Annotated in this window: 50 protein-coding genes (2 of these 50 only partly in view); 14 read left to right on the top strand and 36 right to left on the bottom strand. The window is 72.8% G+C overall.

All coding sequences use genetic code 11. From position 1 onward, the window contains the following. A protein-coding gene (locus tag ACFW3D_RS17595) for a hypothetical protein (protein WP_500505036.1) crosses the window boundary here: on the top strand, positions 1–2 show a 2-nt sliver of it. The gene continues 598 nt to the left of window position 1, outside the view; only 2 of the gene's 600 nt are visible here; the start codon falls outside the window, past its left edge; only part of the stop codon is in view: it crosses the left edge, with 2 bases visible at positions 1–2. Here the strand turns inward: ACFW3D_RS17595 and ACFW3D_RS17590 are convergent, their stop codons facing one another. The 3 genes from ACFW3D_RS17590 to ACFW3D_RS17580 form a co-directional block, all read right to left on the bottom strand. Then, positions 3–656: a hypothetical protein gene (locus ACFW3D_RS17590; protein ID WP_500505035.1), complete on the bottom strand. Its 654-nt coding sequence runs from the start codon at positions 654–656 to the stop codon at positions 3–5. Positions 657–715: 59 nt separating this feature from the next. Further along, positions 716–1,411: a ribonuclease HII gene (gene rnhB, locus ACFW3D_RS17585; protein ID WP_500505034.1), complete on the bottom strand. Its 696-nt coding sequence runs from the start codon at positions 1,409–1,411 to the stop codon at positions 716–718. A 152-nt stretch (positions 1,412–1,563) separates the two neighbouring features. Then, positions 1,564–2,157, bottom strand: a complete 594-nt coding sequence (locus ACFW3D_RS17580; protein ID WP_500505032.1) for a TetR/AcrR family transcriptional regulator — start codon at positions 2,155–2,157, stop codon at positions 1,564–1,566. Between the two features lie 110 nt (positions 2,158–2,267). On the opposite strand from ACFW3D_RS17580, the gene ACFW3D_RS17575 reads away from it, so the two are divergent. Next, the gene (locus ACFW3D_RS17575; RefSeq protein ID WP_500505031.1) at positions 2,268–3,815 is read left to right on the top strand and encodes an MFS transporter; all 1,548 of its coding nucleotides are present in this window, start codon (positions 2,268–2,270) and stop codon (positions 3,813–3,815) included. Between the two features lie 58 nt (positions 3,816–3,873). Here the strand turns inward: ACFW3D_RS17575 and ACFW3D_RS17570 are convergent, their stop codons facing one another. The 3 genes from ACFW3D_RS17570 to ACFW3D_RS17560 form a co-directional block, all read right to left on the bottom strand. Next, positions 3,874–5,520 (bottom strand): DUF4153 domain-containing protein, encoded by a 1,647-nt coding sequence (locus ACFW3D_RS17570; RefSeq protein WP_500505030.1) that lies wholly within the window; start codon positions 5,518–5,520, stop codon positions 3,874–3,876. Between the two features lie 255 nt (positions 5,521–5,775). Continuing rightward, positions 5,776–6,678, bottom strand: a complete 903-nt coding sequence (locus ACFW3D_RS17565) for an ADP-ribosylglycohydrolase family protein (protein WP_500505029.1) — start codon at positions 6,676–6,678, stop codon at positions 5,776–5,778. A 55-nt stretch (positions 6,679–6,733) separates the two neighbouring features. Continuing rightward, positions 6,734–7,399 carry a phosphoglycerate mutase family protein gene (locus tag ACFW3D_RS17560; protein ID WP_500505028.1) on the bottom strand — a complete coding sequence of 222 codons (666 nt, stop codon included), beginning with the start codon at positions 7,397–7,399 and terminating at the stop codon, positions 6,734–6,736. Positions 7,400–7,550: 151 nt separating this feature from the next. Between ACFW3D_RS17560 and ACFW3D_RS17555 the strand changes: the two genes are divergently transcribed. Beyond that, the gene (locus tag ACFW3D_RS17555) at positions 7,551–8,342 is read left to right on the top strand and encodes a VOC family protein (protein WP_500505027.1); all 792 of its coding nucleotides are present in this window, start codon (positions 7,551–7,553) and stop codon (positions 8,340–8,342) included. A 70-nt stretch (positions 8,343–8,412) separates the two neighbouring features. Here the strand turns inward: ACFW3D_RS17555 and ACFW3D_RS17550 are convergent, their stop codons facing one another. Then, positions 8,413–9,021 carry a YdbC family protein gene (locus ACFW3D_RS17550; RefSeq protein WP_500505026.1) on the bottom strand — a complete coding sequence of 203 codons (609 nt, stop codon included), beginning with the start codon at positions 9,019–9,021 and terminating at the stop codon, positions 8,413–8,415. An 84-nt stretch (positions 9,022–9,105) separates the two neighbouring features. Between ACFW3D_RS17550 and ACFW3D_RS17545 the strand changes: the two genes are divergently transcribed. Beyond that, positions 9,106–9,573 (top strand): VOC family protein, encoded by a 468-nt coding sequence (locus ACFW3D_RS17545; protein ID WP_500505025.1) that lies wholly within the window; start codon positions 9,106–9,108, stop codon positions 9,571–9,573. Positions 9,574–9,611: 38 nt separating this feature from the next. Beyond that, a complete protein-coding gene (locus ACFW3D_RS17540; RefSeq protein WP_500505024.1) occupies positions 9,612–11,078 on the top strand; it encodes an MFS transporter in 1,467 nt (488 codons plus the stop codon). A gap of 94 nt (positions 11,079–11,172) precedes the next feature. Here the strand turns inward: ACFW3D_RS17540 and ACFW3D_RS17535 are convergent, their stop codons facing one another. Together ACFW3D_RS17535 and ACFW3D_RS17530 are read right to left on the bottom strand one after the other, a co-directional pair. Continuing rightward, the gene (locus tag ACFW3D_RS17535; protein ID WP_500505023.1) at positions 11,173–11,949 is read right to left on the bottom strand and encodes a GNAT family N-acetyltransferase; all 777 of its coding nucleotides are present in this window, start codon (positions 11,947–11,949) and stop codon (positions 11,173–11,175) included. Continuing rightward, entirely contained in the window at positions 11,946–12,896 is a 951-nt protein-coding gene (locus ACFW3D_RS17530) for a helix-turn-helix transcriptional regulator (RefSeq protein WP_500505022.1), read from the bottom strand. The genes ACFW3D_RS17535 and ACFW3D_RS17530 overlap by 4 nt, the downstream gene beginning before the upstream one ends. A 642-nt stretch (positions 12,897–13,538) precedes the next feature. On the opposite strand from ACFW3D_RS17530, the gene ACFW3D_RS17525 reads away from it, so the two are divergent. Next, complete coding sequence (locus ACFW3D_RS17525; protein ID WP_500505020.1) at positions 13,539–14,549, top strand: hypothetical protein; 1,011 nt, start codon at positions 13,539–13,541, stop codon at positions 14,547–14,549. Positions 14,550–14,553: 4 nt separating this feature from the next. On the opposite strand, the gene ACFW3D_RS17520 is transcribed toward ACFW3D_RS17525, so the two are convergent. The 5 genes from ACFW3D_RS17520 to nrdR form a co-directional block, all read right to left on the bottom strand. Continuing rightward, positions 14,554–16,179, bottom strand: a complete 1,626-nt coding sequence (locus tag ACFW3D_RS17520; protein ID WP_500505018.1) for a serine/threonine-protein kinase — start codon at positions 16,177–16,179, stop codon at positions 14,554–14,556. A 51-nt stretch (positions 16,180–16,230) separates the two neighbouring features. Then, positions 16,231–16,695, bottom strand: coding sequence for a hypothetical protein (locus ACFW3D_RS17515; RefSeq protein ID WP_500505017.1), 465 nt, complete (start codon positions 16,693–16,695; stop codon positions 16,231–16,233). A gap of 180 nt (positions 16,696–16,875) precedes the next feature. Then, positions 16,876–18,243, bottom strand: a complete 1,368-nt coding sequence (locus ACFW3D_RS17510; protein WP_500505015.1) for a dipeptidase — start codon at positions 18,241–18,243, stop codon at positions 16,876–16,878. 304 nt (positions 18,244–18,547) lie between these two features. Continuing rightward, entirely contained in the window at positions 18,548–21,457 is a 2,910-nt protein-coding gene (locus ACFW3D_RS17505) for a vitamin B12-dependent ribonucleotide reductase (RefSeq protein WP_500505013.1), read from the bottom strand. Between the two features lie 127 nt (positions 21,458–21,584). Continuing rightward, on the bottom strand, positions 21,585–22,094 hold the full coding sequence (nrdR, locus tag ACFW3D_RS17500) for a transcriptional regulator NrdR (protein ID WP_500505012.1): 510 nt from the start codon (positions 22,092–22,094) through the stop codon (positions 21,585–21,587). A 536-nt stretch (positions 22,095–22,630) separates the two neighbouring features. Between nrdR and lexA the strand changes: the two genes are divergently transcribed. Continuing rightward, entirely contained in the window at positions 22,631–23,401 is a 771-nt protein-coding gene (gene lexA / locus ACFW3D_RS17495; RefSeq protein WP_499601900.1) for a transcriptional repressor LexA, read from the top strand. Positions 23,402–23,544: 143 nt separating this feature from the next. Here the strand turns inward: lexA and ACFW3D_RS17490 are convergent, their stop codons facing one another. The 4 genes from ACFW3D_RS17490 to ACFW3D_RS17475 all read right to left on the bottom strand — a co-directional run bounded on the left by ACFW3D_RS17490 (position 23,545) and on the right by ACFW3D_RS17475 (position 29,627). Next, positions 23,545–25,533, bottom strand: coding sequence for an ATP-dependent DNA helicase (locus ACFW3D_RS17490; protein WP_500505011.1), 1,989 nt, complete (start codon positions 25,531–25,533; stop codon positions 23,545–23,547). A gap of 79 nt (positions 25,534–25,612) precedes the next feature. Beyond that, positions 25,613–26,326: a GNAT family N-acetyltransferase gene (locus ACFW3D_RS17485; RefSeq protein ID WP_500505010.1), complete on the bottom strand. Its 714-nt coding sequence runs from the start codon at positions 26,324–26,326 to the stop codon at positions 25,613–25,615. Between the two features lie 21 nt (positions 26,327–26,347). Beyond that, complete coding sequence (locus tag ACFW3D_RS17480; protein ID WP_500505008.1) at positions 26,348–28,177, bottom strand: IucA/IucC family protein; 1,830 nt, start codon at positions 28,175–28,177, stop codon at positions 26,348–26,350. Positions 28,178–28,244: 67 nt separating this feature from the next. Next, a complete protein-coding gene (locus tag ACFW3D_RS17475) occupies positions 28,245–29,627 on the bottom strand; it encodes a diaminobutyrate--2-oxoglutarate transaminase family protein (RefSeq protein ID WP_500505053.1) in 1,383 nt (460 codons plus the stop codon). Positions 29,628–29,840: 213 nt separating this feature from the next. Between ACFW3D_RS17475 and ACFW3D_RS17470 the strand changes: the two genes are divergently transcribed. Beyond that, positions 29,841–31,016: a trypsin-like serine peptidase gene (locus ACFW3D_RS17470; protein WP_500505007.1), complete on the top strand. Its 1,176-nt coding sequence runs from the start codon at positions 29,841–29,843 to the stop codon at positions 31,014–31,016. 75 nt (positions 31,017–31,091) lie between these two features. Here ACFW3D_RS17470 and hflX read toward each other — a convergent pair whose 3' ends face one another. The 6 genes from hflX to miaA all read right to left on the bottom strand — a co-directional run bounded on the left by hflX (position 31,092) and on the right by miaA (position 38,993). Further along, positions 31,092–32,600, bottom strand: coding sequence for a GTPase HflX (gene hflX / locus ACFW3D_RS17465; RefSeq protein ID WP_500505006.1), 1,509 nt, complete (start codon positions 32,598–32,600; stop codon positions 31,092–31,094). Between the two features lie 143 nt (positions 32,601–32,743). Further along, positions 32,744–34,228 (bottom strand): M1 family metallopeptidase, encoded by a 1,485-nt coding sequence (locus ACFW3D_RS17460; RefSeq protein WP_500505005.1) that lies wholly within the window; start codon positions 34,226–34,228, stop codon positions 32,744–32,746. Positions 34,229–34,301: 73 nt separating this feature from the next. Next, positions 34,302–36,428 carry a RelA/SpoT family protein gene (locus ACFW3D_RS17455; RefSeq protein WP_500505003.1) on the bottom strand — a complete coding sequence of 709 codons (2,127 nt, stop codon included), beginning with the start codon at positions 36,426–36,428 and terminating at the stop codon, positions 34,302–34,304. 152 nt (positions 36,429–36,580) lie between these two features. Then, positions 36,581–37,459, bottom strand: coding sequence for a diaminopimelate epimerase (dapF, locus tag ACFW3D_RS17450; RefSeq protein WP_500505002.1), 879 nt, complete (start codon positions 37,457–37,459; stop codon positions 36,581–36,583). Between the two features lie 16 nt (positions 37,460–37,475). After that, positions 37,476–37,952, bottom strand: coding sequence for a hypothetical protein (locus ACFW3D_RS17445; protein ID WP_500505052.1), 477 nt, complete (start codon positions 37,950–37,952; stop codon positions 37,476–37,478). A 99-nt stretch (positions 37,953–38,051) separates the two neighbouring features. Beyond that, positions 38,052–38,993, bottom strand: a complete 942-nt coding sequence (gene miaA, locus ACFW3D_RS17440; RefSeq protein ID WP_500505001.1) for a tRNA (adenosine(37)-N6)-dimethylallyltransferase MiaA — start codon at positions 38,991–38,993, stop codon at positions 38,052–38,054. Between the two features lie 108 nt (positions 38,994–39,101). Here miaA and ACFW3D_RS17435 point away from each other — a divergent pair, with 108 nt between their 5' ends. Continuing rightward, a complete protein-coding gene (locus tag ACFW3D_RS17435; protein WP_500505000.1) occupies positions 39,102–39,341 on the top strand; it encodes an antitoxin in 240 nt (79 codons plus the stop codon). Positions 39,342–39,375: 34 nt separating this feature from the next. Here the strand turns inward: ACFW3D_RS17435 and ACFW3D_RS17430 are convergent, their stop codons facing one another. The 5 genes from ACFW3D_RS17430 to ACFW3D_RS17410 are packed head-to-tail and all read right to left on the bottom strand — an operon-like array spanning position 39,376 to position 42,798. After that, positions 39,376–40,071: a class III extradiol dioxygenase subunit B-like domain-containing protein gene (locus tag ACFW3D_RS17430; RefSeq protein ID WP_500504998.1), complete on the bottom strand. Its 696-nt coding sequence runs from the start codon at positions 40,069–40,071 to the stop codon at positions 39,376–39,378. 25 nt (positions 40,072–40,096) lie between these two features. Next, positions 40,097–40,426 carry a hypothetical protein gene (locus ACFW3D_RS17425; RefSeq protein WP_500504997.1) on the bottom strand — a complete coding sequence of 110 codons (330 nt, stop codon included), beginning with the start codon at positions 40,424–40,426 and terminating at the stop codon, positions 40,097–40,099. Between the two features lie 44 nt (positions 40,427–40,470). Further along, entirely contained in the window at positions 40,471–41,961 is a 1,491-nt protein-coding gene (miaB, locus tag ACFW3D_RS17420) for a tRNA (N6-isopentenyl adenosine(37)-C2)-methylthiotransferase MiaB (RefSeq protein ID WP_500505051.1), read from the bottom strand. A gap of 10 nt (positions 41,962–41,971) precedes the next feature. Then, positions 41,972–42,574, bottom strand: coding sequence for an MBL fold metallo-hydrolase (locus ACFW3D_RS17415; protein ID WP_500504996.1), 603 nt, complete (start codon positions 42,572–42,574; stop codon positions 41,972–41,974). Continuing rightward, a complete protein-coding gene (locus ACFW3D_RS17410; protein WP_500504995.1) occupies positions 42,499–42,798 on the bottom strand; it encodes a hypothetical protein in 300 nt (99 codons plus the stop codon). The genes ACFW3D_RS17415 and ACFW3D_RS17410 overlap by 76 nt, the downstream gene beginning before the upstream one ends. A gap of 170 nt (positions 42,799–42,968) precedes the next feature. On the opposite strand from ACFW3D_RS17410, the gene ACFW3D_RS17405 reads away from it, so the two are divergent. Together ACFW3D_RS17405 and ACFW3D_RS17400 are read left to right on the top strand one after the other, a co-directional pair. Next, positions 42,969–43,952 (top strand): TAXI family TRAP transporter solute-binding subunit, encoded by a 984-nt coding sequence (locus tag ACFW3D_RS17405; protein WP_500504994.1) that lies wholly within the window; start codon positions 42,969–42,971, stop codon positions 43,950–43,952. A 158-nt stretch (positions 43,953–44,110) separates the two neighbouring features. Next, positions 44,111–45,949 (top strand): bifunctional serine/threonine-protein kinase/glutamate ABC transporter substrate-binding protein, encoded by a 1,839-nt coding sequence (locus ACFW3D_RS17400; RefSeq protein WP_500504993.1) that lies wholly within the window; start codon positions 44,111–44,113, stop codon positions 45,947–45,949. Positions 45,950–45,986: 37 nt separating this feature from the next. On the opposite strand, the gene ACFW3D_RS17395 is transcribed toward ACFW3D_RS17400, so the two are convergent. The 5 genes from ACFW3D_RS17395 to ACFW3D_RS17375 form a co-directional block, all read right to left on the bottom strand. Beyond that, positions 45,987–47,723, bottom strand: a complete 1,737-nt coding sequence (locus tag ACFW3D_RS17395) for an HAD-IA family hydrolase (protein ID WP_500505050.1) — start codon at positions 47,721–47,723, stop codon at positions 45,987–45,989. A gap of 92 nt (positions 47,724–47,815) precedes the next feature. Continuing rightward, entirely contained in the window at positions 47,816–48,910 is a 1,095-nt protein-coding gene (locus ACFW3D_RS17390; protein ID WP_500504992.1) for an ABC transporter ATP-binding protein, read from the bottom strand. A gap of 7 nt (positions 48,911–48,917) precedes the next feature. After that, complete coding sequence (locus ACFW3D_RS17385) at positions 48,918–49,751, bottom strand: ABC transporter permease (protein ID WP_500504991.1); 834 nt, start codon at positions 49,749–49,751, stop codon at positions 48,918–48,920. Further along, positions 49,739–50,647, bottom strand: coding sequence for an ABC transporter permease (locus ACFW3D_RS17380; RefSeq protein ID WP_500504990.1), 909 nt, complete (start codon positions 50,645–50,647; stop codon positions 49,739–49,741). The genes ACFW3D_RS17385 and ACFW3D_RS17380 overlap by 13 nt, the downstream gene beginning before the upstream one ends. Next, the gene (locus ACFW3D_RS17375; protein WP_500504988.1) at positions 50,644–51,804 is read right to left on the bottom strand and encodes an ABC transporter substrate-binding protein; all 1,161 of its coding nucleotides are present in this window, start codon (positions 51,802–51,804) and stop codon (positions 50,644–50,646) included. Before ACFW3D_RS17375 ends, ACFW3D_RS17380 begins: the two co-directional genes overlap by 4 nt. 275 nt (positions 51,805–52,079) lie before the next feature. Here ACFW3D_RS17375 and ACFW3D_RS17370 point away from each other — a divergent pair, with 275 nt between their 5' ends. Beyond that, positions 52,080–52,847 carry a GntR family transcriptional regulator gene (locus ACFW3D_RS17370; RefSeq protein ID WP_500504987.1) on the top strand — a complete coding sequence of 256 codons (768 nt, stop codon included), beginning with the start codon at positions 52,080–52,082 and terminating at the stop codon, positions 52,845–52,847. On the opposite strand, the gene ACFW3D_RS17365 is transcribed toward ACFW3D_RS17370, so the two are convergent. Together ACFW3D_RS17365 and ACFW3D_RS17360 are read right to left on the bottom strand one after the other, a co-directional pair. After that, positions 52,822–54,210: a sensor histidine kinase gene (locus ACFW3D_RS17365; RefSeq protein WP_500504985.1), complete on the bottom strand. Its 1,389-nt coding sequence runs from the start codon at positions 54,208–54,210 to the stop codon at positions 52,822–52,824. The two genes, ACFW3D_RS17370 and ACFW3D_RS17365, sit on opposite strands and share 26 nt — an antisense overlap. Before the next feature lie 14 nt (positions 54,211–54,224). Beyond that, on the bottom strand, positions 54,225–54,932 hold the full coding sequence (locus ACFW3D_RS17360) for a response regulator transcription factor (protein WP_500504984.1): 708 nt from the start codon (positions 54,930–54,932) through the stop codon (positions 54,225–54,227). 290 nt (positions 54,933–55,222) lie between these two features. On the opposite strand from ACFW3D_RS17360, the gene ACFW3D_RS17355 reads away from it, so the two are divergent. Together ACFW3D_RS17355 and ACFW3D_RS17350 are read left to right on the top strand one after the other, a co-directional pair. Continuing rightward, positions 55,223–55,999, top strand: a complete 777-nt coding sequence (locus ACFW3D_RS17355) for an amino acid ABC transporter ATP-binding protein (RefSeq protein ID WP_500504983.1) — start codon at positions 55,223–55,225, stop codon at positions 55,997–55,999. Positions 56,000–56,040: 41 nt separating this feature from the next. Then, positions 56,041–56,346 carry the beginning of a glutamate ABC transporter substrate-binding protein gene (locus ACFW3D_RS17350; RefSeq protein WP_500504982.1) on the top strand. The gene runs 618 nt beyond the window's last position, so only the first 306 of its 924 coding nucleotides appear in the window; it begins with the start codon at positions 56,041–56,043; its stop codon lies off the right edge, out of view.

Raw genomic sequence — 56,346 nt, 5'->3', positions numbered from 1 at the left:
GATCAGACGTTGACGCCGAGCAGCGCGTTGATCCGCCCGGGGTCGCCGCAGACGACCAGCAGCATTCCGGCCCGCGCCATCGCGGAGGGCAGGACATGCGCCACGGTCTCGTCGGAGCCGCCGTTGACGGCCACGACCACGACGGGCCGGCCCTTGGCGCGCTCGGCGTCGTGGGCGGCGTAGAACACGTCGTCGCCGGCGTCGTGCTGGGCCCAGTAGGACGCCTCGCCGAAGCTCAGCTCGTGGGCCGCCCAGGGGTGCTCCTCACCGGTGGTGAGCACCAGCACCTCACCCGGAGCGCGCCCGCTGTCCAGCAGCAGGTCGACGGCCTCGTCGGCGGCGTCGAGGGCGCCTTCCACCGAAGCGGGGATGAGCTGGATCTGCGCCGACGGGTCGGCGGAGACGGAGGCGACGGCCTCGGAGTCCCTCGGCGAGCGCTGCTGCGGGGGTACGACGGACCCGCGGGCCGGACCGGGACGGCCGGGCCGGGCGTTCGCCGCCGGGGCGCCACGCGGCGGCGCGGGACGCGGAGGCGCGGGACGGGGGCCGGAGCCCGGTACGGGGCGGGGGGTCGGCGCGGGCCGGCCGGCGGCCGGGGCTACGCGGGGACCCGGGACACTCTCGTGAATCTGAGGCTCCTCGGGGGTGAGAGGCATGTGCTGATGTCTATCAAATGCACCGGAACAACGCAGCGGCGGGTAGGTCACAACTCGGCTCAGAAGTCGAACCCGAGTTGCTCACCCGTATCCCCCGCCTCCACGGTCTCCCGGACCTTCTTCAAATGCTGCCAACGCGGCAGGGTATCGAGGTATGCCCAGGACAGCCGGTGGAGGGGGGTGGGCCCCAGCTCCTCCAGTGCCGCCCGGTGCACCGGCGAAGGGTACCCGGCATTGGCCTCGAAACCGAACGGAGCATAGTCGACGCCCAGTTCCGCCATCATCGCGTCCCGCCGCACCTTGGCGATCACGGACGCGGCCGCCACGGCCACGCACGAACGGTCGCCCTTGATGACCGTGCGCACACGCCAGGGGCCACCGAGGTAGTCGTGCTTCCCGTCGAGTATCACCGCGTCCGGCCGCACCGGCAGGGCGTCCAGGGCGCGCGTGGCGGCGAGCCGCAGCGCGGCGGTCATCCCCACCTCGTCGATCTCCTCCGGAGAGGCATGGCCGAGCGCGAAGGAGTTCACCCATCCGGTGAGCACACCCGCGAGTTCGGTACGCCGCCTGACGGTGAGCAGCTTGGAGTCGGTGAGGCCGTCGGGAGCCCGTCGCAGCCCGGTGACGGCGGCGCACACCGTGACGGGCCCGGCCCAGGCGCCCCGTCCGACCTCGTCGACGCCCGCGACGACCTTGACGCCGAGGGTCGCGCGCAGCGAGCGCTCGACGGTGTGCGTGGGGGGTTCGTGGACCATGGCAAGGCTTAGCCTACGCTCTCGTGTTGGGCCGCCCCGGAGCAGGTCCGCACAGCGCGTGCGGGAGTCGCGCCGGGGCCGTGCAAGGGGGTCGCGCAAGGGGTCGTGCCGGGGCCGCGTCCACAGGGCACCCGCGCCGCCCGGCGACCCCGTCAGGGGCGCAGCAGGGGCAGCATCACCTGGTCGACGACCTCGATCAGGTCCTCCTCGGTGATCTCCCGGCCGCCGATCTTCGACCGGTACATCATCAGCGCGGGCACGACGTCGGCGACGATGTCGCCGGTGGCGTCGGGCCGCACCTCCCCGCGCTCGATGCCGCGCCGGACCACGTCCAGGATGCGCTGCTTGGTGGGTTCGACGACCCCCTCCATGATCAGCCGCACGAAGCAGTGGGCCGCCTCCTGGTCGCACTCGTCGATCACCGAGCGCAGCGCGAGCCCACCGCGCGAGTACATCGCCTCGCGCATCCGCAGCACGAGGAAGACCAGGTCCTCCCGCAGGCCGCCTAGGTCCGGGACGTCCGGCACCTCGGGGAAGGCCGTCTGCAGGGCGTCCGCGACGAGCGCCTGCTTGGACGGCCAGCGGCGGTAGACGGCCGCCTTTCCGGTCTGGGCGCCGGCGGCGACGCCCTCCATGGTCAGCCCTCGCCAGCCCACCGTGCTCAGCTGCTCCAGGGCGGCCCCGAGGATCGCCCGCTCCAGAACGGGCCCGCGACGACGGGTCGCCGCTCCCTGCGACATGGCCATGCCACCTTCTCATTCACTCTCTAGTGAACGCTTGCGTTCACTACAACCATCACCCTAGTGTCGTAAACAGTGAACGCGACCGTTCACTAAGTCACCGACTGGGGGACCTCGTGACGACTGGGCAACTCACCTCACCACGAAAGCCCGGAGCCGCGCGACGTGACGGCAGGCCGGGCATCGCACTCGCGGTGATCGCGGCCTGCCAGCTCATGGTCGTGCTGGACGCCACCATTGTGAACATCGCGCTCCCGCACATCCAGGACGCGCTCTCCTTCTCCACCACCGACCTGTCCTGGGTGCTCAACGCCTACACGCTCACCTTCGGCGGCCTGCTGCTGCTCGGCGGGCGCGCGGGCGACATCCTGGGACGGCGCAGGGTGTTCGTCTTCGGCATCCTGCTGTTCTCCCTCGCCTCCCTCCTCGGAGGCTTCGCCCAGGAGCCGTGGCAATTGCTCGCCGCGCGCTCCCTGCAGGGAGTCGGCGGCGCGATAGCCTCGCCGACCTCGCTCGCGCTGATCACCACCAACTTCCCCGAGGGCCCGGAACGCAACCGGGCCTTCGGAGTGTTCGCCGCGGTCTCCGCGGGCGGCGGCGCCGTGGGCCTGCTGGCGGGCGGCATGCTCACCGACTGGCTCGACTGGCGCTGGGTGTTCTTCGTCAACGTGCCGATCGGCCTGCTGATCGCCTTCCTGGCCCCGCGCTTCATCGGCGAGTCCCAGCGGCACCCGGGGCGGTTCGACGTCGCCGGAGCGGTGACCTCCACGCTCGGCATGGCCTCTCTCGTCTACGGCTTCATCCGCGCCGCCCACTCGGGGTGGCAGGACGCCCTGACCCTGTCCTCGTTCGCCGCCGCGGTCGTGCTGCTCTGCGCCTTCGTGGTGATCGAGCGGCGCGCCCGGGAGCCGATCACCCCACTGCGGATGTTCGCCGACCGCAATCGCTCGGGCACCTACCTGATGATGCTGAGCCTGGCCGCGGCGATGTTCGGCATGTTCTTCTTCATCGTCATCTTCGTGCAGAACGTGCTCGGCTACAGCCCCATCGCGGCGGGCTTCGCCTTCCTGCCGGTCACCGCGGCGATCGTGACCGGGGCCGGGCTGTCGACCCGCTTCCTGCCGGTGCTGGGGCCGAAGCCGTTCCTCGTCGCCGGCTCGACGCTGACCGGTTCGGGGATGGCGTGGCTGACCCTGATCGACCCCGGCAGCAGCTACGTGGGCGGCGTCCTCGGCCCGATGCTGCTCTTCGGCTTCGGCATGGGCCTGAACTTCGTCACGCTGACCCTGACGGCCGTCTCCGGCGTCGCCCAGCACGAGGCGGGGGCCGCCTCCGGCCTGCTCAACGCGATGCAGCAGGTGGGCGGCTCCCTCGGGCTGTCCATCCTGGTGACGGTGTTCGGCACCGCGAGCCGCGACAAGGCCACCGGTCTCCTCCCGGACTTCCTCGCGCACGCCACACCCGAGCAGCAGGCCGTCTTCCGGCGGACGCACGAACTGCCGCCGCCGTGGGGCCACGAGGTGCTGGCACACGGCATCTCGACCGCCTTCTACGCGGCCGTGGGGCTGGTCGCACTCGCCCTGGTCACGGCGGTGTTCGTGATCCGGGTCCGCAGGAGCGACCTGGAGGCGCTCAGCGGCGGTGCGGGTATGCCCGGGGCCTGACGCCGCCGCCGCCGCCCGGCCCGAGGGGAGGCCGGGGCGGCGGCACACGACGCCCGTGTCACGGGTACGCGGGGTCGCGCCACTCGTCGTAGAAGCCCTGCAGCCCCGCCGCTTCGCACGGCCGGTCGCTCCGCGGCGGATTCCCGTCGAGCCGCGACCTCGCCCGGACCTCGCCCAGGCTGGTGGTGTACCAGGCCTCGGTGCCGTCCTCGTAGAGGTGCTCCACGATCTTCTCCAGGGCGCAGGAGCGCTGCGGCTCCGGCAGCCGGTCCAGCTCCGGGACGGCGTCCGCGGACAGGTTCCGCAGGTACGCCAGGTCGATCTTGCCGGTGTTCTGGAAACGGCTCACCTGCTGGTCGGCGATGAGCGCGTCGGGCGACACCAGCCCGAAGGCGAGGACGGACGCCGCGGCGCTCACCGCAACGGCGCGCGGCAGCCACCGCGCGCCGAACACCCCGGCCGCCATGACCAGGACGATCAGCAGACCGAGCCACAGCTCCACGCCCGCCACCGAGATCCGCAGCCGGGTCAGCCCGTACGCGTCGACGTACAGGTCCATGCGGCGCAGCGCGGAGGCGACCACGACCAGGGTCAGCACGCAGATCGTGCCGAGGACGGAACGCACGAGCACACGGTCGCGGTCGGTGCCGCGCGGCGCCCAGCGCTGGGCGAGGCCGATCACCACCACGGTGAGCAGGGTGACGACGAGCAGCTGCCAGAAGCCCTGCCGCGCGTACTCCGCGTAGGTCAGGCCGGTCTTGGCGAGCACCTTCTCGTAGCCGCCGAACAGCACCGCCAGCTGGACGGCGTTGAAGGCGGCGAACAGCGCGGCGAGGACGATCAGCGGCAGCGCCCACTCGGCGCGCCGGCGGGCGCGTCCCGGCTTCACCTCGATGCGGTCCCAGCGGCGCGGCGCCGCGGCGGTCCACGCGGCGCAGAGCGCGAACAGCGTGCCGACGACGAGGAGCAGGATGCGCAGCGGTGCGTCGGTGACCGTCACGTCGGGCGTGAGGTCGCCGAGCAGGTCGGCGAACGCCGCATCGGCCCCCGCGAAGAGCGCGCCGAAGACGACGAGCAGCACGACGGTCACGCCGGCGGTCTTCAGCATCGGCAGCAGCCGGCTCCGGTCGCGGCCGGCCCGCTCGCGCAGCCCGCGCAGGGCCCAGCCGATCGCGGGCACCGGAGCGAACCACAGCCCCGCGCCGCCGAGCAGCACGCCCGGCCAGCGCCGGCCGCCGTGCAGGGCCAGCGAGCCCAGGAAGGCGGCGGCGACGACGGCGAGGAACGACGGCCACCACGCGTCCCGCAGGGCCGGGATCAGCAGCAGCGTCAAGCCGGCCACGGCCCAGACCGCCGACCAGGGCCTGAGCCGCCGGCCGTGGTCGAGGGCGGCGACCGCGGCCGCGACCGCCGCGGGAACGGTGACCAGCAGCAGGTTGATCCCCAGGCCGCCGCGCAGCAGGGCGGCGGTCAGCACTCCGGTGAGCAGCGCCGTCCACAGCACGGCGGGGCGCACGGCGCGTGGGGCCCGCGGCCGGCTCGCGGTCACCCACTCCGGGGGCGGGGGCGGGGGCGGCGGCGTCCAGATGCGCGCGTGCGGCGGCGCCGGGTGGACGGGGGGACCGTGCTTGTGCGGCGGTGCCTGTGGATGTGCCTGTGCGGGCGCCTGCGCCGCCGGTGCGGCGTCGGACGGCGTGTCGGACATGAGAACCCCTCCCCGCCGGTCACACGGCGGCCGGGGGCTGCGCGCGGGACCGGTGCTCGACTGCGCGTCCGGCGAAGATCAGCCGGACGGCGTGGCCGACAGGCTAGGCGTGCCGACCGGCCGCGCGAACGTGGTGCGGGCCGCACGACCCAGTCTGTGACAGGCCCGTGACAATGCAGGGGGTTGGGAGCCGCGTGGGCGGGACCGGCCGAAGGCGGCCCGGTCGACGGGCGCGGCTCAATCGGTGGACGCGGCTCAGTCCGCGGGCAGCCACTGCGGCAGGGCCTCGCAGCGCTCCTGCCACGCGCGCGGAGGCTCGCCGCCGGGTCCGGCGGCGATGATCCCGCCGACGATGGCGCAGGTGGTGTCCACGTCGCCGCCGGCGCGCGCGGTGGTCCAGAAGGCGCCCTCGTAGTCTCCGAGGCCCCGTGCGGCGGACCACAGGGCGAAGGGGACGGTGTCGTGGGCGCTGGTGCGCCGGCCGTTGCCGAGCACGGCCGCGACGGTGGCGACGTCGTCGTAGTCGAGCATGTCGACGGCGCGGCGCAGTCCGGCGTGCACGGCGCTGCGCGGCAGCAGCGCCACGACGCGGGTGATGAGGTCCGCGGGGGCGCCGGGGCCGGCCGGGTCCGCGGCGAGCGCGGCGGCGGCCGCGACGGCCATCGCGCCGACGACGGCCTCGCGGTGCTGGTGGGTGGTGTACGCCGACAGTTCCGCCTGCTCGGCGGCCTTCTCCGGCTCTCCCGCGTACCAGGCGCCGAGAGGGGCCACGCGCATGGCGGCGCCGTTGCCCCAGGAACCCTGGCCGTTGAACATCTCGGCCGCGAGGGTGCGCCAGTCGGCGCCCTCCTGCCGGATCAGCCGCAGCATCCGGTTGACGCCGGGACCGTAGCCGCGGTCGAAGTCGTGGTGCGCCGCGAAGGAGGCGGCCAGGGCGTCCTGGTCGATCGCGCCGTGCGAGTCCAGGACCGCGAGGACCGAGCACGCCATCTCGGTGTCGTCCGTCCACTGCCAGGTCCCGGGCGGCAGCGTGCGGCCCTGCAGTGCCGGGTAGTGGGCCGGTACGAAGAACTGGGAGCCGAGGGCGTCGCCCAGGGCGAGACCGCGCAGGCTGGACAGTGCGCGGCGGCGTGGGAGGTCATGCGGGTCAGCGGTCATGGCGGGAGAACTCTGACATCCGGTGCCACCCGGGTCAATCGTCCTGTGCGCAATCTCACCCGTGATATCGCGCCAGGTCGGAGTCGGTGGTCCGCCAGCGGGAGAAGGGCCGGTCGAGCCGGTACCGGCCGTCGGGCTCGGCCAGCAGCGTCCGCGTCTCGCCGTTGTCGGGATTCGACAGGCACTCGAACTCGTCGACGGTCCAGTGGAACCACCGCATGCAGAACAGCCGCATGGTGAGCCCGTGGGTGACCAGCAGGACGTTGGGCGGGAACTCGGGCTTGTCGAAGGCGCGGTAGAGCGTCTCCAGGAAGGACCCGACACGGTCGTAGACGTCCGCCCCGGACTCGCCCTGGGCGAAGCGGTAGAAGAAGTGGCCGTAGGCGTCCCTGGCCTTGCGCTGCCGCTGCACGTCCTCGGCGTCCTGGTAGTTCCCCCAGTCCTGCTCGCGCAGCCGGGGCTCCTCCTTGGCCCGGGTACGGCACGGGTCGAGGCCGAGCAGGTGGAAGGTCTGATGCGTCCGGCGATATGGCGAGACGAAGGCCTGCACCCGCTCCTCGCCGAACAGCTCGCGCAGCTCCCGGCCGGCCGCGCGGGCCTGCTCCTCGCCCCTGGAGGTGAGGGTCAGCGCGTGGTCGGGCACCCGCTCGTAGATCGTGTCGTCGGCATTGCCCTGGGACTCTCCGTGCCTGATGAGCACTATGCGACGCGGTCGGGCCATGGCCTCACTGTAATTCGTGCGCGCGAGCAAGGTCGCGGCGGGCACCCGTTCCGTCCACAGGCCGGGCGGCCGCTCCCCCGATTGTCAGTGGCGTACCGCAGACTCAGCATGAAGAGGGGGGCGCCTTCGCGCGCCACGGTTGGAGGCCGCCATGAAGACCACGTCGTTCGTCCCCGGCACACCTTGCTGGACCGATCTGAGCAGTCCCGACATCGAGGCCTCCCGCGCGTTCTACGGGGGCCTGTTCGGCTGGGACTCCCAGGCGGGTCCTCCGGAGGCCGGCGGTTACACCTTCTTCAGCCTGCGCGGCGAGCATGTGGCGGCCGTCGGCCCCGTGATGGCGGAGGGCGACCGGCCACGCTGGATCACCTACATGGCCACGAGCGATGTGACCGACACCGCCAAGGCGGTCGAGGCGGCGGGCGGCTCGGTGAGCGTGCCGCCGATGGCGGTCTTCGACCAGGGCAGCTTCGCGCAGTTCACCGACCCGCACGGGGCGGAGTTCGCCGCGTGGCAGCCGGGCCGGTTCAGCGGCGCGGGCCTGCTCGACGAGCCGGGCACCCTGTGCTGGATCGAGCTCAACACCCGGGACGTGGACGGCTCGCGCGCCTTCTACCGCAACGTGTTCGGCTGGACGGGCGAGACCCATCCGTTCGGCGGGGACAGCTCGTACACCGAGCTCGAAGTGGAGGGCGCGGGACGGAAGTTCGGCGGCATCCTGCTGATGAACGACGCCTGGCCGCCGGAGATACCTCAGCACTGGATGCACTACTTCTCCGTCGCCGACACCGACGCGGCCGCCGCGCGGGCCACCGAGCTCGGGGGCAGCGTGTCCGTGCCGCCGTTCGACCTGGAGCACGTCGGACGGGTCGCCGTGCTCGACGACCCGCACGGGGCCTACTTCTCGGTGATCACCCGTCCCGCACAGGGCGGCAAGGGCTGAGGCGATAAAGGACTGAGGCGGGAAGGGCCGGGGCGGTCGGCAACGGGGCACGCCCCGTGCCGCCGTGCCGTCATATCGACCAGGACTGTTCCAGGTCGACGACGTCACCGGCGACGGTGAGCACGTCGGCGTCGAGGTCGGCCCGCTCCGACAGTCGCAGGATGGAACCGTCCCGGTACTTGGCGTGCTCGGAGGCCGAGTCCCACATGGACAGCACCAGGAAGTCGGACTCGGGTCCCTGTGCGAAGACCCCGCGCAGCATCCCCGGGGAGCCGGCCATGGCCGGGTTCCAGACCTTCTCCTGCATCAGCACGAAGTGCTCGACGCGGTCCGGACGCACCTTGCAGTGCGCCAGGCGCAGCAGGTCGCCGTCGGCGAAGCGGGGCCGGAAGCCGACCTTGACGTCCAGACGGTGCTCGAAGAGCTTGACCCCGAGGCTCTCGTAGGTACCGGCCTGGGCCGCCGCGAGGCGGTCGTGGGGGCCGGCCATGAAGGCGTCGTAGTAGTCGCGGTCCTCCCAGAACGCGAAGAGGTGCGCGACGCCCGGCTGGCTGCGGCTCCAGCCGCCGCCCTGCCCCCGGAACCCCGGCTCCCCCACGAGCCCGTTGGCCCATTTCCGCTGCCCACGCTCGAATCCGGCGCGATCGACGATTCCGCAGCGAATCCACTTCACCAGCACCGCGCCATCCTATGGCCCACCGGCGGGCCTTCCGCCCCATCGGAGGAGCAACTCCCCTGAAAGGGAGAGGAATACGATCACGACATGGACGCCCTGTACCCGCGTCTCCTCGTCGAGGACTTCGACACCGCCGCCCGTTTCCGGACCGCATCTCTGCGCGACCTGTTCGGCGCAGAGCCGGTCAAGGTGATCCCGCAGGCCGGATACGCCAACCCGGACCTGGGCGGCGAGGCCGCCCTCACGCACTTTCTCCCGCGCCGCTCTCGCCCGGGCCACCGGTACCGACGCCCTGCCCGCGCACACCCGGCGCAGGACGCGTCGATGCTCGTCCTGCGGGTCGATGACGTCGAGACGGCCGCGGGCAAGCCGACCGCGCACGGCGCGGCCGTCCTCACCGATCCCCAGGACCGGCCCGAATGGGGCCCGGGGCTGCGGACCGCGCATCTGCGCGCCCCGGACGGCAGCCTCGTGGAGCTGCAGTCGTACTGGCCGGACACCCAGGACCGAGAAGAAGGGCCGAAACAAATAGTCTTCAACAAAACCATCTGCTAGCGTCTTACCTGAGTCCCCGACGACCAGGAGAGGACGTCATGCCCTTACGCGCTCAGCCCTCGCCCGCGGCGGCAACCACGAAGGCCGCCCCCGACAGCCGCGCACGCGGACCTGCTCTGGCGGTTCTGTGCGCGGGGATGTTGATGATCATCCTGGACGGCAGCATCGTGACCGTGGCGCTGCCCGCCATCCAGCGTGACCTGCACTTCTCCCCCGCCGACCTGACCTGGACCGTCAACGCGTACATGATCGCCTTCGGTGGGCTGCTTCTGCTGTCCGGCAGGCTCGGCGACCTCCTCGGGCGCAAGCGGATGTTCATCGCCGGGCTGGCCGTCTTCACCGGGGCCTCGCTTCTGTGCGGCGTCGCCACCGGCCAGGCCGTGCTTATCGGAGCCCGCTTCCTCCAGGGCATCGGCGGCGCGATGACCTCCGCCGTCAGCCTCGGCCTGCTCGTCACGCTCTTCCCCGAACCCGGCGAACGCGGCCGGGCCATCGGCGCGTTCAGCTTCGTCGGCGCCGCCGGGGCGTCGATCGGTCAGGTACTCGGCGGCGTCCTCACCCAGGCCGTCAGCTGGCACTGGATCTTCTTCATCAACCTGCCCATCGGGCTGGCGGCCGCGCTCCTGGCCGCCCGCGTGCTGGAGCCCGACCCGGCACGTCCCGCCACCCAGGGTACCGACGTCCTCGGCGCGCTCCTGGTCACGACCGGCCTGATGACCGGCGTCTACGCGATCGTCCGGACAGGCGGTCACGGCTGGGCCTCCGCAGGCACCCTCGGCCTCGGCGCCCTGTCTGTGGCGCTCCTCGGGGCCTTCGTGCTCCGGCAGGCGACGGCGGCGGCCCCGCTGCTGCCGCTGCGCATGTTCCGCTCGCGCGAGGTCTGCGGGGCCAACCTCGTCCAAGTGCTGATGGTCTCGGCCCTCTTCGGGTTCCAGATCCTCATGGCGCTCTACCTGCAGAACGTCCGCGGCTACGGTCCCGCCGCCACAGGACTGGCCATGCTGCCCGCCGCCCTGTCCATCGGCACCGTCTCGCTGCTGCTCTCCGCCCGACTGGGCGCGCGCTTCGGCGAGCGCCGCGTGCTGCTCAGCGGGCTCGCCCTGCTCGTTGCCGCGCTCGGCCTGCTCACCCGGCTGCCGGTGCACGCCGGCTACGCCGCCGACCTGCTGCCCACGATGCTGCTGGCGGCCGGCTTCGGCCTCGCCGTATCGGCGCTGACCGTGCTCGGCATGTCCGGCGCGGGGCCGGAGGACGCGGGCGTCGCCTCGGGCCTGTTCAACACCACCCAGCAGGTGGGCGGCGCCCTGGGAGTCGCCGTCCTGTCCACCCTCGCCGGTTCCCGTACCCACGCCCTCGTGACCGACGGGCACGACACCGCGTCCGCCCTCACCGGCGGCTTCCGCCTCGCCTTCGGCACCGGGGCGGCCCTGCTCGTGGCCGCTTTCGTGCTCGCGCTGGTGATGCTGCGCCCCCGGCAGGGGCCGGACGCCCCTCCGCGGGGCTGACCGCGGGCGACCGGGCCCGCCCCGCGGGTCGGGCCGCCCCTTCAGCGCCCGCAGGCCGGCGCTCCTCGCGAAGACTCGCGGGGAGCGCCGTCCGTCACCCCTGCGCCGGTGCCGAGAACACCGACAGGTACTCCTCGGTGCGGAAGCCGGCCGACGCGTACACGGACTCGCCCATCGCGCTCGCGTAGAGATACGCCGTGGGGGCGCCGGAATCCCAGCCCGCGCGGACCAGCTCCATGGTGACCGCCCGCCCGTAGCCGCGACGCCGGTGGCCCGGGACCGTCGAGACGTTGAAGATCCCGTTGAGATCGCCGCGCACCGCCGTCATGCCCGTCCCGACCGGCACGCCGTCGACCTCCGCCACGTAGAACGTGACCCCGTCCAGCCGGCCCATGGCCGGATCGGCGAAGAGTCCGAACACCTCACGCGGCACCCCGAAGCCCTCCGCCATGACCTCGGCGTACAGGCCGAGCTCACCGGCCCCGATCGCCCGGACCTTCAGGGAGTCGACGGCCTGTTCCGCCGGCGCTCCCCGGTCGGGTCGCCTGACCATGAGCGGACTGCGGTCGAGCCGGGTCAGGCCGCGCCGTGCCGCCTCGTCCGTGACGAGCCGTCCCGGCACCCCGCGGACCTGGATGCTCCACGGCACCTCCCACGGCTCGGACTCCGCCAGTGCGGCCAGGTCGTCCGCGCGCGGTTCCGGGCTCGGGCTGAACACGCCGTTCAGCGAGGCGACCGGCGCTCCGGAGACGGCCAGCACGGCATCGCCCCGGCCCCTTCGGGTGCGTCCGGTGGCGACCGTCGCCAGGCTTTCCACGAGGTCTGCGTAGGCGGCTGCGATCGGTCCGAGCGGGTCGTGCACGCGGGTCATGGGGAACTGACCTTCCTTTGGTTCCTGAGGTACGCGGCCGGCGTGGCCCCGTAGACGGACTTGAAGTGCCTGATGAAGTGGCTGGCGTCGGAGAAGTGCCACCGTGCCGCGACCTCGGACATCCCGGTGGTGCTGCCGCGGTCCATGAGTTCGTCGTGCGCCCTCTGCAGGCGACGCCGCCGGGCGAACGACATGACGGAGTCGTTCGACGCCGAGAAGCACCGGTGCAGGGTCCGGAGCGACACCCCGACGCTGCGGGCGACCATCGGAGGAGACAGGTCGCCGCTCTCGAGGTTCTGCTCGATGACGTTCCTCGCGGCGGCCACGACGGCCTGCGGATGGTCGCCGAACCCCGAACCCGGCCGTTCGGAGATGATGCGCGAGAACAGCGTCGCACAGGCGTCGCGGGCCATCCCCCGGGCGGCCGCCGACCCCTCCAGCTCGCCGCTGCTCCGCCTGATCGCCTCCAGGAAGTTGAGGAAGAAGCGGACCTCGGGGACCTCGGCGCCCGACACGTACGCCCGGCCGAGAGCCCTGGGCGACCCGATCCGGGGGATCACGAGGTGCCGGGGGATCGAGATGACGTGCGCGGTCGTCGCCGGCGCGCACGAGAACTCCCAGGAGGCCTTCGTGTCGCGGATGCATATCTGGCCGGGCTCGACGGCGTGCCTCCTCTTCCCGTCCTGGAACTCGATCCAGCCCGAGGTCACCAGGTCCGCGACGATCGGGTCCCGGTCGAGGTTGCTCCCCGACACCCCGGTCAGCGAATCGCAGTAGACCTGGGCGGAGAGCAGGCCGTCGATGAGGTGGCCGCTCGCGACGAAGCGGAATCCGCGGGAAACGGCGAAATGCGGGACGGAAAGACGGACGAGGTGCGAGAACGGGCCGCGCTCCCAGTTCTGGAAGTGCCGTTCGGAAGTCTGCGCCTGCTCGGCCGTCAAACTCATGTCGGCCCGGTAGTCTATGGATTTCCCGCGATGCCGCGCACAGTCATCCACCGTTCCCGCCCATCGCTGATCTTTCACCTGCACCCTCTCGGCCGGGTGTGCACGCCGAGGCCGCCACCCAGAATGACAACGTTATCAAACCAGGTCGGGCCATTCCCGGATCGCCCACGGCCGGTCATCGGAACGCCGAATGCATTTCCCTTTTCCGTCGCGTTCCTTTTCCGTCGCGGTCGGCGCGTCAGCCGGGCCTCATTGCCCACGGGGTCGCTCACGACCGGGATCGCCCCGCTCCCGACGCGCGAGCCGGTGCCCGCGTCCCACCCCGGGGGAGGCACAGCCCACGGCATTGTCCCCCCTTGGGGGCCCCTCGGAATAGTACGGCCGTGCCAGGTCCGGCTCTCCCGTGTCACGAGGGCGGCACCCGGCTTCCATCACCACCGGTCCACGCCCGGCAGCGGACTCTGCGGCCGATGGCGCGTCCGGAATCAGGAACGCCCGCCCTCCCGGGAAATGGAATGCGCGCGCCGGGAATGGAACGGTCGCGCCAATTCGCTCGAATCGCGATCAGAACTTGCCTGAGGCTCCCTCAAAATGCTTGCATAAAAGCCTGGTTGGGATTGATGTCGAAGGGGACACCACGCGATGAATCCGGCCGTGCCGATCCACCGGGTGCGCGTCGCCCTGGCCGTGCTCAGCCTCGCGCTGTTCGTCCAGACGGCGTCCTGGCTCCTGTACGACATCGCCGCCCGCGGCCTGTCCGGCGCGTGGTCCGTGTGGACGACCGGCGACGCGCCGGGCCTGGCGGCGACGACCTCTCTGGACCTGGGTCTGGCGGCACTGCAGCTCGCGGCCGGCCTGGGAGCGCTCCGCCGGACCCGTGGCGCCGGCGGACTGCTGGTCGCCGCGTGCGCGGCGACCCTCGGTTTCCGCCTCCCCACGGTCTGGTACCTCCTCCTCGACTCCCCCGCCGACCCCTGGTTCGGCACCCTCACCGGCCCCTCGGTGAACGTCGTCGGCGGCACCGCCGCCCTCGCGGTGGTGCTCGCCCTCGTCCTCGGGGCGCTGCTGTACCTGGCCCGGCGGATGGAGTACGAGGCCGCCGCCTCGGAGGCGTCGGCCGGCGGCGGGATCCGTCCGGTGAAGGTCACGGCCACCACCTCGGGTCTGCTCCTCGCGGTGCTGAACGTCTTCTACATCGGAAGGAACGCGGTGACGGCCTTCGAGGTGGGCCCCGGCACGCTCGGGGACCTGCTCGTCGGCAAGGGCACGGGACGGGCGGTCCTCGGTGTCTCCGCCCCGTACCAGTGGGCCTGCCTGACGGTGCTGTGCGGGGCCGGGATGCTGTTCGCCGCCCGGCGGCGCCCCGTCGCGACCGGGTTCTCCGTGGGGCTGGCGCTGTTCATGATGCCGTCGGCGTTCACCGAGCTGTGGACGTACGCGGTGGGCGCGGCGGCGCAGACCCCGGTGGACACCTCCCAGGACCTGCTGGAGCTCGTCGGTTCCGCCGCCGTGGTCGCCCTCGTCGCCGGGGACGTCCGCCGCGATCGCCGCCCGGTCGTGCGCGCCGCGGACGACGCCGTGCCCTCGGTGCCGGCCGGGGCCGGGCGGGTCGGCGTCGCCGCGGGACGGGACGAGGAGTCCCCCGGCGGGTGACGGCTCAGCGCGCGGCCGGCCGGAAGCCGTCCACGGCGTTGTCGAAGACGGCCCGGTAGGAGCCCCAGCGGTCCGCCGGCGCGGAGAGGTAGACGGTGAACTCCTGCTCGCCGGTCCGCCCGAAGCCGAGGTCGATGGCCCGGAATTCGCGGGCCTTGCCCTGGAAGGTGAACTCCCATATCGCGGCCGGGCGGTCACGCCAGCGGGTGCTCTGCATCCGCAGCCGCTCGTAACCCCGCAGGTCCGGGACCATCTGCGCCTCGACGTCCTCGAAGTGCCGGAGCGGGCTGGGGCCCGCGAAGTCGAGCGCGGCGACCCGCAGCCCCACCAGTCCGGTCGGGTCGACGTAGACGAACTGCTGCCCGTCCTCGCTCACCTGGCGCTTCCAGCCGTCCGGCACGGGGACGGAGAAGCCGCGGTCCCGCTCCGCGGCGAGGTGGTAGCCGTCGGGGACGGGCGGCGGGGTGTAGGAGGGCGTCGGCGATGCGGAAGGGCGGGCCGCGGCGGAGGCCGCGGGCGTGTCCGGGGTGTCCCGCGCGGTCGCCACGGGCGAGGACGGGGAGGGGGAGCGCGCCGCGCCGCGCTCCCCCTCCCCGAAGAGCGGCACGACGTACGCACCACCACCGGCGAGGGCGGGCACCAGGACGGCGGCGGCCCACAGCGAGGCGCGGCGCCGGCGGGCGCGCGGCGCGGGGGCGGAGGTGGAGGTGGGGACCGGCGCGGTCACCGAATCCCCGGCCCGGGGCCACACGGCGGAGGCGGTACCGGCCGGGGGCGCGAGGCTCTCGCGGGGGACGCTCGTGGTCTCGGTCTCGGCGGCGCTCGCCCGCAGCATCCGCTCCGCCTCCGCCGCCGGCAGACGCCCCTCCGGCTCCCGCACCAGCAACCCCGCGATCACCGGCCCCAACGGCCCCGCACGCCCCGCCACCGGCACCTCATCCGTCGCGATCGCATACGCCGTCTCGATCGCCGTGTCCCGGCGGAACGGCGAACGCCCCTCCACCGCCTGGAACAACGTCGCCCCCAACGCCCACAGATCCGCCCCCGGCCCCGGCACACCACCGGTCAACCGCTCCGGAGCCAGGAAATCGATCGACCCGATCAACCCACCCGTCCGCGTCAGCGTCGACGTCCCCGAAGCCTGCGCGATCCCGAAATCCGTCAGCACCACCCGACCCGACTCCGCCAGCAGCACATTGCCCGGCTTCACATCCCGGTGCAGCACCCCCGCCGCATGCGCCGCCCGCAACGCCGCGATCATCCCCCGCCCGATCCGCGCCGCCTCCCCCGGCGTCACCGGACCCCGCTCCTTCAGCACATCACCCAGCGTCCTCGACGGCACGTACTCCATCACGATCACCGGCAGACCCTCGTCGTCCACCACGTCATGGACCACCACCACATTCGGATGACTGATCCGCGCCGCACTGCGCGCCTCCCGCCGCGTCCGCTCGAACAACGTCTCCAACTCGTCGTCCTGCAGATGCGGCTGCGGCGGATGCAAACGCTTGACCGCCACCGCACGCCCCAGCAGCTCGTCCTCGGCCCGCCAGACCGTCCCCATACCGCCACGGCCTATCCGCTCCACCAGCCGGTACCTCCCGGCCACCAGGCGTCCGAGATCGAACATCGCGCGATACTCCTTGGTAATCCGTTGTCGGGCCCCGTCGCGGGGCTGCGCTCAGGACAGGGCGACGACCCGGGCCTGGGCCGGGCCCGCGTCGAAGCGCAGGACGATGTCGTAGAGATAAATGTCGCCGGCCCGGGGGCCCAGGGCCGTACGGGCGCCGGGGCGCAGGAGGCCGGAGACCGTCTCGTGCCGTTCGCCCGGCGCCGAGCCGCTGACGGTGACGAGCCGCAGGGGCGTGCGGCCGGTGTTCTCCAGAGTGACGGCGCGGGTCCGCGGGCACCGCGTGGCCGGGGTGCCCCCGGGGCAACGGAAGCGCACGTCCCCGAAGGTGCCCAGCCCGCAGGAGACCTCGGTGGCGTAGTCGATCTCCGACGAGCAGACGGCGCCGACCCGCAGACCGGCCGGGGAGGCGGCGTCGGTCGCCGGCCCGTGCGCGTCCGGCCCCCGTGGCTGGGCGACGACGAACACGCCGAGTGCGGCGGTGGCGAGTACGGCGGGTACGAGTGCTTTCCGCACCGGGTGCTCCAAGGGGGGACGACCCGACGAGGGCGCCGCCGGACGGCGGACGCACGGGGCGGCGGGCCACCGCGGGGGCTTCGGGATCAGTGACGGACCGGGGATCGACGCGAGGGAACAAAGCGGGCGGCACTTCCCCTCGGGAATGCCTCACGAATTCCAGGGACCCGCTCCGCATCTTTATTCGCGGTCGCCCATTCCCGCGTAACGGCGCATGAAATGGGCTTCGGCGACGGCAAGTCGCCGCAGTTCGTCCACGGACACGCTCTCGTCCACGGCGTGGATCTGCGCCTCGGGTTCGCACAGCCCGATCAGCAGGATCTCGGCCCGGGGGTAGAGGGAGGCGAGGGTGTTGCACAGCGGGATGCCCCCGCCGAGTCCCGCGACGTTCAGTTCCCGGCCGCTGTAGGCCGTACGCATGGCCTCGGCCATCGCCGTGTAGGCGGGGCCCGAGGTGTCGGCGAGGAACGGCTCGCCCTGGGCCACCTGCTCCACCGACACCCGCGCGCCCCACGGGGTGTGCTTCTCGATGTGGGCGGTCAGCAGCTCCGTGGCCCGCGCGGCGTCGGCGCCCGGGGGGATGCGCAGGCTGATCGCCGCCCGCGCGCTCGCGTGGACCGCGGGTGTCGCCCCCACGACGGGAGGACAGTCGATGCCCATCACGCTGACGGACGGCCGCGCCCAGAGCCGGTCCGCGACGGAGCCGGTGCCGACGAGGCCGACCCCGTCCAGCACCCCGCCGTCCACGCGGAAGTCGTCCTCGGGGTAGGTCAGCCCGCGCCACTCCCCGTCGGCCGCCAGGCCCTCGACCCGCGGCGCTCCGTCGTCGTCCACCAGCGAGCCGAGGATCTTCACGAGTGCGGTGAGCGCGTCGGGGGCGGCCCCGCCGAACTGGCCGGAGTGCAGGTTGCCGCGGAGGGTCTCGACGGCGATCCGGAGCATCGTGATGCCGCGCAGCGACGCCGTGACGGTCGGCGTCCCGAGGCGGAAGTTCCCGGCGTCGCCGATGAGGATCACGTCCGCGTCGAGCGCGTCCGGGTGGGCCCGTGCGTACTGTTCCAGGCCGCCCGTCGCCTGCTCCTCGGAGCCCTCCACGATCACCTTGACGTTCAGCGGCACGCCGCCGTGCGCCTTCAGCGCGCGCAGGGCCAGCAGGTGCATGAGCACGGCGCCCTTGCAGTCCGCGGTGCCGCGTCCGTACCACCGTCCGTCGCGCTCGGTCAGCTCGAAGGGCGGGGTGCGCCAGGCCTGCTCGTCCGGGGCCGGCTGCACGTCGTAGTGCGCGTACAGCAGGATCGTGGGAGCTCCGGCCGGGCCCGCGAGGTGCCCGAGCACCGACTGGTGGCCGTCGGGCATGTCGAGGACGCGTACGTCGCCGAACCCCTCGTCGCGCAGGGCGCCGGCCACCCAGGCGGCGGCCTTGTGGCATTCCCCGGGGGGTGAGACGGCCGGGTCCGCGACCGACCTGAACCCGACGAGTTCGGCGAGCTCGCCGCGTGCCGCCGGGATCAGCGATGCGACGGTGTCGGCGATGGGGTCGGTGGACAACGGGGGCTCTCCTTGGCGTACGGGGAAGAAGGCGCCGATCGCCGCAGGAGGGAGAACGCCTCACCGTCACGGGATTGCGACAACGATCGCCTCGACCCTATTCGGGCCCGAGCGGGCCGGAATAGAAAGAGCGTGCCATCTTCGGCGGCACCGGATTTCCGGAGGAACACCGGGTCCGGGCCCGGCGGGAAGGGACTGCCGGTCCTGCGGCCGCCTCACCCGTACCGCCCCCATGACGCGGCGTGCCCCCCGAAGCGGAGTGCTTCGGGGGGCACGGGCGGGACGGCCGGATCAGGCCCCGGCGTCAGCTGCAGCCGCTGGTGGAGCCGCAGCCCTCGCACAGGTAGCAGCTGCCCGCACGGCGCATCTTCGTGCCGCAGGAGAAGCAGAGCGGGGCGTCGGCGTTGAGGCCGAGCTGGATCTCCAGCAGCTCCGTCGAGTTGTGCGCGGTCTTCGGCGCCGGGGTCGCGGGGACGGCCTCGGGCGTGGCGACGGCGGCCGGCTTCGGCGTCTCCGTCCGGCGGGGGGCGGACTGCGCCAGTCCCTCGACGTCGACCTCCTCGGCGGCGGGCTCGTAGGAACCCGTGTCGAGGTGGCGCTGGCGCTCCTCGGCGGAGTGGATGCCGAGGGCGGAGCGGGTCTCGAAGGGCAGGAAGTCCAGCGCCAGGCGGCGGAAGATGTAGTCGACGATCGACTGCGCCATCCGCACGTCCGGGTCGTCCGTGAGACCGGCCGGCTCGAAGCGCATGTTGGTGAACTTAGAGACGTAGGTCTCCAGCGGCACGCCGTACTGCAGGCCCACCGAGACGGCGATGGAGAAGGCGTCCATCATGCCCGCGAGGGTCGAGCCCTGCTTGGACATCTTCAGGAAGACCTCGCCGAGACCGTCGTCCGGGTAGGAGTTGGCGGTCATGTAGCCCTCGGCGCCACCCACCGTGAAGGAGGTGGTGATCCCCGGGCGGCCCTTGGGGAGCCGACGGCGGACCGGACGGTACTCGACGACCTTCTCCACCGCGGCGGGGGCGGCGGCGGGCTTCTCCTCGGCCTTCTTCTCGTCCGCCTTCTTCTTGGCGGAGAGCGGCTGACCGACCTTGCAGTTGTCGCGGTAGATCGCGAGCGCCTTCAGGCCGAGCTTCCAGCCCTCGTAGTAGATCTCCTCGATCTCCTCGACGGTCGCCGACTCCGGCATGTTGACCGTCTTGGAGATCGCGCCGGACAGGAACGGCTGGGTCGCGGCCATCATCCGGACGTGGCCCATCGGCGCGATGGAGCGCTCGCCCATGGCGCAGTCGAAGACCTCGTAGTGCTCGGGCTTGAGGCCGGGCGCGTCGATGACGCTGCCGTGCTCGGAGATGTGGGCGACGATCGCCTCGATCTGCTCCTGCTGGTAGCCGAGGCGGTGCAGGGCCTGCGGGACCGTGTTGTTCACGATCTGCATGGAGCCGCCGCCGACCAGCTTCTTGAACTTGACCAGGGCGAGGTCCGGCTCGATGCCGGTGGTGTCGCAGTCCATCATCAGGCCGATGGTGCCGGTCGGGGCCAGCAGGGAGGCCTGCGCGTTGCGGAATCCGTTCTTCTCGCCGAGGCGCAGGACGTCCTGCCAGGCCTCGGTGGCCGCGGCCCAGACCGGGGTGTCCAGGTCGTCCATCCGCGTGGCGACCGCGTTGGCGTCGGAGTGCTGCTTCATGACGCGCTTGTGGGCGGTGGCGTTGCGGGCGTAGCCGTCGTACGGGCCGACGACCGCGGCGAGCTCCGCGGAGCGCTTGTACGAGATGCCGGTCATCAGGGAGGTGATGGCACCGGCCAGCGCGCGGCCGCCCTCGGAGTCGTAGGCGTGGCCCGTCGCCATGAGCAGCGCGCCGAGGTTGGCGTAGCCGACGCCCAGCTGGCGGAAGGCGCGGGTGGTCTCGCCGATCTTCTGGGTCGGGAAGTCCGCGAAGCAGATGGAGATGTCCATCGCGGTGATGACCAGCTCGACGACCTTGGCGAAGCGCACGGCGTCGAAGCGCTGGGTGCCCTTGCCGTCGTCGTCGAGGAACTTCATCAGGTTGAGCGAGGCGAGGTTGCAGGACGAGTTGTCCAGGTGCATGTACTCGCTGCAGGGGTTGGACGCGGTGATGCGGCCGGTCTCCGGCGTGGTGTGCCAGTGGTTGATGACGTCGTCGTACTGGATGCCGGGGTCGGCGCAGGCCCAGGCGGCCTCGGCCAGCCTGCGGAAGAGGGCCTTGGCGTCGATCTCCTCGATGACCTCGCCGGTCATCCGGGCGCGCAGGCCGAACTTGGCGCCGTTCTCGTACGCCTTCATGAACTCTTCGTTCACGCGGACGGAGTTGTTGGCGTTCTGGTACTGGACGGACGTGATGTCGTCGCCGCCCAGGTCCATGTCGAAGCCCGCGTCGCGCAGGGCGCGGATCTTCTCCTCCTCCTTCACCTTGGTCTCGATGAAGGCCTCGACGTCCGGGTGGTCGACGTCCAGGACGACCATCTTGGCCGCACGGCGGGTGGCGCCGCCCGACTTGATGGTGCCGGCGGAGGCGTCGGCGCCGCGCATGAAGGAGACCGGGCCGGAGGCGTTGCCGCCCGAGGAGAGCAGTTCCTTGGAGGAGCGGATGCGGGAGAGGTTCAGGCCCGCGCCGGAACCGCCCTTGAAGATCATCCCCTCTTCCTTGTACCAGTCGAGGATGGACTCCATGGAGTCGTCGACCGAGAGGATGAAGCACGCCGAGACCTGCTGCGGCTGGGCCGTGCCGACGTTGAACCAGACCGGGGAGTTGAAGCTGAAGACCTGGTGGAGCAGGGCCCAGGTGAGCTCGTGGTCGAAGATCTCCGCGTCGGCGGGCGACGCGAAGTAGCCGTGGTCCTCACCGGCCTTGCGGTACGTGGAGACCACGCGGTCGATCAGCTGGCGGAGGCTGCTCTCGCGCTGCGGGGAACCGACGGCGCCGCGGAAGTACTTGCTGGTGACGATGTTGACCGCGTTCACCGACCAGAAGTCGGGGAACTCCACGCCGCGCTGCTCGAAGTTGATCGAGCCGTCGCGCCAGTTGGTCATGACGACGTCACGGCGTTCCCAGACCACCTCGTCGTAGGGGTGCGTCCCCGGGGTGGTGTGGATGCGCTCGATGCGCAGGCCCTTGGCGGCCGGGGCCGCCGCGGCCGCCTTGCCGGCCTTGGCTCGGGAACCCCGTGCCGGGCCGCTCGTCGTCTCTGTCATGTGCCGCCTCCCATTACAGGCATTACAGGTAAAACGCCCTGAAGCGCCGCGGTCTTCCCGCGTATGTGTCTCTCGCGGCCGGTACACCGACCAGGTGCCCGGCAAGTCCGGTGCCGGTGCGCCGCCGCTAGTCCGCGGCGAGGGCGGCGGGGACGGCTCCGTCCCGGTCCCGCCCTCCGGTGCCGCCCGGCGGCCCCTGGTCACGCAGCTCGGCGATCGCCGCCTCGAAGTCCTCGAGCGAGTCGAAGGCCCGGTAGACCGAGGCGAACCGCAGATAGGCGACCAGGTCCAGGTCCTTCAGCGGACCGAGTATGGCCAGTCCGACGTCGTGGGTCGACAGCTCGGCGCTGCCCGTGGCGCGTACCGCCTCCTCGACGCGCTGCCCGAGCTGGGCGAGGGCGTCCTCGGTGACGGGCCGGCCCTGGCAGGCCTTGCGGACCCCGGCGATGACCTTGTTCCGGCTGAAGGGTTCGGTGACCCCGCTGCGCTTGATCACCATCAGCGAGGCCGTCTCCACGGTGGTGAACCGGCGGCCGCAGTCGGGGCACTGCCGGCGACGGCGGATCGAGGTGCCGTCGTCGGTGGTCCGGCTGTCGACGACGCGGCTGTCGGGGTGTCGGCAGAAGGGGCAGTGCATCGTTTCCCTCTCCCTCCCTCACCCACGGTGAGCGCACGACTTATGAGCCCGAGGGGCCTGTGACGGCCCCGCGAAGCAGCCACAAGCATAGGCGATCCGGGAGGGCTTGATGACCCGGGGACCACTACTTGTGGGGGCTGCACTCCATCCAAGCACTAGATCTGGTGGCGTGGAGGCCAAACGCGCCCATCGCACGGACCGCGTGTCGCGGCCCGCCGACGGGACGGGAGCCTACGCGACGCGGCGCCTGCCGGGAGAGCCGGGGCGCGAGTGACACACTGGGTGTACGGATCGTCACGGCTCGCGCATCATGGGAGCGCGAAGGGAAAACGGGGGCGGCGGCGCAATACCGGCCCGGCGAAACGGCGTTCGGATCCCGAATGCCGAGTGAATTCGAATTTATTTTCGATCAATACCATCTACACCTTGATCGCGACACTGGATCCGCGCAAATTCACTCGAACGTGTGTTTGGCGCAACCTTTCGAAAGCAACTACCGTTGTCCTACTAGGGAGAACATCTCGAGAGGGGCCGCCATGACCACCACCGCCGACAGCGCCGCATTGACCGCCCATGACCGCCCCCAGGACCGGGTACGCCCGATGGAAGCGATGAACGACGAGACGCCAAAGCCCGCACGTGCGCTACCCGGACGACCTCCGGGAATCCGGGCGGACAGCTCCGGACTCACCGACCGCCAAAGGCGCGTCATCGAGGTGATCCGGGATTCCGTCCAGCGGCGTGGATACCCGCCGTCCATGCGTGAGATCGGCCAGGCCGTCGGGCTGTCGAGCACGTCGTCGGTCGCCCATCAGCTCATGGCCCTGGAGCGCAAGGGATTCCTCCGGCGTGACCCGCACCGGCCGCGTGCGTACGAGGTGCGCGCCTCCGACTCCGCGCAGGCGCAGCCCACGGACACCGCCGGCAAGCCCTCCGCGTCCTACGTGCCCCTGGTCGGCCGGATCGCGGCCGGTGGCCCGATCCTCGCCGAGGAGTCCGTGGAGGACGTGTTCCCGCTGCCCCGCCAGCTGGTGGGCGACGGCGAGCTGTTCGTCCTGAAGGTCGTCGGCGACTCGATGATCGAGGCGGCCATCTGTGACGGCGACTGGGTGACGGTGCGCCGTCAGCCGGTCGCGGAGAACGGCGACATCGTCGCGGCGATGATCGAGGGAGAGGCCACGGTCAAACGCTTCAAGCGCGAGGACGGGCATGTGTGGCTGATGCCGCACAACGCCGCGTACCAGCCCATCCCCGGGGACGAGGCGACCATCCTCGGCAAGGTGGTGGCGGTGCTGCGCCGGGTCTGACCCATGACCCGCCCGTGACCGGGCCCCGGGACCTCTGCGCCGGTTCCGGGGCCCTGTTTTGTGTGCCGGGGCTTGTTTGTGTGCCGGGGCCTGTGTGCCGGGTGCCGTTCCTGCCGCTCGGCGGCCGGGGGTGCCCGGCAGCGTCACTCGGCCGCCGAGGCGGCGGCGTCGATGGCGGCCAGCGAGCGGCGGACCTGGTTGCGGTCGGTCGTCTGCCAGAAGTCCGGCATCGAGGCCTTGATGAAGCCCCCGTAGCGTGCCGTGACCAGCCGGGGGTCGAGGACGGCGACGACCCCGCGGTCCCCGGAGGCGCGCACCAGCCGGCCTGCGCCCTGCGCCATCAGCAGGGCCGCGTGGGTGGCGGCGACCGCCATGAAGCCGTTGCCGCCCCTCTGCTCCACGTCCTTCTGCCGTGCGCTCATCAGCGGATCGTCCGGGCGGGGGAACGGGATCCGGTCCATGACCACCAACTGGCAGTTCGGTCCGGGCACGTCCACGCCCTGCCAGAGCGAGAGGGTGCCGAACAGGCAGGTGCGGGCGTCCGAGGCGAAGCGGCGGATCAGCTCGCCCAGGGTCTCCTCGCCCTGCAGCAGGATCGGGTGGTCGATACGGCCGCGCAGCGCCTCGGCGGCGGCCTGGGCCGCACGCATGGACGAGAACAGGCCGAGCGTGCGACCGCCCGCGGCCTCGATCAGCTCGGCGAGCTCGTCCAGCATGTCCTCGCGGCCGCCGTCCCGGCCGGGCTGCGACAGATGCCGGGCTACGTAGAGGATGCCCTGCTTGGGATAGTCAAAGGGCGAACCGACGTCGAGGCCCTTCCACTCCGGCGGATCCTCCTCGCCCTCGGCGGCCACGGTGCCCTCCGGGGCCAGCCCGAGCGAGGCCGCGACCCCGTTGAAGTCGGCGCCGAGCCGGAGCGTGGCGGAGGTCAGGACGACGGAACGCTCGGTGAAGAGCTTCTCCCGCAGCAGCCCGGAGACGCTGAGCGGGGCGACCCGCAGCGAGGCGCCGAACCGGTCGTGGCGCTCGTACCAGACGACGTCGTACTCCGAGCCCTCGACGATGCGCTCGGCGACCTCGTGGACGTTCTCCGTGGCGGCGAGGGCCATCTTCCGTACGGCGTCCTCGTCCTGCACGGAGCGGTCGCGGGTCTCGCCGAGCGAGGTGATGACCTGGCGGCAGGCGTCGCGCAGCGCCATCAGGGCGTAGCGGAGGTCCTCGGGCAGCTCTTCGAGGCGCCCGGGAAGGGCGAGTTCCATGAGCCGTTCGAAGCCTTCCGAGGCGCTCATCAGGGCGTCCGCGGCCTTCTCGTTGACCAGCTTGGCCGCGAGCTTCACCGTCCTGTTGACCCGGCCCGGGGTCAGCTCGCCGGTGGCGACGCCGGTGACGCGGGAGACCAGTTCGTGCGCCTCGTCCACAACGAGCACCTCGTGGCCGGGCAGCACGGGTGCGCCCTCGAGTGCGTCGATGGCCAGCAGCGCGTGGTTGGTGACGACGACGTCGGCGAGCTTGGCGCGCTCGCGCGCCGCCTCCGCGAAGCACTCGGCACCGTAGGCGCAGCGCGAGGCGCCCAGGCACTCGCGGGAGGTGACCGAGACCTGCTGCCAGGCCCGGTCGGAGACGCCGGGGGTCAGGTCGTCGCGGTCGCCGCTCTCCGTCTCGTCCGCCCAGTCGCGCAGCCGGAGCAGGTCCTGGCCGAGCTTGCTGGTCGGCGCGGCGGCCTCGAACTGGTCGAAGAGCCCGTCGCCCTCGTCCTGCGGCACGCCCTCGTGGAGCCGGTGCAGGCACAGGTAGTTGGAGCGGCCCTTGAGCATCGCGAACTGCGGCTCGCGGCGCAGCAGCGGCTGCAGCGCGGTCACGGTGCGCGGCAGGTCGCGCTCGACGAGCTGGCGCTGCAGGGCCAGGGTCGCCGTGGCGACCACCACGCGCTCGCCGTGGGCCAGCGCGGGCACCAGGTAGCCGAGCGACTTTCCGGTTCCGGTACCGGCCTGGACGAGCAGGTGGGAGCCGTTGTCCACGGCTTCGGCTACGGCTTCGGCCATGGCGACCTGGCCGGGCCGCTCCACCCCGCCGACCGCGCTGACGGCGGCGTGGAGGAGATCGGTGAGGGCGGGCTTCGCGGGCTGTGTCATAGGGGGTCCACCCTACGGGGCGGCACCGACAACACGGTCGTCGCCGGAGACCCGCCGGTCCCCCCGTGGGACCGGCGGGTCACAGGAGGTGACGCAGCGCGCGGTCGCGGACCAGCAGCGCGGCCCGCTTGCCGGGCAGCTCGACCTCCGCCGAGAAGCGGAAGCCCGCGGTGAGGAAGGCGGCGACGGACGGGGTGTTGCGCAGGTCCGGCTCGGCGATCACCCGGGTGCAGCGGGGGCGCTGGCGCAGGGCGTGGTCGGCGACGGCCCGCAGCAGGGTGCCGCCGAGGCCGCGGGCCCGTTCGGCGACGGGGCCGATGAGCAGGTGGAGCCCGGTGTCGTGGGGGCGGGCCGGGTAGTAGCGGGCCAGCGCGTCGAGGTCGGCGCGGTAGACCTCCCAGTAGCTCATGGGCACGCCGTCGAGCACCCCGATGCAGGGCATGCTGCGGCCGTCGCCGTCGAGCTGGGCGCGCAGGTGCCGCTCGGCGACCTCGGGCCGGCCCGCGAGCTCCCAGAACTCCGCGACGGCGGGGTCGTTCATCCAGTGGGCGATGACGGGGAGGTCCCGCTCGGGGCGTACGGGGACGAGCTGGAAGGTGCCCGCGGGGGTGCCGACCGGGCCCCAGTCGGCGACGCCGTCGAGGAGGTCGTCGAGCGGGGCCGGGCCGCCGGCGCGGTCGTCGGCGGTGACGTCCTCGTCGAAGAGGGCGCGGATTTCGGGGGGCAGTTCCAGGTCGAGGGTGTCGTCGGCGTTCCCGGGCGGGGACGCGGGGGTGGGGTCGGCGGTCGCCACGGTGGTCGCGGCCTCCTCTCGTCAGGCGGTGAGCGGGTTGGGGACGGTGACGTAGACGGACTGGGTGTCGACGGGGCCGACCAGCTCGTCCATGCCGTGCAGCCGGGTGAGGAGGTTGGCCTTGCAGCGCAGCAGCGGTTCGGTCAGCAGCCGTGCGGGCAGGCCGGAGCGGCCGGTGCGGGCGGCCTGTTCCAGGAAGCGGCGCAGCGCGGCGAGGAGCACGCGTTCGTCGGCGAGGCGCTGGGAGCCGAGGGCGCCGACGAGACCGAGGACGTTGTTGACGCCGAGGTAGTAGGCGAGGCGCTCGTCCGCGACGGCGTCGGCCACGAAGGTGTCGCTGCTCCCGCCGGCCGCGGGCAGCAGGGCGGTGAGGCCGGCGCGCGCCGACTCGCGGAAGTAGTAGCCCTGGTTGTCGCGGTAGCGGCCGCCCGCCGGCCAGCCTTCGGCGTCGAGGACGACCAGCGTGTTCTGCTGGTGGGCCTCCAGGGCGATGCCCGCCTCGCCGTCGAGCCACAGGACGGGCCGGACAACGGCGTCCAGGTAGCGCAGGAACCACTCGGTGGCGACGGCCGCCACCGGTCGTCCGGTACGGGACGCGAGCCGGGCCAGCAGTTCGGCGAGCCCGGACCGCAGGGCGCCGCCGTCCGGCACGGGGCGCGGGGCCGTGATGCCGGCGAGGCAGCGCACATCGTCCCCCGGGCCGAAGGGGTTGTGCCGCAGGACGACGTCGAGGCCGGGTACGGGCACGCCCTCGGCGGTACCGACGGCCAGCCAGGCGGGGTCCCGGACGATGTCGAACCCGGGGTGGGCGGCGTGCCAGCGCGCGGCGAGGCCGGCCCGGAGCAGCCGGTGCACCTCGACGCCCCGGTGGAGCTCCTTGCGGAGGTTCTCGCGGCGGGAGTTGGTGATCCGCAGGGCCAGCGAGAGCTTGAGCATCGCGGTGGCGCCGGGCCGGTAGACGGTGCGCAGCGAGGACGTGGGGTGCCAGGGGTCGCCTGCGGCGCCGAGGTCGTGGAGGAGTCCGGCCTCCAGCAGTGCGCGCACCCCGGGGCGGTGGGCGACCTCGCGGGCCTGCCAGGGGTGGAGCGGCAGGGGCACGGTACCGGCGGGGAGCCGCCTGGTGAGCTCCGGTCCGGCGAGGGCCGCCAGCAGGTGCTCGGCGGTGACGGGGCGGCCGCGTTCGGTCCAGGCGGAGTCGGTGGCCAGGAGCGAGCGGTGCACGGACATCCAGTGCAGGGCGAAGGACCCGCGCAGTTCCGGGGCGTACACCGCGGCCTCGGCCTCGGTGAGGCCTTCCCGGCCCTTGGGCGCGGGGTGCAGCGGGTGGCCCAGGACGAGGGCCTGCTCGGCGTCGAGGAAGGGGTGGGTGCCGTGGGGGGCGGCGGGGCGGGCGCGGCGGGCGGTGAGGAACGCGGCGGTGTGGCGTACGGAGTCGGCGACGCGCGCGACGAGGCCGGGACCGTCCGGTCCGGTCGCGGCGGCCTCCCGGGCGAGCAGCGCGGCGAGGGTGACGGCGTCCAGCGGGGCGCCTCCGGCGGCGGGCCGCGGGGCGCCGAGGCGGTGGTGGCCGACGGCCGACCAGTGGCGGACCGGAACGAGGAGTTCGGTGCCGCTCGCGGGCAGCGGCACACGCAGGGTGCGGCCGTCCGGCTCCGGTGGCAGCCCCTTCTCGCGGACCCAGCAGCGCAGCAGGGCCTCCGTGCCCGCGGCGTCGGCCGCGGCCCACGGATCCGCCTGCTCCAGGGGGTCGGCGCCGGGCGCCGGGGCGGGCGGCTCCGGCGGTTCGGCCGCGGCGGCGCGCTGCTGGGGGAGGACGGCCACGGGGGCTTCTTCGCCGGGACGTACGGTCATCGCTTCGCTCCGTGAGGGGTCGGCGCCCGGTGACATCCGCCCCGGGGCGGGGCCGGTGGACGCAAGGTCACACCCGGACGGCCGTCGCCGCGACGAGGGCATCGGCGAGGCGGTCCAGGACGGCTTCTGACTGTTCTTCGGTGATCGTCAGCGGGGGCAGCAGCCGGATGACGCTGCCGTCGCGGCCGCCGAGTTCGACGATGAGCCCGCGGTCGAGGGCGGCCCGCCGGACGGCCGCCGCGAGGCCTGGCGCGGTCGGGGGGACGCCCCGGAGGCCGGGGGCCGCGTCCGGGTCGACGAGTTCGACGCCGAGCATGAGGCCGCGGCCTCGGACGTCGCCGATGCAGGGGTGCGCCGCGGCCAGCTCCCGCAGCCGGGCGAGCATGCGGGCGCCGAGCAGTGCGGCGCGCTCGGCCAGGCCGTTGCGGCGCACGTGGGTGAGGGTCGCGGTGCCCGCGGCCATGGCGAGCTGGTTGCCGCGGAAGGTACCGGCGTGGGCGCCGGGCTGCCAGGCGTCGAGTTCCTCGCGGTAGACGATGACGGCGAGCGGGAGGCTGCCGCCGATCGCCTTGGACAGCACCATCACGTCCGGGACGACTCCGCTGTGCTCGACGGCCCAGAAGGTCCCGGTGCGCCCGACGCCGGTCTGCACCTCGTCCGCGATCAGCGGGATGCCGCGCGCCGCGGTGAGGTCGCGCATCCGCCGCAGCCAGGTGTCGGGGGCCGGGATGACACCGCCCTCGCCCTGGACGGGTTCGAGGAGCATCCCCGCCGGAGGCTGGATGCCGCCCTTGGGGTCGTCGAGCAGGCTCTCCGTCAGTCGGGCGGAGAGCTCGGCGCCGTGTTCCCCGCCCACACCGAACGGGCAGCGGTAGTCGTACGGGTACGGGAGCCGGGTGATCCGCGCGTCGGCGACGCCGGCCGCGCCGCGGACGGCGGTGTCGCCCGTGGCGGCCAGGGCGGCGGCGGTCATGCCGTGGTAGCCGCCGGAGAAGGCCAGCAGTCCGCCGCGGCCGGTGGCGGTGCGGACGAGCTTGAGGGCGGCCTCGACGGCGTCGGTTCCGGCCGGGCCGCAGAACTGGATGCGTCCGTGCTCAGCGAGTCGACGCGGCAGGGTCTCGAAGAGGGCGGTGGTGAAGGCGTCCTTGACGGGGGTGGCGAGGTCCAGCACGTGGAGCGGGGCGCCGGAGTCGAGGACGGCGCGGATGGCCTCCAGGACGACGGGGTGGTTGTGGCCCAGGGCGAGGGTGCCGGCGCCGGAGAGGCAGTCGAGGTAACGGCGCCCGTCGGCGCCCTCGATGGTCATGCCGCGGGCACGCACGGGGACGACGGGCAGCGAGCGGGCGTAGGTGCGGGCGGCGGACTCGCGCAGTGACTGGCGGCGCAGGATGCCCTCGGTGTCGTCGGACTCGCCCTCGTGCACCGCCGGTCGGCTCCGCGCGCTCGGCATGGCGGCCACGTGCTCACTCCTCGCTGTCGGCGCTTGCGTCTCCGGAGCTACCAACGACGTACGCGCTTACCGGCAACTGTCTGGGGCGCAGATCGTGGCGAGGAACCGTCGGCGAGTCTCCCGCCGTCCTCCCCGTGAGGGCATGGTGCGGGGTCGCCCTCCAGTGGGCAGACGACTGTTGACGACGTGTTGACAACAGGGGGACAACAACCCATGGCACCGATAAGCCGGTTGGCCGCGGCCGCCGTCGCCGCGGCACTGCTCGCCGTGACCGCGACGGCCTGCGGCCCGTCCGACGACAACGCCGACGCCAAGACGGGCCCGACACCCACCGCGACGGCCGGCGACGGCGGCCTCCAGCTGCCGACCGCCCTCCCCACGAGCCTCGACGACCTGGACAAATGGGCCGACGCGCTGAAGAACGGCGGCTGGAAGGACTGGGACAAGGACAAGTGGCTGCGCGACGCGGCCGACTTCATCAACCCCATCATCAAGGACCTCTGGGACGCCGACCGGCTCCGCAACGCCGACGGGACCCCGGACGACGAGCAACGGCCCGACCTGCGGCAGGCGGACGACGGCACCACCGACCCCGAGCCGGCCGCGATCCGGGCGCAGCGCCTTCCGACCCCGTACCACGAGGCCTCCCCGGCCACGGGCAAGCTGCTCTTCGACATGCCCGACGGCCAGGCGGTCTGCTCGGCGACCGTGGTGAGCGACCCGGCGAACCCGGGCCGCAGCAACCTGGTGTGGACGGCGGGCCACTGCGTGCACGCGGGCGCGCAGGGCGGCTGGTACCGCAACATCGTCTTCGTGCCGTCCTTCAACGACACGGGTCTGAGCGGCGCCGCGCTGCGGAGCGCCGGCAAGGAGCAGCTCGCCCCCTACGGCACGTGGTGGGCGACGAAGGCGGGGACCTCCCAGCAGTGGATCGACGGGGGCGGGGAGTCCTCGGAGACCAGTTCCGCCTACCCCTACGACTTCGCCGTGCTGAAGGTGACCAACCCGGACTCCGGCAAGTCGCTGGAGGAGACGGTCGGGGCCTCGGTGCCGGTCTGGTTCGACGCGCCCACCTCGGCCGCCATCGACTCCATGGACATCCGCGGCTACCCGGCCGCAGCCCCCTTCGACGGCTTCGGCTACCAGCAGTACCACTGCTCGGGCGACCCGGTCCGCCTCGCCCTGGACGCGGACGCGCCGACCATGCACTGGCTGGGCTGCACCATGACGGCGGGCTCCTCCGGCGGCGGCTGGTTCGCCCGGGAGCCCGGCGGCAGGCAGGCCCTGGTCAGCAACACCTCGATCGGCCCGCAGGACAGCCCCCGCTGGCTGGCGGGCCCGCACCTGGGCCCCGAGGCCGAGGAGGTCTTCGACGCCGTCCGCGGCTGACACCGCCGCCGGACGCCGGAAGGGCCCTCCCCCGTGCGGGGGAGGGCCCTTCCGGTACGTACCGCAGATTCCGGCCTAGCGGCGCGCGGCCAGGGCGAACGGTTCGAGCTCGGCCGCGAGCTCGTCGTGCACCCGCGCCTTGAGGAGGGTGCCCTCGCCGGTGTGCTCCTCGGAGAGCACCTCGCCGTCCGCGTGGACGCGGGCGACGAGCGCACCGCGCGTGTACGGCACCAGCGCCTCGATCTCGACGGCGGGCCGCGGCAGCTGGTCGTCGATCATGCCCAGCAGCTCCGCGATGCCCCGCCCGGTACGGGCGGAGACGGCGATGGAGTGCTTCTCGCGGCGCAGCAGGGCCTGCAGCAGCACCGGGTCGGCGGCGTCCGCCTTGTTGATCACCACGATCTCCGGCACGTCCAGCGCGCCGACGTCGCGGAAGACCTCGCGCACGGCTGCGAGCTGTTCGTCCGGGTTGGGGTGCGAGCCGTCCACCACGTGCAGGATGAGGTCGGCCTCGGCGACCTCCTCCATGGTGGAGCGGAACGCCTCGACGAGGTGGTGCGGCAGGTGCCGCACGAAGCCGACGGTGTCCGCGAGGGTGTAGAGCCGCCCGCTCGGGGTCTCCGCCCGGCGCACGGTCGGGTCCAGGGTGGCGAACAGCGCGTTCTCCACCAGGACGCCCGCTCCGGTGAGCCGGTTGAGGAGCGAGGACTTGCCGGCGTTGGTGTAGCCGGCGATCGCGACCGAGGGCACCTTGTGGCGCTTGCGCTCCTGGCGCTTGAGGTCGCGGCTCGTCTTCATCTCCGCGATCTCCCGGCGCATCTTGGCCATCTTCTCGCGGATGCGCCGCCGGTCGGTCTCGATCTTGGTCTCACCGGGACCACGGGTGGCCATGCCGCCGCCCGAGGAGCCCGAGCCACCGCCACCCATCTGCCGGGAGAGCGACTGACCCCAGCCTCGCAGCCGCGGCAGCATGTACTGCATCTGCGCGAGCGAGACCTGGGCCTTGCCCTCACGGCTCTTTGCGTGCTGGGCGAAGATGTCGAGGATCAGCGCGGTGCGGTCGACGACCTTCACCTTGACGACGTCCTCGAGGTGAATGAGCTGGCCGGGGCTGAGCTCACCGTCACAGACGACGGTGTCGGCGCCGCTCTCCATCACGATGTCGCGCAGCTCCTGGGCCTTGCCGGAACCGATGTAGGTGGCCGGGTCCGGCTTGTCGCGGCGCTGGATGACACCGTCCAGGACGAGGGCGCCTGCGGTCTCGGCGAGGGCGGCGAGCTCCGCGAGGGAGTTCTCGGCGTCCTGCACCGTGCCGTCCGTCCAGACGCCGACGAGCACGACCCGCTCCAGGCGGAGCTGGCGGTACTCGACCTCGGTGATGTCCTCGAGCTCGGTGGAGAGGCCGACGACCCGTCGCAGCGACGCACGGTCGGAGCGGTCGAACTGGTCGCCGTCACGCTCGCCGTCGATCTCGTGACTCCAGGCGACGTCCTCTTCCATCAGGGCGTCGGCCCGAAGGCTCTCGGGGAGGCGCTGGCGGCTGCGGGCAGAAGAAGCAGAAGAAGAGGAGGAAGAGGAGGTCATTGGATCCTTTGCTCGGCTGGTCGACGGGAACGGGGGGCGCTCGTCCCCTCGTACGGTGACAACGCCGCGCGGACCCGGAGGATTCCCCCGGTCCGGGCGCGTCGTCGCCGTAGGTAGATGTTCGCACGCCCGTCGCCGCCGGGTCACGCGACTTTCCCCGCCTCGCGCCGGTGTGCCGGGCCGTGCACCGGTTTGGCGGGCACGGAGCGCTTCCAGTCCGGGTGGCCGGGCATCGGGGGCGTGGTGGGCCCGTAGAGCCAGGCGCGCAGGAAGCCGCCCAGGTCGCGGCCGGCGACCTCGGAGGCGAGCGCGATGAAGTCGCGGGTGGAGGCGACCCCGTCGCGGTGGCGGGTGACCCAGGCCCGCTCCAGCCGCTGGAAGGCCTCCGCGCCCATCTCCCGGCTCAGCGCGTACAGCACGAGCGCCCCGCCGAAGTAGACGTTGCCGCGGAAGATGCCGAGCTTGCCGTCGCTGCCGGGCGGCTTCGGGGCGGCGGCCGGGCCGCCGTCGCGGCGCAGGCGCGCGTCGGCGCCGTAGGCGGCCTTGGCGAGCTGCTCCAGCGTGAGCTCGCGGTAGTGCTCGGCGGCGTAGCGCCACTGGTACCAGGTGGCGTGCCCCTCGTTGAGCCACAGGTCGGACCAGGTCGCGGGCGAGACGCTGTCGCCGAACCACTGGTGGGCCAGCTCGTGCACCATCACCGGCCCCGCGTCGGCCTCCCGGCCCAGCAGCACCCGCCGCTCGAAGAGCGAGAGGGTCTGGGTCTCCAGCTCGAAGCCGGTGACGGTGTCGGCGCTGAGGATGCCGTACGTCTCGAAGGGGAACGGGCCGACCTGCCGTTCCATCCAGGCGATCTGCCCGGCGGTCATCGCCAGGCGCTTCTCCAGGGCGGCCCGGTCGGGGTCGGCGGAGGGGAGGACGTCGCGCAGCGGCAGACCGCCGGGGCCGGTGCGGCGCAGGACGGCGGAGCGGCCGATGGAGACCTGGGCGAGCTCGGTGGCCATCACGTGCACCGTGCGGTAGTTCCAGGTCGTCAGCGGTCCCTTGCGGACGGCCGTCTCGGGCAGGCCGCTGGTGACGACGGTGAGGTCGTTCGGCGCGGTGACGTGGAAGGCGAAGCGGGCCTTGTCGGACGGGTGGTCGTTGCAGGGGAAGACGGTGTGGGCGGCGGCGGCCTGGTTGGCCATGGCCAGGCCGTCCTTGGTGCGGATCCAGCCGGTGTCGCCCTTGGCCGCGGGGTCGCTGGTGTGGACGACGGTCACCCGCAGGCGGTCACCGCGGGGGACGGGGACGGCGGGCGTCACGACCAGTTCCTCGCGCCAGGTGCGGAAGGCCGCCCGGCGGCCGTTGACCTCGACGGAGCGGACGTCGCCGCGGAAGTCGAGGTGGAAGCGGCTCAGGGTGTCCGTGGCGAGGGCGTCGACCCGGGTCACGGCGTCCAGGGGCCGGTCGTTGCCGCGGTAGGTGAACGAGATGTCGTAGTCGTAGACGTCGTACCCGGGGTTGCCGAGTTCGGGGTAGAGCCGGTCACCGAGCCCCGCGGGTGTCGTGTCGCCGGGCAGTGCGGCCGCGGTGAGCGCCACCACGGCCGCCGCGGTGACGGTGGCACGGCGCGCAAAGGATCCGATCATGGGATACGGCTATCAGCGCACCGTACCCGCCCGGCGGCGGCGCGTCAGCACCCCACCCGATCGGGTACTCCTTCTACGGCTGCGCGGCGGCCACCGCCTCCTGGGCGCGGTACACGTCGTACACGCCGGGGACGGCGCGCATGGCGCGCATGAGCGCGGGCAGCGCGCCCGGGTCGGGCAGTTCGACGGTGTAGGTGTGGCGTACGCGGTGCTCCTGCGGCGGCTCCACCGCGGCGTAGACGATGGCGACGCCTTCGGTGGCGATCACCTCGGTGAGGTCGGCGAGCAGCCGGGGCCGGCCCAGCGCCTCGGCGTAGAGGGTGGCCCGGTGACCGGTGACGGGTGCGTCGGAGCGCCAGTGGACGGCCACCCTGGCACGGCCGGAGGCGGCCATGCGCGCGGCGACGGGACACTCGCTGCGGTGCACGGCGACGGTGCCGCCGCGGATGGGGAAGCCGGTGATGCCGTCGGGCGGCACGGGGGTGCAGCAGCGGGCCATGCGCACGGCGGCGCCGGGCGGGTCGGTGTCCGCGAGCGGTTCGGCGGCCCTGCGGGCGGCCGTGCCGGCGGCGCGGACGGCGGGGGTGGCCGGTTCCTCCTCGGCGGTGGCCGCCGGATGCGCCTCCAGCCAGCGCGCGATGGCGATCCGGGCGGCCGGGGTGCGGGCGTGCTCCAGCCACTCGGGCGAGGGCCCGTAGCCGTCCCCGTCGGTGGCCTCGGTCATCAGGAGCTGGACGGTGTCGCCGTCCCGCAGGACCGTGCCGAGCGGCGCGAGCCGTCCGTTGACGCGCACCCCGACGCAGGAGTGGGCGCCCTCGCCGTGCAGCGCGTACGCGGCGTCGGTGCAGGTGGCGCCGTCGGGCAGGCCCACGGTGCCGCCGTCGGCGGAGAAGACGGTGATCTCGCGGTCCTGGGCGAGCTCGTCGCGCAGCGTGCTCCAGAAGAAGTCCGGGTCGGGGGCCTCGCGCTGCCACTCCAGCAGCCGGGCGAGCCAGCCGGGGCGGGTGGGGTCGACGCGTTCGCCCTCGTCGCAGTCGGCGGTCTCGGCGGTGACGTACGGATTGCCGAGCGCGATGACCCCGGCCTCGGCCGTGTGGTGCATCTGCCGGGTGCGGATGAGGACTTCGGCGACGCGGCCCTCGCCGTCGCGGATGGCGGTGTGCAGCGACTGGTAGAGGTTGAACTTGGGCGCCGCGATGAAGTCCTTGAACTCCGCGATGACGGGGGTGAAGCAGGTGTGCAGTTCGCCGAGGACGGCGTAGCAGTCGGCGTCCTCGGCGACCTGGATCAGCACCCGCCCGAAGTCGCTGCCGCCGGGCAGCGCACCGCCGCGCTTGAGCCGGACCCGGTGCACGGAGACCACGTGCCGGGGCCGCACCTCGACCTCGGAGCTGATGCCGGCCTCGCGGAGCACCTTGCGCACGTCCTCGGCGACGGCGCCCAGCGGATCGGGCAGGGCGGCGTGCTCCAGGATCAGTTCGGTGGTGCGGAGGTAGTCCTCGGGGTGGAGGATGGCGAAGACCAGGTCCTCCAGTTCGGTCTTCAGCGCCTGGACGCCGAGGCGTTCGGCGAGCGGGATCAGCACGTCCCGGGTGACCTTGGCGATGCGGGCCTGTTTCTCGGGGCGCATGACACCGAGGGTGCGCATGTTGTGCAGCCGGTCGGCGAGCTTGATGGACATGACGCGGACGTCGTTGCCGGTGGCGACGAGCATCTTGCGGAAGGTCTCCGGCTCCGCGGCGGCGCCGTAGTCCACCTTCTCCAGCTTGGTGACGCCGTCGACGAGGAAACGGACCTCCTCGCCGAACTCCTCCCGTACCTGATCGAGCGTCACCTCGGTGTCCTCGACGGTGTCGTGGAGCAGCGAGGCGGTCAACGTCGTGGTCTCCGCGCCGAGTTCGGCGAGGATCAGGGTCACCGCGAGCGGGTGCGTGATGTACGGCTCGCCGCTCTTGCGCATCTGCCCGCGGTGCGAGGACTCGGCGAGCACGTACGCCTTGCGCAGGATGGCGAGGTCCGCGCCGGGATGCCGGGTGCGGTGCACCTTGGCGATGTGCTCGATGGACTCCGGCAGGCGGCCGGCGCGGCCGCCCGGGCCCAGCAGGGCCGCACGTCCCAGCCGGCGCAGGTCCGCGGCCCGGGGGATGCGCCTGCGTCCTGCGGCGCCCGGGGCGGTCTCCACTGCGTTGTCCGGTCTCATGCGGCACCTCCGGCAGCGTCACCCACCGGCGGGATGGCTTCCGTGCCGGTGCTTGATGCTACCGAGCCCATCACGTGCCGCTGCCACGCTCTCGCCCAGCGTGATCGGCATCACCCGTTCGAGCGAATACCGGGCCCTCGGAGCGGGTATCCTCAGCCGCCGTCGCCGAGCCAGGCCGGATCGATGACGCCCTCGGCCACGATCACCGCGGGTCCCGTCATCTCGACGGTGCCGTCCGGGCGTTCGGTGATCACCAGGGTGCCGCCCGGCAGGTCGACCCGGTAGGTCTCGGGGCTGCCGGTCACCGCCGGGTCGCGGCCGTCGCGCCGGGCCGCGGCCACCATGACGGCGCAGGCGCCGGTGCCGCAGGAGCGGGTCTCGCCGGAGCCGCGCTCGTGGACCCGCATGGCGACGTGCCGGTCACCGCGGTCGACGACGAACTCCACGTTCACGCCGTCCGGGTAGGCCGCGGCGGGCGCCCATCGCGGGGCGTCCAGCAGCTTGCCGGCGTGGGCGAGGTCGTCGACGAATGCGACGGCGTGCGGGTTGCCCATGTTCACGTTGCGAGCGGGCCAGCTGCGCTCGCCGACCGCCACCTCGACGTCGCCGACGGGGAGCGCGGCACGGCCCATGTCGACGGTGATGTCGCCGTCCTTGTCGATGTGCACACGGCGCACGCCGGCGCGGGTCGCCACGGCGACGTCCCCGGCGCCGGTGAGCCCGGCGCGCAGGAGGTAGTGCGCGAAGACCCGTACGCCGTTGCCGCACATCTCCGCGATGCTGCCGTCGCCGTTGCGGTAGTCCATGAACCACTCGGCCTCCGCGGCCATGGCGGCGGCCTCCGGGTGCTTCGCCGAGCGCACGACCCGCAGCACCCCGTCGCCGCCGATCCCGGCGCGGCGGTCGCACAGGCGCGCGACGCTCTCCGCGGTCAGGTCGAGCGCCCCGTCGGGGTCGGGGATGATCACGAAGTCGTTCTCCGTGCCGTGCCCCTTGAGGAAGGGCAGGCCCTGCGGTGCTGCGCTGGTCATGGCCCGAGTCTACGGGTCAGCGCAGACGGGCGACCCGCCAGAAGGCGAGCAGCGTCAGCACCACCGTGATCGCCGTGTACAGCGCCACGAAACGCCAGTCCGGGCGGCGGCCGGAACCGCGGGCCGGCAGCCCCGGCCAGGTGTAGCCCACCCGGCGGGCGGCCATGATCCCCCATCCCGCGGAGCAGCAGCCCAGCAGGAGGCCGAGCATCGCGACGACGGCGCCGCCGTCGCCGGTCTCGAAGGCCAGCGGGAAGGCGAACATCAGCGAGCCCAGCACGCCGAGGGCGACGATCGGGGCGATCTGCCACGCGCGCAGGCGCCGCTCGGGACGCAGCTCCCGGAAGGACTGCTGCTCCTCCGCGAGGGTCTGCTCGTCCAGCGGGTCCTCCAGGGGACCGTCGACCACGAGCTGGTCGCGGGACTCGAGCTCCTCGCCGGAGGCGCGCTCGGTACGTTCCGGCTGCGGTCCGTTGCGAGGGCCGGCTTCCATCGCCACGCGCCCTCCCAAGAAGTCCGACACCGTAGCTCCGATGCTCGATGATGGCACGCGCGAAGAGGCGTCAAGTGCCCCTGGGGCGTCCCGATGCCATCACGTGATCAGGCTGTGACCGCCCGACCGGGCGGGGCCCAGGAGGGCGAGCGCCTGGCCGACCAGCTCCTGTCCGCGGCCCGCGAGCCAGTGCACCCGGCGGTCCCGGCGGAACCACGAGTCCTGGCGGCGCGCGAAGCGTTTGGTGGCGCGCACGGTCTCCGCGCGCGCCTCCGCGTCGGTGCACTCCCCGGCCAGCGCGGCCAGCACCTGCTGGTAGCCGAGCGCCCGGGAGGCCGTGCGCCCCTCACGCAGGCCGGCCGTCTCGAGGGCGGCCACCTCGCCGACGAGTCCGGCCTCCCACATGCGGTCGACCCGCAGCGTGATCCGTTCGTCGAGTTCCGGTCGGGGGACGTCGACGCCGATCTGGACCGTGTCGTACACGGAGTCGTGACCGGGCAGGTTCGCGGTGAAGGGCCGGCCGGTGATCTCCACGACTTCCAGCGCGCGCACGATCCGCCGGCCGTTGCTGGGCAGGATCGCGCGGGCCGCCTCCGGGTCCACGGCGGCCAGACGGGCGTGCAGCGGGCCGGAGCCGAGGGTTTCGAGCTCCGCCTCCAGCCGGGCGCGCACCACCGGGTCTGTGCCGGGGAACTCCAGGGCGTCGATGGCGGCGCGCACGTAGAGCCCCGAGCCGCCGACGAGCACCGGGGTGCGCCCGGCGGCCAGCAGCCGGTCGATCTCGGCGCGGGCGAGGCGCTGGTACTCGGCGACGCTGGCGGCCTGGGTGACGTCCCATATGTCGAGCAGATGGTGCGGAACGCCCTGCCGCTCGTCCTCGGTGAGCTTGGCGGTGCCGATGTCCATGCCGCGGTAGAGCTGCATGGAATCCGCGTTGATCACCTCGCCGTCGAGGGCCTGGGCAAGGGCGACTCCGAGGTCGGACTTGCCGGCCGCGGTGGGGCCGACGACGGCGATCACGTGGGGGACGTCGTTTCTCACGTGCACAGTTTCGCAAATCCCGGCGGCGCGGTTTTACCTGTGGACGAGTAAGATCTTTACGGGAAAAGGGTCATTTCCGGCAAAGGCATCCATGGGAGACGGTGACGCATGAGCCTCAAGGACACGCTGAAGGCCAAGGCCGAGCACGCCAGGGCCAGGGCCGGCGCCAAGGCCGGCGACTTCATGGAGCAGCACGGCGAGGCGATCGGTTCGCGGCTGGACAAGGTCGCGCGCACGGTCGACGAGAAGACCAAGCACAAGTACAGCGGGAAGATCCACAAGGGTGTGGACAAGACGAAGGACGCCATGGAGCACCTGAAGGAGAGCGGCTCCAAGGACGCGCCCTGAGGAGGACGGTCCGGGGCCCCCGGCCCCGGCCTCGCTACGACCAGGTCGCCACGAAGTAGCCGACGCCGTACGGCGCCTCGTCGTAAAGCAGACCGGCGTCGAGCCCGGTGCCCTCGGCGGCGCCGGCCAGCACCTGCCAGGGGGCGCGTCCCGCCGCCCCCAGTTCGGTCGCCAGCGTTGCGTCCAGGGCCGCCAGCGCCTGGGTGTCGGCGGTACCCAGGGCGCGTGCCACGGAGGCATCGAAGGGCTCGGCGCGCTCGTCGAGGTAGCCGGGCGCCTTGAGCGTCCGGCAGGTGCTGCCGTCGCCCATGACCAGCAACGCCACCCGGTCGGCCAGCTCCGCCAGGCCCCGTCCCAGCTCCAGCATCCGGGCCGCGGGCGCGTGCACGGGCACGCCGCAGGCGTGCAGGGGTGCGGTGGAGCCGGCCCGCGTCAGGAGCCAGGCCGCGAGGGTCAGCGACGGGGCCAGGGGCTCGGGGTCACTCCCGTCGCCGAGCCGCACCGTCAGGTCGACGCCGTACGGGCGCAGCGAGCCCGTCCCACCGCCCTCCCAGACATGGGCGGAGTCCGCGGGGCCCACCACGACCAGCAGGTCGGGACGCGCGGCGGCCAGCACGGCCAGCGCGTCCGCGCAGGCGGCGCGCAGCGGGTCCAGTTCCGGCGCCGCGCCCGACGCGGCGTCGGGCACGAGCAGCGGCGGACAGGGGCAGACGGCAGCGGCGACCAGCATGATCGGAACCCTACCGTCCGTCGTGTCAGAAGCCCTCGGGCACGCGGTCCCAGGGCTCGGCCACGGCGGCGGCCTTCGGGTTCTTGCTGTCCCGGATCAGTTCGGCCACCGTGAAGCGGCAGATGTAGGTCGTCGTCACACCCTCGTTGACCTGCACGAACCCCTCCCCCGAGCGGTACAGCCAGCTGCGCCGCACGCTGAAGGGCTTGCTGGGCCGATAGGCGAGCGCCGCCTCCTCCAGCTTGCGCAGCGCCTCCTCGCGCGTGCCGTCGGCGTGACCGAGGAGCTCGAACTCCCAGCGCCTGGCGTCGCCGCTGCCCACGGTCTCCTCGGCGAAGAGCCCCCAACGAGCCATCCGTCTCCCCCTCGTCCCCGCGTCCCCGCGGTGTCCCCGGTCCGTCAGTCGCGGCCGCATCCCGGTGCGGCCGCCGCCGGTGCCGGCGCGGGCGCGCCGATCGTCGGCAGGCCCAGCATGACACCCGCGGGCTTGGCCGCCGCGGCCGCGGTGCGCCGCTCCCAGGCGTCGCCCGCGGAGGTGCGGCGGACGCCGAACGCCGGGTGCTCGGCGAGCAGGTGGTGCGGGGCGGCGTAGCTGATCTCCGCCATCACCACGTCACCGGGGCGGACCGGCTCGGCGGGCGGCGCGAAGTGCACCAGGCGGTTGTCGGGGGCCCGGCCGGACAGGCGCCGCGTGGCGTCGTCCTTGCGGCCCTCGCCCTCGGCGACGAGCACCTCCAGGGTGCGGCCGACCTGCTTCTTGTTCTCGGCCCAGGAGATCTCCTCCTGCAGCGCGACCAGCCGCTCGTAGCGCTCCTGGACGACCGCCTTCGGCACCTGCCCCTCCATCTCGGCGGCGGGCGTGCCCGGGCGCTTGGAGTACTGGAAGGTGTAGGCCTGCGCGAAGCGGGCCTCGCGCACGACGTGCAGCGTCTGCTCGAAGTCCTCCTCGGTCTCGCCGGGGAAGCCCACGATGATGTCGGTGGAGATGGCGGCGTCCGGCATGGCCGCGCGCACCTTCTCGATGATGCCGAGGTAACGGTCCTGCCGGTACGAGCGGCGCATGGCGCGCAGCACGGTGTCGGAACCGGACTGCAGCGGCATGTGCAGCTGGTGCATCACGTTCGGGGTCTCGGCCATGGCCGCGATCACGTCGTCGGTGAAGTCGCGCGGGTGGGGCGAGGTGAAGCGGACCCGCTCGAGGCCCTCGACCTTGCCGCAGGCGCGCAGCAGCTCGCTGAAGGCCTCCCGGTCTCCGATGTCGGAGCCGTAGGCGTTGACGTTCTGGCCGAGCAGGGTGACCTCGATGACGCCCTCGGCGACCAGTGCCTCGACCTCGGCGAGGATGTCGCCGGGGCGGCGGTCCTTCTCCTTGCCGCGCAGCGCCGGGACGATGCAGAAGGTGCAGGTGTTGTTGCAGCCGACCGAGATCGACACCCAGGCCGCGTAGGCCGACTCGCGCCGGGTCGGCAGCGTGGACGGGAAGGTCTCCAGCGACTCGGCGATCTCGACCTGCGCCTCTTCGGCGATCCGGGCGCGCTCCAGCAGCACCGGCAGGCTGCCGATGTTGTGGGTGCCGAAGACGACGTCGACCCAGGGGGCCTTCCTGACGATCGTGTCGCGGTCCTTCTGCGCGAGGCAGCCGCCCACGGCGATCTGCATGCCGGGCCGGGCGGCCTTCTGCGGCGCCAGGCGGCCCAGGTTGCCGTACAGGCGGTTGTCGGCGTTCTCCCGGACCGCGCAGGTGTTGAAGACGACAACATCTGCGGACACCGTGCCGTCATCGCCCTTGGGCGCGCGAACGTAGCCGGCCGCCTCCAGGAGGCCTGCCAGCCGCTCGGAGTCGTGGACGTTCATCTGGCACCCGTAGGTGCGGATCTCGTAGCTCTTCACACCCTGCTCTTCACGCTGCACCCATCCAGGGTAAGGGCGGGGCGCGCGCGCCCGTGCCCCCGCCCACCCCCGCGCGGGCGGCATCTTGCGGCGCCGGGCGGCGCCTGGTGACGCCTGGTGACGTCCGCCGCGTCAGGTGACCGGATGGCTCGGGGAGGAGGCGGTGGCCGTCCTCCCACGCGACGACGGTGCCCGTGTCCGTACCGGCGTGACCGCCGAGCGGTGCGCGGCGGGTGTGTGCGGCGGGTGTGCGGCCCCAGCCGGGTCGGAGTCGGCGGTGCTGGTGATCGCGGGGTCGGCGATCCGCGCGGGGTGGTGGAAGCTGTCTCCCGGTGACCGGTGCCGACCGGCCCGTGCCGCGCTGCTCCACCACGGCCTGCCCCGGGGGATGCCGGGCACCGGCAGGAGAGGGATTCCGGGGGCCACCTCCACGGGCGCCGGTGACGTCGGCAAGGTCGTCGAGGTCCGTGTCCGCCCAGTGTTCCCATTCGTCGCGGGTGTTCCGGCCGACGTGGTCGGTGTGCAGGTGGGTGAGGATCACCAGGTCCACGGAGTGCGGCGGGAAACCGGCCTCCGCAAGGCGCCGCGGGTAGTCGGTGCGAGGCGGTGCCACACGGGGCCGGAGCGGGTCCGGCCGTTGCCGGTCCCGGTGTCCACCAGGACGTTCAGGCTGCCGGCCGTCAGCGCGAAGGTGCGGGTCGCCAGGCCCAGCGTGCCGTCGGCGGCGGCGAAGTCCGGCCGCAGCCCCGGCGCCCCGGCCACGACCTGCGCGGTGGCGGCGGGCGGCAGACGCCGTCCGGTCCCCATGGGCAGCGCGGTCTCGTCGACACGGTGCACGACGAGGCCGTCCACCGTCCACGTCGCCGGACGTCCCGTGCGGACCCCCCTTCGGCGTGGTGCCCCCCGGGAAGGGTGTTCCCCGTGGGACGGGACCTTCCCGCCCGGTGGGCGGAGCCCGCGGACGGCGCGCTGGCCGGGGCGGCGCCGGGCCTGGCACTATCGCGGGGATGGAGCTCCCTCGTATCGGCAGGCGCCGGGCCGTGCAGGCCGTGCTGGCGGTGGCGGCGGCGGTCGCGCTGCTGCTGTGGTGGGTGCTGCCCTCCGACGGGCCGTCGTACCCGAAGGACAGGGTCGACTTCGCCACCGGTGTGCGCAACGGGGTGTACGACACGTACGGCAAGCGGCTCCAGCCCTATCTGCACACGGACCTGCCCGGGGTGCCGGTGCGCCTGGTGCGGTCCGAGGGGTCCGTGGACAACGTCCGGCGGGTGGCGACCGGCAAGGCCGATTTCGCCATCGCCGCGGCCGACGCCGTCGCCGACTACGACGGGCCGGGCGCCGACCGGCTGCGCGCCTGCGCCCGGCTGTACGACGACTACATGCAGCTCGTGGTGCCCGCCGACTCCCCCGTGCGGTCGGCGAAGGACCTGCGCGGGCTGCGGGTGGGGATCGGCCAGCCCAGCTCCGGGGTGAACCTGATAACGCAGCGGCTGCTCGAGGCCGCGGGCCTCGGGGAGCCCGGCGACGTGCGGCGCCGCACGGTGGGCATCGACCGGGCACCGGAGATGCTGCGCCAGGGGGAGCTGGACGCGTTCTTCTGGTCGGGCGGGCTGCCGACCAAGACCATCGCGAACCTGGCGGAGACCACCGACGTCAAGCTGGTCCAGCTCGGCGACCTGGTGGCGCGGCTGCACGCCGAGAGCGACGAGTCGGAGTACTACCGGCAGGCGGTCATGCCCGCGGACGCCTACCCGATGGTCCAGGGCGGCCGGGCGGTGCAGACGATCGCGGTCGCCAACCTGCTGATCACCACCGACCGGACGGACACCGGGCTGGTGGACCGCCTCACCCGCACCGTGATCGACAGCCGGGACCGGATCGGGCAGGAGGTGCACGCCGCCCAGCTGATGGACCTGCGCACGGCGGTCTTCACCGACCCGTTGCGGCTGCACGCGGGCGCCGAGCGCTACTACCGGTCGGTGAAGCCCTAGCCGCGTTGGCCCGTGGCGTCGTTGACGCGGCGGATGGGTGGACGGCCGGTACGGACCATTCCGCCCGAAGTGTGATCGTCCCCCGCCCCTGGGACGATGTTCATCCCCGTCAGAGCCCCCTAACCTGTAGCGGACCACGTACCGATGGGGGCACACGCATGAGTTCTGGGGGTATGCCGCACACCCTCGTCGACGGCCGCTACGAGCTGCGCCGGCAACTGGGGCGCGGCGGCATGGGCGTGGTGTGGGAGGCGTACGACAACCGGCTCGGCCGTCAGGTCGCCGTCAAGGAGCTGCTGTTCCGGGGCGCGCTGGACCCGGAGACGCAGGCCCAGTGGGTGGAGCGGGCACGCCGGGAGGCGCAGGCCATCGCCCGGATCGGGCACGAGCACGTGGTCGCCGTGCACGACGTGATCGAGGCCGACGGCCAGGTCTGGATCGTCATGGAGCAGGTCAACCCGCACTCGCTGGCCGACCAGTTGCGCGAGCGGGGCCGGATCCCGGCGCTGCAGGCGGCGCAGATCGGCCTGGAGGTACTGCGCGGGCTGCGCGCGGTGCACGCGGCCGGGGTGCTGCACCGCGACGTGAAGCCGCACAACATCCTGTTCCGCCGGGACGGGCGGGCGGTGCTCATGGACTTCGGGATCGCGACCTTCGAGGGCGCCGCCCAGGTGACGCGGATGCACGAGACCGTCGGCACCCCGCAGTACCTGGCGCCGGAGCTGGCCAGCCGGCTGACGCCGACCCCGGCCGCCGACCTGTGGTCGCTGGGCGTCACGCTGTACGAGATGGTCGAGGGCCGGGCCCCCTTCCGCGGCCCGACACCGTACGAGGTGCTGGAGGCCGTCCGTACGGCCGAGCCGCCTCCGACGGCCCACGCGGGGCCGCTGCGCCCGCTGATCGACGGGTTGCTGGTCAAGGAGCCCGGGGCGCGGCTGTCGGCGGAACGCGCCGAGCAGTTGCTGCAGCACGTGGCCCAGGAGACCCCGCAGTTCCCGGTGGCCGTCCACCCGGACTACGACCCGGACGCGACGCAGACGGACGGGTCCGCCGTCACCTCGGAGCACGTTCCCGACCCCGCGGCCCCTCCGCGGGATCCGCAGACCCCGCGACCGCGCCCCTCCCGGCGGCGCTGGTACTCGCTGGCGGCGGGCGGGGTCGCCCTCGTGGTCCTGGCCGCGGGCGGCTGGTTCGCCGTCGACCGGATGCGGGACGACGGGCCCCCGCTGTCCAGCTCGCCGACGTACAAGGCGGCGCGTGAGCGCGGTTACCTCATCGTCGGCGTCAAGAAGGACCAGCCGGGCCTCAGTGAGGCGTCCAGCACCGCCGAGGACGGGTACGAGGGCTTCGACATCGACCTCGCGCGGGCCATCGCCAGGCATCTGGGCTTCACGAAGGTGCAGTTCACGGTCGTCGACACCCAGTCCCGTGAGTACCGTCTGAGCGCCGGGAACGTCGACTTCATAGTGGCCAGTTACTCGATCACGCCCGCCCGGAAGGAGAAGGTCGACTTCGCCGGGCCCTACTACCAGGCCGGCCAGGACTTCCTGGTGCGCACCGACGCCCCCGTCCACAGTGTGCAGGACCTGTTCGGCCGCGATGTCTGCACCGTCACCGACTCGACGCCCGCCGATCGGCTCCGCAAGGAGTACCCGCAGATAAGGACCGCGCAGCAGGCCTCGTACGGGCTCTGCGTCGGCGAACTGCTGGCGGGCAAGGTCGACGCCGTCTCGACCGACGACATCATCCTGGCGGGCTACCGGGCCCAGCACACCAAGGAACTGCGGCTGCTGGGCGCGCCCTTCGGGAACGAGGAGTACGGGGTGGGGCTGCAGCAGAACGAGCCCGCGCTGAAGCGGGCCATATGCGACACCATAAAGGAGCAGATCACCTCGGGCGCCTGGCGCGCGTCGTACGTCAAGCACCTCAAGCCGCTGACGTCGCAGGGGCTGGCCGACCAGCGGCCGCGGCTGGACGAGATGTCCGAGTGCGAATAGGCCCCGCGCGGCCCGTGACGGCCGCGCGGGGCGGCCGTCACATCAGGGCGAACGTGGTGACCACGGCCGCGTGGTCGGAGGGCCACTCGTTGCCGGCGACATGCGGTTCGGTGCGGGGCTGCCCGGTGACCAGGGTGGTGGAGTCCAGCACCCGCAGGCCCTGCCCGGCGTACAGGACGTAGTCGATCCGGTCCTGCGGCTCGGGCGCGGGGTTGACCGGTGACCAGGTGGTGCCGGGCGCGCGTACCGGATCCGGATGGGCCTCGCGGTAGGAGTCGCGCAGTCCGGCGGCCTCGGCGGCTAGGGTCACCGGCCAGGGCACGGGTCCGTGCCCGCCGTGCAGGGGCGCCGCCTCGGCGGTCCAGTCCAGGTGGGAGGGGACGTTGAAGTCGCCGACCAGGACGACCGGGGTGCTGTCGCGGGCGGCGAGGTCGCCGGCCATGTCGTGCAGGATGTCCCGGATCTGGTCCAGGCGTCCCGAGGCGGCCTCGTGCTCGACGAGCACCTCGACCGGCTGCCGGTCGTGGAGGGCGTCGTAGGGGCCGTACGGGGTGTAGTTCAGGTGCGCGCTCCACAGCGTGACGTCGCGGCCCCCGTCGAGCCGGACGGTGGCGCCGAGGCCGCCGTAGAACGGGCTCGCGGGCAGGCCGTGCCGGGAGACGATCGGGTAGCGACTGATGACGCCGAGGTTGTCGCCCGCCTGGTGGTGCTCCCAGCCCAGTGCCTCGGCGAGTTCCTTCGCGGAGTGCGTCCGCGTCTCCTGCAGGCCGACGACGTCCACGTCGGCGTCCAGCAGCACGCGCAGCTGCTTGTCGCGGTGGTCGTCGACGCGGGTGCCGCCGAGCCAAAGGTTCCAGCTCATGACGCGCAGGTGCCGCACCAGGGGCTCGCCCGCCGCGACGACCGGCACACGCACGGTGACGGTGGCTGAGCGCCCGTCGGCGTCCGTGGCGGTGACGGCGACCTCCGCGTCACCGGGCGCGTCGGGGGTGCCGGTGACGGTGCCGTCGGCGGAGACCCGCGCCCAGCCGGGGCCCGCGGCCCCGGCGTACGTGACGGGGGCGCCGCGCAGCAGCCCGGCGACGGTGACGCGGAAGGGCTCGCCGACACGGGCGCGGCGGCTGGTGAAGGCGGGCACGAGGAAGGACGGCGGCTGCGCGACCAGGGCCCGCAGCAGAAGGAGGTCGGCCCGTTCCAGGCTGCCGAGCACCGCGCGGCCGGCGCCGGGGGCGATGGGCGCCAGGGACGGCACGGCGAGCACCCGGCAGCCGGCGGCCTCGGCGGAGGCGACACCGGTCGGGGTGTCCTCGACGGCGACGCATGCGGCGGGATCCACGCCGAGGGCGTGGGCGGCGGCGAGGTAGGGGTCGGGGGCGGGCTTGGTGCGGGGGGTGTCGTCGGCGGTGAGGGAGACCGCGAAGCGCTCGCGGCCGAGCACCGCCAGCACGACGTCGACGACCTCTCGCGGGGAGGCCGAGACCAGGGCGATGGGGATCTCGTGCCGGCCCAGTTCGTCCAGCAGCTCCAGCGCGCCGGGGCGGGGCACCGTACGGGCGCGGACCCGCTCGGCGAACTCACGGTGCAGGAGGGCGGCCAGTTCGTCGGCGGCGGTCGCCGTCCCGGTCGTGGTCGCCAGGTGGGCGGCGGTGTGCTCGACGGCGCGGCCGAGGACCTCGGTCACGTCCGCGTCGCCGAGCACGTGCCCCAGCCCGGCGGCCACCTCGGCGACCGCCTCCCACCACAGCTCCTCGGTGTCGACGAGCGTGCCGTCCATGTCGAACAGGACGGCCTGGAGCGGGTGGTGCGGTGGGTGGGTCACGGGGCTCTCTTTCGTCAGGGTGTGGGGGGATGGAGGTGCGGTCGGGGTCAGGCGGCGCGCGCGGTGACCAGGACGGGCCGGTCGGGCAGGGACACGGTGACGGTGGCGCCCGGGGGGAGGGCGGCGGCGTCGGAGCTGGCCAGGTCGGCCTTGACGGGGGTTCCGTCCGCCAGTTGCACGGTCACCCGGGTGACGGCACCGAGGAAGGCGGTGGCCACGACGCGCGCGTCGCCGGTGGGGTCGGCGCTCACGTTCACCGCTTCGGGGCGGACGAGGACGTCCACCTCGGTGCCGGCGGGCACGTCGCCCTGGGTGGGGAGCCGCCGGCCGAGGACCTCGACGTGACCGCCGTCGGCGAGCCGGCCCGGCAGGCGGCTGTTGGTGCCGACGAACTCCGCGACGAAGGCGGTGGCGGGGCGGTCGTACAGCTCGGCGGGGGCGGCGCACTGCTCCATCCGCCCGGCGTTCATGACGGCGACGCGGTCCGCCATGGACAGCGCCTCCTCCTGATCGTGCGTCACGAACAAGGTGGTGATGCCGAGTTCGAGCTGGAGGCGGCGGATCTCCTCGCGCAGGGTGGTGCGCACCTTGGCGTCCAGTGCGCTCAGCGGCTCGTCCAGGAGCAGTACGCGCGGGCGCAGCGCCAGGGCGCGGGCGAGGGCCACGCGCTGCTGCTGGCCGCCGGAGAGCTGATGGGGGTAACGGTCCCCGTGGTCCGGCAGGCCGACGAGCTCCAGCAGTTCGGCGGCGCGGGTGCGCCGCTCGGCGGCGCCGACCTTGCGCATGCGCAGCCCGAAGGCGACGTTGTCGGCGGCGCTCAGGTGCGGGAAGAGGCTGTACGACTGGAAGACCATGCCCGCGTCACGGCGGTGCGCGGGGATCCTGGTGACGTCCTCGCCGTCGACCAGGACCTGGCCGGAGTCGGGGTGCTCGAAGCCGGCGAGCATGCGCAGCGCGGTGGTCTTGCCGCACCCGGACGGGCCGAGCAGCGCGATGAGTTCGCCGGGCCGGACGGTGAGGTCCAGCCCGTCGAGGGCGGTGGTGGTTCCGAAGGATCGGCGCAGGGCCCGGAACTCGACGGTGGCGCCGCTGCTCGCGGCGGTCACTGCGTCGGCGACCGGGGCGGGGGAGGTGTCGGTCATCTGTCGGTCACTTCCGGGAGGCGGATGAGGTCGGGCGGCGTCCGCCGACGGCGGCCAGGATCAGCAGCAGCACCCAGGTGACCAGCAGGCTGAGCACCGAGACGGCCACGGACAGCTGTGCCTGCGAGCCGCTGACCGTGACGATCCACACCGCGAAGGGCTGGAAGCCCAGCAGCTGGGCGACGGTGAACTCGCCGAGCACCAGGGCGAGGGTGAGGAAGGAGGCGTTGAGCAGCGCCCCGCGCAGGTTGGGCAGCACCACCCGGATCAGGGCGGCCGGCCAGTTCGCGCCGCAGGAGCGGGCGGCCTCGACCAGGGTGCGGACGTCCACCGCCCGCAGTCCGGCGTCCAGGGCGCGGTACACGAAGGGCAGTGCCATCACGACGTAGGTGAGCACCAGGACGACCGGGAAGGACGGGTTCTGGATGGCCACGAAGGTCTGGAAGAAGGGCGTCGTGGCCAGGTGCTCGGGACCCCAGCGCAGTACGCTGCTGACCCCGGCGACCAGTGCGATCGGCGGCACCACCAGCGGCAGCGAGCAGATCACCTCGACCAGCGGGCGCAGCCGGGGCGCGGACAGGCGCAGGGCCACCATGGCGGGGACCATCAGCAGCAGGACGACAGCGATGGTGGCGGCGGCGAGTTCCAGGGAGAGCAGCAGGCTGGAGGTGAAGCCCTCCGCCTTGAGGATCTGCCCGTACGCGTCGAAGGTGATGCCCTGGCCGGGGACGTCCACGGTGAAGATCACGGAGGCGGCCAGCGGCACCAGGAAGTAGAGGCCGGCACCGGCGAGGACGATGCCGCGCCAGGGCCGGATCCGTGTGTCCGTCAGACCAGCCATCGCGCGCTCCGTCGTTGCAGGGGCAGGTAGACCGCCATGACCAGGCCGGCGACGACGATCATGTCGAGGCTCAGCGCGAGCGCCACGTTCTCCTGCCCGACCAGGACGTTGCCGGAGATGGCGTCGGCGATCTGCAGGGTGATCAGCGGAACCGAGCTGCCGACCATCGCCGCGGCGGTGGCGTAGGCGGCGAAGGCGCTGCCGAAGAGCAGGACCAGGCCGCCGAGGAGCGAGGGAGCCAGTACGGGCAGGGCGACGTGCCGCCAGTACTGGCCGGTGGTGGCGCCGTTGTTCTGGGCGGCCTCGCGCCACTGGACGCGCAGCCCCTCCAGCGCCGGGGTCACGGTGAGCACCATGAGGGGGATGAGGAAGTAGAGGTAGACGATGACCAGGCCCCAGAAGCTGTAGAGGCTCCAGCCGTGGTCGGCGAGTCCCAGGTGGCGGGTGAGGACGCCCGCGTTGCCCAGGGTCGCCACGAAGGCGAAGGCCAGCGGCACCCCGCCGAAGTTGGCGAGCACGCCGGAGGCGGTCAGCACGGCTTCACGCAGCGCGCGGAACCGAGAGGTCACCACGGCCTGGGCGAGCAGCAGCCCGAGCACCGCCCCGATGGCGGCGGAGAGCCCGGACAGCTTCACGCTGCCCCACAGGGCGGTCAGGTAGGCGCCCTGCAGGGAGCTGGTCAGGTTGGCCGTGGTGTACGAGGAGGCCCCGGTGGCGGGGTCCTTGACGGTGAAGGCGCCGTTGATCATGGCGACCGCGGGGGCCCCGAAGCTGATCGCCACGAAGACGAGCAGCGGGAGCACCGCGAGCCAGCCGGCCGAGCGCCGCCGCGCCGGGGCGGTGGCCCCGGCAGCGGCGGCGACGGGCGCCGCGGTGGCGGTCATCGGGTCGGTCATCCGGAGACGGCCTTGCCCCAGCCCTGGGCCAGCACGCCCTTGGCCTTGTTCTGCTGGTCGTCGGTCGGGAAGGACGGGGTGCCGGTGACCGCGGGGAGCTTGGCGGCGGCGGCCTTGTCGAGGGTGCCGGCCTTGTCCATGGCGGGCATCAGCACGGGGCGGGCGAAGCCGGCGAGCCACAGGTTCTGGCCCTCGGCGCTGTAGAGGTACTCCTGCCACAGGCGGGCGGCCGCGGGGTGCGGGGCGTCCTTGTTGATCGCCTGCGCGTAGAACTGGGCGTACTGGCCGTCGGCGGGGACGGAGACCTTCCAGTCCACGCCCTTGCTGGCGAACTCCTCGGCGTAACCGGCGTTGAGGTAGTCCCAGTCGATGCTGATCGGGGTCTCGCCCTTCTCGACGGTGGCCGGGGTGGACTCGACGGGGTTGTAGTTGCCGTTCTTCTTCAGCTTGCCGAAGAAGTCGATGCCGGGCTGGATGTCGTCGAAGGAGCCGCCGTTGGCCAGCGCCGCCGCGTAGACGCCGCCGAAGGCCGAACCGGACTTGGTCGGGTTGCCGTTCAGCGCGACCTTGCCCTTGTACTCGGGCTTGAGCAGGTCCGCGAAGGTGGTCGGGCAGTTCTTGACGCGCTTGGCGTCGCAGCCGATGGAGACGTAGCCGCCGTAGTCGTTGTACCAGCGGGCCTGGGCGTCCTTCTGGGCGGCCGGGATGTCGTCGTAGGAGGCGACCTTGTAGGGGGCGAACAGGCCCTGCTGCGCCCCGCTGATCGCGAAGGCCGCACCGAGGTCGAGGACGTCGGGGGCGCGGTCCTGGCCCTTGCGGGAGGTGACGGCGTTGATCTCGTCCTGGCTGGAGGCGTCCGGGGTCTCGTTCTGGATCTTGATGCCGTACTTCTTGGTGAAGCCGTCGATCAGCGCGCCGTAGTTGGCCCAGTCGCGGGGCAGGGCGATCGCGTTGAGCGTGCCCTCCTTCTTCGCGGCGGCGATCAGGGCGTCCATGCCGCCGAATTCCTCGGCGGAGGTCGCGGTGGCCGCGCTCTTGCCGTTCTTGCCGTCGGCGGAGGTCTGCGTGGTGGGGGCCGAACCGCAGGCGCTGAGGGCCAGCGCGGTCACGGCCAGGCCGGCGGCGAGTGCGGCCGCCTTCGGGAGGGACGCGGGCACGGAAGTCTCCTGGAGGGAAGTTGTCCTGAGGGCAGGGAGGTCGGGGAGCGCTTCAACTTGTCCGAACAAGTTGGCCTTCAGTAGGCCGTGCGTCAATGGCCTTTCCGTAAACAGCGGGAAAACCTCGGCAAGCCTGCAGAGGGCAGTCGTCCCTTTTCGGCCAAGCACCTGGTGAGAGGCCCGGGATGCCGGAAACCCGTGCGCGCGATCGGCGCCCGGCTCGTCTACGCTGAGCGGAGTTGTGCGCAGACGGTTCATGAACGGAAGGGGGCGCAGTGGCGGCGCGGCACGAGGAGATCGCCGAGGAGCTCCGGCGGGCCATCGACGACGAGCAGTACACGGTCGGTGCCCTGCTCCCCCCGGAGACCGAACTGGCCGCCCGGTACGGCGTCTCCCGCGGCACCGTGCGCCAGGCCGTGGCCGCGCTGACCTCGGAGGGGCTGATCGGCTCCCGCCAGGGCGCCCGCCGCGTCGTGCTGGCCAGCCGGCGCAGTCAGAGCTTCGCGGAGCTGCGCAGCTTCGCGCAGTGGGCGCGGGCCATGGGCCGTGCCGCCTCGGGCACCGTGGTCCGCACCGAGACCCGGCCGGCCACCGCGGAGGACGCCACACGCCTGCACCTGCGCGCGGGCACGGACGTGCTGTACGTGCTGCGGGTACGCGGACTCGACGGTGAGCACGTCCTGGTGGAGCGCACGGTCTACGCCGACTGGATCGCCCCCGCGGTGCTGCGCATAGAGCCGGACTGCGAGTCCGTCACCCAGCGGCTGTACGACGACATGGGCCTGGTCTTCGCCTACGGGGAGCACCTGATCGACGCGGTCGCGGCCGGCACCCGCGACAGCGGACTGCTGGGCGTGCGGCGCGGCAGCCCGCTGCTGCGGGTGCGCCGGGTGACCACCACGCAGAAGGGCCGCCCGGTGGAGTGGTCGGACGACCGCTACCGCTCGGACGCGGTCAACTTCAGCATCCACAACTCGATCGGCTCCAACCCGCTGGCCCGCCAGGCCGGTCCCGGGCTCAGGGAGCCGTACGCGGCACCGTGAGGGTCACCCGCAGCCCGTGCGGCTCGTTCGGGGCGTAGGCGATGCTGCCGCCGCCCTGGGTCAGCAGCACCCGCGCGATGGACAGGCCCAGGCCCGAGCCGTCGACGTTCTGGTGGCGCGGGCTGCGCCAGAAGCGGTCGCCGATCCGGGCGAGTTCGTCCTCGGTGAGGCCCGGGCCGCCGTCGGCGACCGTCACGTCGATGACGCCGGGTCGGCCCGGCAGTGCGGTGGCGACCCGCACGCGTTCACCGCTCGGCGTGAACTTCAGGGCGTTGTCGATCACGGCGTCGAGGGCGCTGGACAGTGCCACCGGGTCCGCCCAGCCGGTCACGGCGGCGGCGCCCCCGTAGCGGAGTTCGACGCCGTCGCGCTCGGCGACCGGCCGCCACGCCTCGACGCGCTCCGCGGCGAGGGCGGCGATGTCGGTGAGGGCGAGGTTGGCCTCCGCGTGCTCGGCGGTGGCGAGGCCGAGCAGGTCGTCCAGGACCGAGGCGAGGCGCTTGCCCTCCTCCCGGACCGACGCGATCTCCTCGTGCCCCTCGGGCAGTTCCAGGCCGAGCAGCTCGATCCGCAGCAGCAGCGCGGACAGCGGGTTGCGCAACTGGTGGGAGGCATCGGCCACGAAGGCCCGCTGCTGGTCGAGGACCTCCTCGACGTTGTCCGCCATCTCGTTGAACGACCGGGCCAGGCGCCGCAGTTCGGGCGGCCCCCCGGAGACCGCCACACGGGACTTCATCCGGCCGGTGGCGATGTCGTGGGTGACCCGGTCCAGCACCCGCACCGGGCGAAGCACCCAGCCGGTGAGCCGGAAGGCGGCCATGACGGCCACGATCATGGCGGCCAGTTCACCTGCCGCCAGCAGCAGCCAGCCGCGCAGGATGCGCGAGCGCATGGCACCGGTCGGCGAGTCGGTGAGCACCACCGCGACGACGTCGCCGTCCCGGACGACCGGCGAGGCGACCGGCAGCGAGCGGTGCTGCCAGGGCCAGATCTGCTTGGGGTCGTGGCTGCGCCGCCCGGCCAGGGCCTCGCTGTACGCGGTGAAGGCCTCGCCGCCGGTGGGCAGCTTCCAGCCCTTCGGGGCCGAGACGATCGGCTTGCCGTCGCGGTCGAAGACGCCGGCCCGGATCCGGTACACCTCGCGGTAGCGCCGCAGCTCGGCCTGGAGCGTGCTCTTCCGTTCGCCGCCGCCGTCGGTGCTGAGGTACTGGGCGAGCGCGGCGAAGCGCGCGGTGTCGTCGATGCGGTCGACGACGAGCCGCTGCTGCTGGGTGGCGGCGAGGCTGGCGGCGAGCGGGAAGCCGAGGGCCAGCAGCACACCGGCCATCAGCACGATGAGCAGCGGCAGCAGGCGGGTATGCACGGAGGAACGGCCTCCTAGCCGGAGGGCACGACGAGGCGGTAGCCGACCCCGCGCACGGTCTCGATCAGGGAGGGCAGCCGCAGCTTGGACCGCAGGGACGCCACATGAACCTCAAGGGTGCGCCCGGTCCCCTCCCAACTCGTCCGCCACACCTCGCTGATGATCTGCTCGCGGCGGAAGACCACACCGGGCCGCTGCGCGAGCATCGCGAGCAGGTCGAACTCCTTGCGGGTCAGTGCCACCGGCTCGTCGTCGACGGTGACCTTGCGGGTGGCCAGCTCCACACGGACCGGGCCGAGCCCGATCACGTCGGTGGCCTCCGCGCCCTCCGTCTCGGGCCCGGCGGGCGCCTCCTGCGCCTTGCGGCGGGTGACGGCGTGGATGCGGGCGAGCAGCTCTCCGGTGTCGTACGGCTTCACCACGTAGTCGTCCGCGCCCAGGTTGAGTCCGTGAATGCGGGACCGCACGTCGGCGCGGGCGGTCACCATGATGACGGGGATGGCGGTGCGCAGCCGGATGCGGCTGCACACCTCGAAGCCGTCCTGGTCGGGCAGGCCGAGGTCCAGCAGGACCACGTCGAAGCCGGGCCCGTGGTCGGGCAGCAGCGCGTGGAGCGCCTCCTCGCCGCTGCGGGCATGGGTGACCCGCAGCCCGTGCTTGGCCAGTACGGCCGACAGCGCGGCGGCGACCCGGTGGTCGTCCTCCACGAGCAGCAGTCTCATCCGTTCACCTCCCGCGGCTCGGCCCTGTACGCCTCCGCAATCATGCTGTACCACCGAATACACGCTGATGTGCCACGTGCGCGTCAAGCGCCGCCCGGCCCCGTGTGGCGACTGTTACGGAGCCGGTACGCTGCACAACCGGCCGAGCTCACCCACAGTGCCGGATTTGTGCCAGCCAGTGACCGGATCGTGATGCTCAAGTTCCCCTCAGATGTGCTGACTCCGTTTGCCAAGCGTCAATAGGGTGATCGCCAAGGTCTGGTCAACCGACGAGGATGGAGCACACGCCGATGACCGAAGTCCCGGTGACCGAGGACGCCGTGCCGGCGCCCGACGACCTGGTCGTGCTGAAGGACGTGAACAAGCACTTCGGCGCTCTGCACGTGCTCCAGGACATCAACCTCACCATCGGCCGCGGCGAGGTCGTGGTCGTCATCGGCCCCTCGGGGTCGGGCAAGTCGACGCTGTGCCGGGCCGTCAACCGCCTGGAGACGATCGACTCGGGCCTGATCACGATCGACGGCAAGCCGCTGCCCCAGGAGGGCAGGGAGCTGGCCCGGCTGCGCGCCGACGTCGGCATGGTCTTCCAGTCGTTCAACCTCTTCGCGCACAAGACGGTCCTGGAGAACGTCACGCTCGGCCAGGTCAAGGTGCGCAAGGCCGGCAAGAAGGCCGCCGAGGAACGCGCCCGTGCCCTGCTGGACCGGGTCGGCGTGGGCAGCCAGGCGGACAAGTACCCGGCACAGCTGTCCGGAGGCCAGCAGCAGCGCGTGGCGATCGCCCGGGCGCTGGCGATGGAGCCGAAGGTCATGCTCTTCGACGAGCCGACCTCCGCGCTCGACCCGGAGATGATCAACGAGGTGCTGGAGGTCATGCAGCAGCTCGCACGCGACGGGATGACGATGGTGGTCGTCACCCACGAGATGGGCTTCGCCCGCTCCGCCGCCAACCGCGTCGTCTTCATGGCGGACGGGCGGATCGTCGAGCAGGCGACGCCCGACCAGTTCTTCAGCAACCCCCGGAGCGACCGGGCCAAGGACTTCCTCTCGAAGATCCTTCACCACTGAGACCGACACCGACGGTTCTGCCGACCCTAAGGATGATCACGATGAGGTTCCGTACCACTGCCGCCGCCGGACTGGCCGTCCTGGCCCTCACCGCGACCGCCACCGCGTGCGGCAAGGAGGGCTCGCCGTCCTCCTCCGGCACCCCCGGCAAGGGCGACTCCAGCAGCGCGGCCGCCGCCGAGCTGCCCACCTACACCGTCAAGACCGGTGTGGACCTGGCCGGCTCCAAGACCTGGGACCGGATCAAGAAGGACGGCAAGCTCGTCATCGGCGTCAAGGCCGACCAGCCGAACCTGGGCTACCAGGACCCCGGCAGCAAGAAGTACTCCGGCTTCGACATCGAGATC

The sequence above is a fragment of the Streptomyces sp. NPDC058864 genome, assembly GCF_042742985.1.
Lineage (GTDB): Bacteria > Actinomycetota > Actinomycetes > Streptomycetales > Streptomycetaceae > Actinacidiphila.
This window is presented reverse-complemented; position numbering and strand designations above follow the sequence as displayed.

Coding starts and splice junctions, on each gene's coding strand:
- ACFW3D_RS17590 (WP_500505035.1), bottom strand. CDS start 656: ATGCCTCTCACCCCCGAGGAGCCTCAGATTCACGAGAGTGTCCCGGGT.
- rnhB (WP_500505034.1), bottom strand. CDS start 1,411: ATGGTCCACGAACCCCCCACGCACACCGTCGAGCGCTCGCTGCGCGCG.
- ACFW3D_RS17580 (WP_500505032.1), bottom strand. CDS start 2,157: ATGGCCATGTCGCAGGGAGCGGCGACCCGTCGTCGCGGGCCCGTTCTG.
- ACFW3D_RS17570 (WP_500505030.1), bottom strand. CDS start 5,520: ATGTCCGACACGCCGTCCGACGCCGCACCGGCGGCGCAGGCGCCCGCA.
- ACFW3D_RS17565 (WP_500505029.1), bottom strand. CDS start 6,678: ATGACCGCTGACCCGCATGACCTCCCACGCCGCCGCGCACTGTCCAGC.
- ACFW3D_RS17560 (WP_500505028.1), bottom strand. CDS start 7,399: ATGGCCCGACCGCGTCGCATAGTGCTCATCAGGCACGGAGAGTCCCAG.
- ACFW3D_RS17555 (WP_500505027.1), top strand. CDS start 7,551: ATGAAGACCACGTCGTTCGTCCCCGGCACACCTTGCTGGACCGATCTG.
- ACFW3D_RS17545 (WP_500505025.1), top strand. CDS start 9,106: ATGGACGCCCTGTACCCGCGTCTCCTCGTCGAGGACTTCGACACCGCC.
- ACFW3D_RS17540 (WP_500505024.1), top strand. CDS start 9,612: ATGCCCTTACGCGCTCAGCCCTCGCCCGCGGCGGCAACCACGAAGGCC.
- ACFW3D_RS17535 (WP_500505023.1), bottom strand. CDS start 11,949: ATGACCCGCGTGCACGACCCGCTCGGACCGATCGCAGCCGCCTACGCA.
- ACFW3D_RS17530 (WP_500505022.1), bottom strand. CDS start 12,896: ATGAGTTTGACGGCCGAGCAGGCGCAGACTTCCGAACGGCACTTCCAG.
- ACFW3D_RS17525 (WP_500505020.1), top strand. CDS start 13,539: ATGAATCCGGCCGTGCCGATCCACCGGGTGCGCGTCGCCCTGGCCGTG.
- ACFW3D_RS17520 (WP_500505018.1), bottom strand. CDS start 16,179: ATGTTCGATCTCGGACGCCTGGTGGCCGGGAGGTACCGGCTGGTGGAG.
- ACFW3D_RS17505 (WP_500505013.1), bottom strand. CDS start 21,457: ATGACAGAGACGACGAGCGGCCCGGCACGGGGTTCCCGAGCCAAGGCC.
- nrdR (WP_500505012.1), bottom strand. CDS start 22,094: ATGCACTGCCCCTTCTGCCGACACCCCGACAGCCGCGTCGTCGACAGC.
- lexA (WP_499601900.1), top strand. CDS start 22,631: ATGACCACCACCGCCGACAGCGCCGCATTGACCGCCCATGACCGCCCC.
- ACFW3D_RS17490 (WP_500505011.1), bottom strand. CDS start 25,533: ATGACACAGCCCGCGAAGCCCGCCCTCACCGATCTCCTCCACGCCGCC.
- ACFW3D_RS17480 (WP_500505008.1), bottom strand. CDS start 28,177: ATGACCGTACGTCCCGGCGAAGAAGCCCCCGTGGCCGTCCTCCCCCAG.
- ACFW3D_RS17475 (WP_500505053.1), bottom strand. CDS start 29,627: ATGCCGAGCGCGCGGAGCCGACCGGCGGTGCACGAGGGCGAGTCCGAC.
- ACFW3D_RS17470 (WP_500505007.1), top strand. CDS start 29,841: ATGGCACCGATAAGCCGGTTGGCCGCGGCCGCCGTCGCCGCGGCACTG.
- hflX (WP_500505006.1), bottom strand. CDS start 32,600: ATGACCTCCTCTTCCTCCTCTTCTTCTGCTTCTTCTGCCCGCAGCCGC.
- ACFW3D_RS17460 (WP_500505005.1), bottom strand. CDS start 34,228: ATGATCGGATCCTTTGCGCGCCGTGCCACCGTCACCGCGGCGGCCGTG.
- ACFW3D_RS17455 (WP_500505003.1), bottom strand. CDS start 36,428: ATGAGACCGGACAACGCAGTGGAGACCGCCCCGGGCGCCGCAGGACGC.
- dapF (WP_500505002.1), bottom strand. CDS start 37,459: ATGACCAGCGCAGCACCGCAGGGCCTGCCCTTCCTCAAGGGGCACGGC.
- ACFW3D_RS17445 (WP_500505052.1), bottom strand. CDS start 37,952: ATGGAAGCCGGCCCTCGCAACGGACCGCAGCCGGAACGTACCGAGCGC.
- ACFW3D_RS17435 (WP_500505000.1), top strand. CDS start 39,102: ATGAGCCTCAAGGACACGCTGAAGGCCAAGGCCGAGCACGCCAGGGCC.
- ACFW3D_RS17430 (WP_500504998.1), bottom strand. CDS start 40,071: ATGCTGGTCGCCGCTGCCGTCTGCCCCTGTCCGCCGCTGCTCGTGCCC.
- ACFW3D_RS17425 (WP_500504997.1), bottom strand. CDS start 40,426: ATGGCTCGTTGGGGGCTCTTCGCCGAGGAGACCGTGGGCAGCGGCGAC.
- ACFW3D_RS17405 (WP_500504994.1), top strand. CDS start 42,969: ATGGAGCTCCCTCGTATCGGCAGGCGCCGGGCCGTGCAGGCCGTGCTG.
- ACFW3D_RS17400 (WP_500504993.1), top strand. CDS start 44,111: ATGAGTTCTGGGGGTATGCCGCACACCCTCGTCGACGGCCGCTACGAG.
- ACFW3D_RS17395 (WP_500505050.1), bottom strand. CDS start 47,723: ATGGACGGCACGCTCGTCGACACCGAGGAGCTGTGGTGGGAGGCGGTC.
- ACFW3D_RS17390 (WP_500504992.1), bottom strand. CDS start 48,910: ATGACCGACACCTCCCCCGCCCCGGTCGCCGACGCAGTGACCGCCGCG.
- ACFW3D_RS17385 (WP_500504991.1), bottom strand. CDS start 49,751: ATGGCTGGTCTGACGGACACACGGATCCGGCCCTGGCGCGGCATCGTC.
- ACFW3D_RS17380 (WP_500504990.1), bottom strand. CDS start 50,647: ATGACCGACCCGATGACCGCCACCGCGGCGCCCGTCGCCGCCGCTGCC.
- ACFW3D_RS17360 (WP_500504984.1), bottom strand. CDS start 54,932: ATGAGACTGCTGCTCGTGGAGGACGACCACCGGGTCGCCGCCGCGCTG.
- ACFW3D_RS17355 (WP_500504983.1), top strand. CDS start 55,223: ATGACCGAAGTCCCGGTGACCGAGGACGCCGTGCCGGCGCCCGACGAC.